Source organism: Empedobacter sp. UBA3475 (genome assembly GCF_002378465.1).
Classification (GTDB): Bacteria; Bacteroidota; Bacteroidia; order Flavobacteriales; family Weeksellaceae; genus Empedobacter; species Empedobacter falsenii_B.
Window position 1 is genome coordinate 1 of sequence record NZ_DFRA01000015.1, and the last position, 57,671, is coordinate 57,671.

The window sequence follows — 57,671 nt, forward strand, 5'->3', positions numbered from 1 at the left end:
ATCTTTTTGGTGATTCTAATCGTATATGAACTTCACTAAATAAATAAATTTGAATTGTTTGCAACTAATAATCTCTATCACCAAGTAGTACTCAATCTGATAGTTGAGATTTTATATCTTTCAAAAAATAAATATCATAAACAGATGCAGGACTAATATCAATACTCTAGAAAACACATCTTAAAGAACAATCAGCATAAAGTTTATAGCCTTAAGAAGACATTTACTGAGAAGCACAAAAACCTCTATTTGGTGCACTAAACTGATTTTATTTGCAAATTTTCGAGCGTTTAATTCTTGCTATTTTACAAAACTGAAACGGCATACTATCAATGATTAAAACAATTTTCAAATTCATTAAATTCTTTCGCTAATTTGAGGCGAATACTATTAATTTGATATGATAATCTACATTTTCTTCGATTGTAAATACTTCGCTCAATTTTACAACTTACGCTTTAGGAATATTCCGAAATGAATTATTTTCACTATCAATACCCATAAATTCAGTAGTTAAGAAAAGACTTATGAGTTTTAAATCAAATGTTTAGGTCTTCTACATTGATAAATTAAAAGTTTATCTTAGGATATTTTTCATAGAATTTCCAATATTCTTTTATAATTTGCAAGTAAGTTATTCATTGTGAATTTTTTGTTGTAAAAACAATTTACAAATTTTCAATCAAATGAACAACTTTATTATTTAATAATCAAAATGCAGAACAGGCTAAAAATATAAACTTTTAATAAAATCTCTAGAATAATTTTGAGGATGAGGAATTTTCAAATAATTGCAATTAACTAAAACTTTATTATAGAATAATATATCAATATCTATTAAACGATCAACGTAACTCTCATTTTCTTTGGGTTTAAAATAGATTCTTCCCATTTTTTGTTCAATATCTTTAATTTTTTTCAAAATCTCAAATGGAGAATAACTTGTATTAATTTCTATTTTTTGATTTAAGAATAAATTAGGTGTAGTAAATCCTTCAGCCTTATTTTCAAGAATATTAGATTCTTTTTTTATTTCGCCTACCTCTTTGTTTATAAGGTTTTTAGCTGATTCTAAATTATTTTTTTTGTCACCTAAGTTTGTACCAAGTAACAAAATGACTATATTTTGCGACATATAGAGCAAAAGTAATAATAAATTAAAAATGAAAAACTTTTTCGGGAGAGTATTCTCAACAATCATAGGAAATCTATTAACGATTAGTGTATTTGTCATACTACTTTTCGTGTTGATATTTGTTTCAGCATTATCTGCTCCAACAAAAAGTGTGAAAGATGGTTCTGTTTTAGAAATTTCGTTGGAAGATCCAATTATGGAAAGTGATATGGATCGTTCCGTTTCTATTTTTGATATGTCAGAAAGTCCAAATGTTTTTTTACAAGATATTATTCATTCAATTGAAGAAGCGAAGAATGATGATAAAATAAAAGGAATTAGTCTGAAATTGGATAAATTTTCTGGTGGAGCTACGCAAGCGACTGATATTCGTAATGCACTAGAAGATTTTAAGAAATCTGGAAAATTTGTGTATTCATATTCTAATTCAGGAAGTCAGCTGTCATATTATATAAGTAGTGTGTCTGATAAAATTTATCAAAATCCTTTGGGAGGAACTTTATTACAAGGTTTAAGTTCTAATATTATGTTCTTCAAGAATGCAGGAGATAAATATGGTGTAGATTTTCAGGTGATTCGTCACGGACAATTTAAGAGTGCAGTAGAGCCTTATATGAGAACAAATATGTCTGATGAGAATCGATTACAATTGTCAGAATTATTGAATGATGTGTGGGGTAATGTTTCAAACTCGATTACAAAATCGCGTAAAATTTCTCCTGAACAATTCACTACAGTAACAGATAGTTTGTATGCTTTCATCCCAGAAACAGGAAAAGAAAATAAGATTTATGATGTATTGGCACAAGAAAATGAATATCAAAAAATGTTATTCACAAAACTTGGTCTGAAAGAAGAAAAATCAAAAACTGATTTTGAAGTTCTTGAAAAACATACCATAAAAGTAGAAGATTATTTTGAAACCTTATCAGATAAATCTGAAAAAGATAAAATTGCAGTCTTATATGCATCTGGAACAATTTCTGAAGGGGATGGTTTTGATGGTATTCAATCGAAGACTTATGTGGATGCGATTCGCAAAATCAGTCAAAACGATAAAATCAAAGCTTTAGTTTTACGTGTAAATTCTCCTGGAGGTAGCGCAAATGCATCAGAAGAAATTTTATATGAATTGATGCAATTGAAAACAAAAATGCCAATCGTAGTTTCTTTTGGTGATGTTGCAGCATCTGGTGGATATTACATTGCACAAGCTTCTGACAAAATTTATGCACAACCAAATACAATTACTGGTTCGATTGGAGTTTTCGGAATGATCCCAAATGCGCAAAAATTATTCAATAATTTCGGATTAGATTTTGATGAAGTAAAAACGAATGCAAATGCAGATCAGTTAAAATCTTTGACAACACCATTATCACCAACAGCAAAAAATACGATGCAAAAATCAATCGTATTGATTTATGGAAAATTCGTAAACCACGTTGCTACAAATAGAAAGTTAACGTACGAGCAAGTTGACAAAATAGGAGAAGGACGTGTTTGGTCTGGAACTCGCGCAAAACAAATTGGTTTGGTAGATGATTTTGGAAGTTTAGATACAGCGATAAAAGAAGCAGCTAAATTGGCTAAAATAGAAAAATATTCGACAGAAAATTATCCAAAAAGAAAAGATTCTTTTGAAGAATTTATGGATAATCTTCAAGGAAAAAATACTGAGGCAGCAATTGCAAAAGAATTAGGTTCGGACGGAATCCGAATTTACAAAGAAATAAAGATGATGAATGAGCAAAAAGGTGATCAAGTTAGGCTACCTTACGATATTCAAATTCAATAAAAATCATAAAAAAGGGTTAAAATATTTTTAACCCTTTTTTATTGTTAAAATCTTACTATTTTAGTAAAAATATTTAGTTGATAATAAAATTAAATTCTCTTTTATAATCATCTAAATTTATTATACTTTTGTACATTCATTTTTAATAATACTGAGACATAATCAACGATGGGATTATTTGATTTTTTCACGCAAGAAATTGCGATTGACCTGGGGACTGCTAACACTTTAATTATTCATAATAATAAAGTTGTAGTAGATAGTCCATCTATCGTCGCTATACATAGAAGAACAAATAAAGTTATTGCTGTTGGAGAACAAGCAAAACACATGCAAGGTAAAACGCATGATGATATAAAAACAATTCGTCCTTTAAAAGACGGAGTAATTGCAGATTTTGAAGCTTCAGAATTCATGTTGACAGAGTTCATCAAGAAAATTCCTGGAATTCAAGGGAAGTTATTTTCACCTTCATTACGAATGGTGATTTGTATTCCTTCTGGAATTACAGAAGTTGAGAAACGTGCTGTAAAAGATTCTTGTGCACGCGTTAACGCAAAAGATGTTCGTCTTATTTACGAACCAATGGCTGCTGCGATAGGTGTTGGAATTGATATCACTCAACCTAAAGGTAACATGATTATTGATATAGGTGGTGGTACTACAGAAATTGCCGTTGTTGCATTAGGTGGTATTGTTTGTGACAAATCTGTGAAAATTGCAGGTGATGTTTTTACAAATGATATTGCATATTACTTAAGAACCCATCATAATTTATATATCGGAGAAAGAACTGCTGAACGTGTTAAAATTGAAGTTGGAGCTGCTGTAGAAGAACTAGAGCATGCACCAGAGGATATGCCAGTACAAGGACGTGATTTGATTACAGGAAAACCAAAAGAAATTACTGTAAATTACCGCGAAATTGCACGTGCATTAGACAAATCAATTTTACGCATTGAAGATGGTGTAATGGAAACGTTATCTCAAACTCCTCCAGAATTAGCTGCTGATATTTACAACACTGGTATCTATATGGCTGGTGGTGGAGCTATGTTGAGAGGTTTAGATCAACGTATTTCTAAAAAAACAGGTTTACCAGTTTTCTTGGCTGATGATCCTTTACGTGCTGTTGTTCGTGGAACTGGTATTGCACTTAAAAATATTGATAAATTCACTTTCTTAATGAAATAGAAGAGTAAAGAGCAATGCAATATATTCTGAATGCGATTAGAAGAAATGGAATGCTATTAATTTTTGTCTTTTTAGAGTTAATTGCGTTGTTTCTTGTCTTTAAGAAAAATATTTATCACGAAACTATTCTTGCCTCTGCAAGCACATCGTTTACAGGTTATGTGGATGATAAAATTGCAAAGGTGACAAACTTTATTCATTTACCGAGTACCAATAAAGATTTGATGGACGAAAATGCCTTTTTGCGTGAGCAATTGGTGCATTTAGGTATTAAAGATGCGAAAACTAAAAAGTTTTACAAATCGGATACCTTAGGTTATCATCAAACGTATTCTTTTGTACCTGCAGAGATTGTAAATAACTCGATTATCAAAACGCAAAACCTTTTGATGATTGATAAAGGAACAAATGATGGAATAGAAAAAGGTGACGGAATCATTACAAATAATGGTGTAATTGGTATTGTAACTTTTGCTGGGAAAAATTATTCTCGTGCAATTTCGTTGTTAAACAAGGATATCAATATCAATGCACGTATCAAAGGAAATCAATATTTTGGGACAGTGAAATGGGATGGAAAAGATCCTCGTTATGTTCAGTTATATGAAATTCCGAAATACATCGAAGTGAAAAAAGGAGATATTATCGAAACAGATGGTAAATCACCAGTTTTCCCAGAAGGAATTATTATAGGTAAAGTTGTAAGTAAAGGAATTGATGAAACGGGAGAAATGAAAGTTCAAGTAAGATTGAAACAAGATTTCGCCAATTTAGCTCAAGCTTATGTGGTCACAAACCTTAATAAAGTTGAAATTCAACAAGTAGAAAAATCAGATACAATAACAAGTCCACAGAATGTTCAATAAAGATTTTTTAATCAATATTATCAAGATTATCGTTTTAGCTTTGTTACAAGTTTTTGTGTTCAATCACATCAACTTTTTAGGAAGTTATCAACCATATATCTATATTGTATTTGTATTATTTTATCCGCCTTATCAAAATAAATATGCCTTACTAATCTTATCATTTATGTTAGGATTAATGATAGATATTTTCGAATACACAGGAGGAATTCATGCTTTTGCATTAACACTTATCGCATTTCTTAGAAATCCAATCATCAAACTTTTGGCAGGAAAACAAGATTACGAAATGGAATTTTTCTCTTTCAATTCGTTCAGTTTTGCGCAATGGTTGTTTTATTTGATTATTCTAATTCTTGCACATCATATTATTTTATTACTTCTTGAGAATTTTAAACCATCAGGAATTGGATCTTTGATGCTAAAAGCATTAATCAATTCGGGAATAACTTTTGTGTTTGTCTTTATTTATAAAATTTTATTTAAAAATAAAGTTGGAGTATGAAAAAGTTGATGGTTGTTTATGCACTCATCCTGTTTATAGTGTTTCTATTTATAGGACGTTTGGCGTATTTGCAATTATTTACAGATCGTTATACGTTAAATGCATTTAATACTTCGATCAAACAAGAAATTATTTATCCTAATCGTGGTGATATTCTTGATCGAAACGGAAAATTGTTGGTGAGTAACACATATTCGTACGAATTAGACGTTATTCCAGGGAAATTAATTGACAGTTATGGAGAATATATGAATGGTTTTGATAAACCTAAATTCTCTAAAATGATTGGAATTTCTACACAACAATTTGATTCTATTTTAGATAAAATTGTTACCGCAAAAGATTATAAAAAATTATCGCCTTATCCATTCTTAAAAAATATTTCGCGAGAGAATTTTGCTCGTATGCAAGAACAATTGTACTTGTATCCTGCATTTAGCATTATCAAACGTCCCGAGCGTAAATATATGGTAAATTCTGCCGGAAATATACTGGGCTATATAAACGAAGCCAATCAATCTTATATCAAAACAGATTCTACCTATTATCAACCTGGAGATTTGGTTGGTATTGCTGGTGTCGAGAAATCGTATGAAAAAGATTTGCGAGGAATAAAAGGTGTAAAAAACTGGATTGTAGACCGAACAATGAATGTTGTTGGTCCATATAAAAACGGAGATTATGATCGACCTGTAAAAAGTGGGAAAACAGTTCATTTGACAATTGATTATCGTTTGCAAGAATTGGCAGAACAAATGCTTCAAAATAAACGTGGGGCAATTGTCGCACTTGATCCTAATAATGGTGAAATTTTGGCTTTAGCATCCGCACCTACAATTAATCCAAACGATTATTTGAATACAAAGTTGAGAAGTGCATTAATCAACGATTCTATTGCTCGTCCAACTTATGATAGAGCTTTACAAGGAACTTATCCTCCTGGTTCTACATTCAAAATGGTAACGGCTTTGGCTGGTTTACAAATGGGAACGATGACAGAAAAAACAACATATGTTTGTAAACATGGTTTCCGTTATGGACGTATGCATATTGGTTGTCACTGTGGAATGTATTATACGCCGCAAGGTTTAGAACATGCAATTGGAAAATCATGTAATAATTATTTTTCTGAAGCTTATCGTGATATTGTTCGTAAAGATCCAAATGATTATAGTGTCGGAATTAACGAATGGGCTTCCATTTTGAATAGTTTCGGATTAGGAAAATTTATGGGAACAGATTTACCGGTTGGTAGCAAAGGTCTTATTCCGACAGCTGAGTTTTACGACAATCGCTTTGGAGAAGGTGTTTGGAATCCTTACCGTATTATTTTCAATGGTATGGGACAAGGAGATATTAATACAACTCCGCTGCAAATGGCAAATTATACAGCAATTATTGCCAACAAAGGATTTTTCTATACACCGCATATTGTACATAGTATTGATGGAAAACCATTGACGGATTCTACTTATATGGTGAAAAAAAATACATTGGTTGATCCAAAACATTTTGACATCATTCAACGCGGAATGCGTAATGTATTTACAATGGGTACAGCTCGTAGTTTTGATACAAGTTCTTTTGTACAATTTGGTAAAACTGGAACTTCTCAGAACTCTCATGGACAAGATCACTCATTATTTGTATTGTTTGCTCCAGCAGATAAACCAAAAATTGCGATTGCTGCAATTGTAGAAAATGGTTCTTGGGGTACAACTTATGCTGGACCAATGGCGAGTTTGATCGCAGAATTATACGTAACGGATACAATAAAACGACCTGCGTTAGTGCAACGTATGAAAAATGGTAATCTACAAGGCGAATATCGTCGTCAATGGATAGATTATCTAAAAAGAAAAGGATTATACGTAGAACCTGTAAAAAAGGATTCTATCGGAAATAAAATAGATAGTTTAAAATTTAAAAAAGATTCAACAAAACTAAAACATGAGCCAAAGCAGATTACTAAAAGGAATTGATTGGATTGTACTGATCCTAGGGTTTCTGATAGTAACTTTCGGGATTATGAATGTGTATAGTGTCAATCCAGATTTAGGTGTAAAACAGCTAATTTGGTTTGGACTTGGAATGGTGATGATATTGATTTTGATAATTGCGAGCGGAAACAACCGTAATTTTTTCGAAATTTATAGTCCTGTTTTTTATATCATTTCCCTCGTTTTGCTCGTCGGAGTTTTGATTGTTGGAAAGGAAATTAATGGAGCAAAAGCGTGGTATCGTTTTGGACCTCTGAGTTTGCAACCAGCCGAATTTGCGAAGATTGGTACAGCTTTGTTGATTGCTAATTTTATCAATCATTCAAACGCAAATCTAAAAGACTTAGGTTTTATAGGAAAAATATTGTTGATTATCGCAATACCAGTAGTTTTAATTCTTTTACAACCCGATTTAGGTTCAGTAATTATTTTCTGTTCATTAAGTATTGCCTTGTACAGAGAAGGACTTAATCCATGGATAATTTTAGCACCAATCATATTATTAATCATTTTCTTGATTTCGATTGTACAAATTCCTTTTTACGTTTTATTAGTTTTTGGATTTATAATTCTTACAATAGCTTTATTAATTTTAGCTTTCAATTATAATCAGAATGTAGTTGATGCGATGCATGGTGTTTTAATCGGCTTATCAATTTTCTTTTTATTATTGATTGGAATTTGTTATTTGGTTGAAGATTTATCTGAAGAAACACGCGAATCTTTCGGACATTTATTTCCAATGCGTTCCTTATTTTTCTCAGAACCAATATTTTTTAATACAACTTTCTTTGGATTGATAGGATTCTTTATATCAATTATTCCAGTTTTAATTTTAAAATTAACCGAACAAAAAGAAATTAATGATTCACCATTCAAAACACAATCTGGATTAGCTGCAAATGTTCTGAATTTTAGTATTATTGCGTCTATTGTGTTGTTATTATTTGCAAGCACGGTTAGTTTTATTTCTCCGATCATTTTTGAGAAATTACCCAAACACCAAAAAGAGCGTGTGATGGTTTTGTACGAAGGAGAAGCAAAGTATCGTGATACTTCGGGATATAATTTATTGTATGCAAAAACAGCGATTGGTTCGGGCGAATTATATGGAAAAGGTTACAATCAAGGAACTATTAAAAAAGGAAGGTTTGTACCAGAACAACAAACCGATTACATTTTTACAACAGTAGGAGAAGAGTGGGGATTCATTGGTAGTACAGCCTTGGTGATTGTTTATGCAGTTTTCGTAGGGCGATTATTTTTCTTAGCCGAAATCCAAAAAAATAGATTTGCACGATTTTATGGATATGCAGTCGCCTCTATTTTATTTTTCCACTTTTTTATCAATATCGCAATGGTGATTGGGCTTTTCCCAACGGTTGGTATTCCGTTACCATTTTTCAGCTACGGAGGAAGTTCGTTATGGGGATTCACTATTCTGATCGGAATTTTCCTAATCATTCATTACAAGAACAGTCAAGGATTTATTTAGAATAATAATTCAATAGAATAAAAAAGCTACATTGATTTTCAATGTAGCTTTTTCGTTATTATTTCGATACTTCTAACTCAGAAATATGATGAACTTTCTTAATTAATTTATTGTCTTTATCAACCAAAATTAGAGTAGGAGTAGATTCTATTCCATATTCTGCCGCGATTGGCGAATCCCATCTCAAAAGATCAGTATAATTGTACCAAGGTAATTCTTTCGTAGCATTGTTAAACGCTGTTTGATCATAGTCTAAAGAAATAGCAACAATTTCTCCACCTTTTGATTTGAAGTTCTTGTAAAACTCTTTAATGTGCGGGATTTCTTGTTGACAAGCAGGACACCAAGAAGCCCAGAAAACAATTAATTTTTGATCTTCTTTGATATCATATAATGATTTTTTCCCATTAACAGGTTGAGGAAAAGTGATATTAGGAACTTTACTTCCCACTTGCATAGAAGCGCTTTTTTCCACTTTCTTTTTCAATTGATCTGTTACATTAGAAGTCAAACTTTTTACTTTATCTACATATTTTTTATGAAAATTTGCATATTCTTTTTCAGGAACAAAGTTTAAGATAGTTGTCAATACATTTTGACCTCTTGTCGTTTTGATATCTGTTTTAGCCAAAATTTCGTCTGTAGCAGCAATTAAATTCCCTTCTACATCTTGATTGTTTGCAGCAGCTAATTTTCCATTAATATAAGCAAAAACTAAATCATTAAACATTCCAGATTGCTCCAATCGTATATCATCTTTTACAAAATGATTCACAATTTCATTTAGCGTTTCAGCATCTTTATTTGTTTGAGCTTTTTGTTTCAAATCATTCAACTCATTAATATAGGTAATTAATGGCGAAAAATTTTCGTTACGTTTCAACTCTTTTATACGCTTATCTTCTTTTACCATTGCTGTATAAAATTCATCAGTTGGTTTATACATTTGCATTAAATAAGGAAAAACCTGGTTCTGAATTTCATTTAATGGTTGAAGTGCTAAAACTTTATTGTATTCCTTTTGTGTATTTCCCTCAAAAATTTCAAGTTTAGTAGATATTTCTTGCCCACTAACCGTTTTGAATTTTAGATTTTTGTTATCAGTTAATAACGAAAGATTTTCACCTGTTGGCAAATCAATACGTACAAAACCATTGTATTCTTTTGGAACTTTTACAGAAAAATTTCCGTTGTTATCAGTAATCGCATTGTTGATTAATTTCATTTCGGCATTGTCGAAAATTTTAACCAAAACAGGTTTATTTGCATAATTTTCTATTTGCCCAGAAACATTAAACTGCCCAAAGACAGAACTTCCTAAAACAACAAGCGGCAGTATAAATTTATTTTTCATAGTTTGTTTGATATAAAAAAACCTCAATCTATTGATTGAGGTTTAAAAGTATGAATTTATTTTTTAATTATTAGTCTTTGTTCATATGAATCTATTCCTGCAATTGTTACAGCTGTAACAATTAAAAAAGGTGCATAATCATGAATAGATACTTTTCTAATACCATCCCTATTTCCTGTATTATCTCCGTTCATATTACAATTTTTCCAATCTGAATAAAGGATTTGTAGGTTGGGCGTTAACAGATACATTAATAATGAAAACAAATAAAAAAAACAAGTTAATTTTCAATAATTTTTTCATAGCTAGTTTTATTTGTTAATGGTTTTCTTCGTTAAAGTTTCACCACCTTAATATACAATCTTAACCAAATATAAGGTTGGAATATTATTAATATTTAAATTATAATCTGTATTTGTAGAAATATTGTTTTATAAAATATTTGACGTCCAATTAAATTAAAAATTGAAATATTAGCGGTTGTATTACTTTGCTCAAATTTAACAAAATGACCTCCATTATTTCAATATAAATAGTAGCTTATTTTAATCATTTATATCTAGTGTTTTTGGTGATTGATTCCAATAGAATTCTAAGCGATTATTAATTTTATCGTCAGCTATTTTTTATATATTTATATTGTGTAGAATCACTATAGACCTAAGCAAGTGTGACTAAAGCAAGTAGATTCTTTTTCATAAATTATGTTATTTTTGGTAGGTTTCTATTAAATTAAATAATAATTTTATTACAAATATAAAAATATTTATTAATAAGTTACTATTCAACAGATTATATTATAACTTTTTCTGGTAAATCTTTAATGTTATACATTAAATCAGTAAAGATTTCTTCCGTAACTGCTCGTAATCCTCGAGCTCCTAAACCCAGTTCATTGGCACGGTCTACAATTCTATTTAGGGTTTCGTCCGTCACTACAAGCTCTTTTCCGTCTAGGGCAAAAAGTTTTGTATATTGTTTCATTAGAGAGTTTTTTGGTTCTGTCAAAATAGCTCTCATCGCTTCTTTATCTAATGCTTTAAGATACGTAATAATTGGTAAACGTCCAATTAATTCTGGAATGATACCAAAGTTTTTCAAATCTTGTGCATTTACTTCATCCAAAAGATTTTCGATTTCTTTGTGATCCTCATTCTTGAAACCAATTACGTGTTTCTTCAAACGATCTGCAATGTGTTTTTCTATTCCAGAAAAAGCTCCACCAGCCACAAATAAAATATCTTTTGTATTAACTTCTATAAATTTTTGATCAGGATGCTTACGTCCTCCTTTTGGTGGCACGTTAACAATAGTTCCTTCCAAAATTTTAAGCAAAGCTTGTTGTACACCTTCTCCAGAAACGTCACGTGTAATAGATGGATTGTCACTTTTACGTGCAATTTTATCTACTTCATCAATAAATACGATTCCTTTTTCGGCAAGCTCTACATTGTAATCAGCAGATTGTAAAAGACGCGTCAAAATACTTTCTACATCTTCTCCTACATATCCAGCTTCTGTAAGTACAGTTGCATCAACTATTGCAAACGGAACATTTAATAACTTAGCAATTGTTTTAGCTAATAATGTTTTTCCACTTCCTGTTTCTCCAACTAAAATTACGTTCGATTTATCAATCTCTACATCATTTTCTTTGTCTAGTAATATTCTTTTGTAATGGTTGTATACGGCAACCGACAATATTTTTTTTGCCTGGTCTTGACCAATCACGTAATCATCTAAAAACTCTTTAATTTCTTTCGGAGATTTTAGCGTTAATGGTTTTATCAAATCGTTATTTTCGTTAAATTTCGATTCTTCTAAAACTATACCATGAGCTTGTTCTATGCAATTATCACAAATATTACCGTCGATTCCAGACACTAAAATATTTACTTCGTTTCTGCTTTTTCCGCAAAAAGAGCACTTATTTTCTTCCAATTTTCTATACTTAATTAAGATGCAAAGGTATTTATTTTCTTTTAGATAGAAAATATTTATTTGTTAATTTCTATCAGTATAAATTATGGTAAAATAAAGGATGAAGTTATCTTATTTTAGATTATTGTTTTTTATGTTTCTTTCTTATTGTTTTACAAATTTTTAAGTATTTGTAAACGAAAAAGGATACTCAATAAGTTGAGTATCCTTTTTTTGTATTTTTATTGAATTTAAAATTATTTACGAGGCAATAAAACTTCGTCAATCATTCCATATTCTTTTGCTTCTTGTGAAGTCATCCAGTAATCACGTTCACCATCTTTTTCGATTTGCTCGAAAGTTTGACCAGAATGAGTTGCAAGAATGTCGTATAATTCTTTTTTTAATTTCAAGATTTCCTTCAATGTAATTTCCATATCAGTTGCTTGTCCTTGAGCACCTCCTAAAGGTTGATGAATCATCACGCGAGAATGTTTAAGTGCTGAACGTTTTCCTGCTGCACCTGCACATAATAAAACTGCTCCCATAGAAGCTGCCATTCCTGTACAAATTGTTGCAACATCTGGTTTTACTAACTGCATTGTGTCGTAAATTCCTAATCCTGCATAAACACCACCACCTGGTGAGTTAACATAAATCTGAATATCTTTTGTTGCATCTACACTTTCTAAGAACAATAATTGTGCTTGAATAATATTTGCAATTTGATCATCGATTCCTGTTCCTAAAAAGATGATTCTATCCATCATCAAACGAGAGAAAACGTCCATTTGTGCAACGTTCAATTTTCTTTCTTCAACGATGTAAGGCGTTGTATTTTGGATGTAACTCTCCATATGTAAAGAGCTAATTCCTTTGTCTAACAGCGCATATTTTTTAAATTCTTCTCCTACGTTTTTCATTATTAAATTTAGATTTTAAATGAAAGGTATAAAGAATTTTTTAGAAGTGATTAAGCTTCTGCTAATTCTTTATTTTTTTCTGTAATAATGTCAACAAACTCGTCAAATGTTACTTCTTTCTCGTTCAATTTTACATTGTTTTTGAAGATGTCTAACATTTTGTCTGTAAACACTTGGTATGATAAACGGTTGTATTCTTCTTGATTCTGTAAAGCAGACATTGCAATTTGTTGTAATGTTTCTTCTGGAATAGAAGTTTGACCGTACATTTTTAATTGATCTTTGATTGCAGCAAAAGCAGCTTCTTTTACTTCCTCAGCATTTACTTCTACATTGTTAACTTCAGCAATTTTAGCTTCGATTAATTGGTAACGTAAACCTTTGTCCATTTTTACCAATTCTTCTTTCGCTTGCTCTTCAGAAGTTACATTTTCGTTAGAAGTGATTAACCATTTTGTTAAAAATTCTGTTGGTAAATCAAATTGAACTGTATCTAATAATTTAGCTACAACATCATTGATAATTTGTTTGTCAGATTCTTTGTTGTACATGTTTTCTGACTCTTCTTTGATTTTGTTACGGAAAGCTTCTTCTGAATCTACAGCTCCTTCTCCATAAACTTTATCAAATAATTCTTGATTAACTTCAGCTTTTTCAGCTTTGTTAATTTCTTTGATTGTATACGTAACGTTAGTTCCTTCTTCAGAAACTTCTGTGTTCAATTGTTGTGCAGCTTCTTCAGCAGTGTCAAAAATATCGTTAGAATTTACTTCTACAACATCACCAGCTTTTTTACCGATAAATGCAGAAGCATCTTTCAATTCTTCTAAACGGATAAATGTTGGTTTAGCTTCTTGTCCTTCTACAGCAGCTTCTACTTTCAATACAGCTTCAGCTTCAGCTTCAGTTAAAGATTTTAATGATCCAAAACGAGCAGCGAAATTATCTACATATTTTTGGATTTCGTCGTCAGCAACTTTTACTTTGTAGCTGTCAACTTCTACTTTAGATAAATCAACATCAAATTCTGGAGCTAATCCTAATTCGAAATCAAATGATAATTGATCAGCATCCCAATCAACATCTTTCATTACAGGAACTGGATTTCCTAAGATTGATAATTTTTCTGTGTTGATGTATTCAGATACACTTTTTTGTAAAATTTCGTTAACTGTATCAAAAATAACAGCTTGTTCGTATTGTTTTTTTACAAAGCTCATTGGAACTTGTCCTTTACGGAAACCTTTGATGTTAGCTGTTTTTCTGTATTGGTTTAATACGTCAACTACTTTTTCTTGATAATCTGCCTTATCAACAGTTACAGTTAATACTGCGTTTAATTTGTCTGTTGTATTTTTAGTAATATTCATCTACCTTAAATTTGGAGTGCAAATGTATAAATTATTAATGATTTTTAATAGTAAAAAGTAATATTACAATCAATTCATTCACTATAAATTAACAATTCGGATCGAATCTTATCAAATACTTTAGATTTTGATTTTAGATGGAAAGATTGAATTGATTATTTACTACTTTTCTGAGGTGATATTTTCAACAATTAAGCCATTTGATTTTTGCTGACACAATGACATAAAAAAATCCAGAACGTATGTTCTGGATTTTTAATATTTAGAAAATTTAATTTCTTATAATTCTCCGTAATTTGCGTAAGATTCATCAAAAACAAAATCTTCCATAAATTTAGTTGTGTAATTACCCGCAATAAAATCTGGGTGATCCATCAACTGTAAGTGGAAAGGAATCGTTGTTTTGATACCTTCGATATAAAATTCCCCTAACGCACGTTTCATTTTTGCTATTGCTTCTTCACGCGTTTGTGCAGTAACAATGATTTTTGCAATCATAGAATCGTAATTTGGTGGAATTGTATATCCAGCATAAACGTGTGTATCAACACGAACACCGTTACCACCAGGAATATTAATATTTGTAATTTTCCCTGGAGAAGGGCGGAAGTCGTTATAAGGATCTTCTGCATTGATACGACACTCGATAGAATGTCCGTTTGGATAATAGTTTTGACCAGAGATTGGCTCACCATCCGCTAACATAATTTGTTCACGAATTAAATCGAAACCTGTTACTTGCTCAGTAATTGGATGCTCTACTTGGATACGAGTATTCATTTCCATAAAGTAGAAATCTCCGTGTTTGTCAACTAAGAATTCAATTGTGCCAACACCTTCATAACCTATATATTCACAAGCTTTAACTGCTGCATCTCCCATACGTTGACGTAATTCGTCTGTCATGATTGGAGAAGGGGTTTCTTCTGCTAATTTTTGATTACGACGTTGAATAGAACAGTCACGTTCTGATAAGTGACAAGCTTTACCGTTTTGGTCACTTGCAACTTGAATCTCGATATGACGTGGTTCTTCGATTAATTTTTCCATATACATTCCGTCGTTACCAAAAGCTGCAGCAGCTTCTGTACGAGCAGATTCCCATGCGTGTAATAAATCTTCTTCTTTCCAAATTGCACGCATACCTTTACCACCACCACCGGCAGTAGCTTTCATCATAACTGGGTATTTAATTTCGCGCGCAACTTCTAAGGCTTGCTCATAGCTTTCTAATAAACCATCAGAACCTGGTACTACAGGAACACCAGCTTCTTTCATAGTAGCTTTCGCATTGGCTTTATCTCCCATACGCTCGATATTTTCTGCAGAAGCACCGATGAATTTGATTCCGTTAGAAGCACAGATTTTAGAAAAAGTTGAGTTTTCAGATAAAAACCCGTAACCTGGGTGAATAGCATCCGCGTCAGTAATTTCTGCAGCCGCGATGATGTTAGCCATTTTTAGGTACGAATCTTTACTTGGAGCAGGACCAATACACACAGCTTCGTCAGCGAAACGTACGTGTAATGAAGTCTCGTCTGCTTTAGAGTAAACGGCAACCGTTTTGATTCCCATTTCTTTTGCAGTACGTATAATACGCATTGCAATTTCACCTCTATTAGCGATTAATATCTTTTTAAACATAATTTTTTAGATGTAATTGATTAAGCTGGATCAACTAAGAATAATGGTTGATCGTACTCAACTGGACTAGCGTCGTCCACTAAGATTTTTACAATTTTTCCAGAAACTTCTGATTCGATTTCGTTGAATAGCTTCATTGCTTCAACAATACATAAAACTTTACCTGGAGCAATAGCATCACCTACATTAATAAAAGGTTCTTTACCTGGTCCTGCAGCACGGTAGAAAGTACCAATCATAGGAGATTTAACTGTAATTAAATTACTATTTTCTTCTTCTGTTGATGTTGTAGAGTTATTTGCTGGTGCAGCTGCTGACGCTTGAGGAGCGGCAATTGGAGCTACAGGAGCTTGTGGTACATAAATTTGTTGAGATGCAACTTGTGCAGGTACGCTTGCTAAAGTTTTGATTTTGATTTCGATGTCATCTTGTTTGATGCTTACTTCAGCAACTTCTGCTTTTGATACGAATCTAATTAAATTTTGAATGTCTTTAATGTCCATATAATGCGGTTTTTTATTTGACCTTTTATGTTTGTTTTTTATAAAACGATTTCAAAGGTATTGAAAAAAAAATAAAAAAAGCTGTTTCTTTTTAGAAACAGCTTCAAAATCTTTCGAAGATTATATTATTCAGTAACTTCTTGTACTTTCTCTAATACTACTTTACCTTTGTAGTATAATTTTCCGTCAGACCAGTGAGCTCTGTGATATAAATGTGCTTCACCTGTTGTTTTATCGATTGCTAATTGTGGAGCTTCGATTTTGTAGTGTGTTCTACGTTTATCTCTTCTTGTTGACGACTGTCTTCTCTTAGGATGTGCCATATCTAACTACTTTTTTTTCTTTATTTCTATAATTTATTTTAATAATAAAAACCAATTAAGGTTTCAAATCTTTCAATTTTGCCCAACGAGGATCAATGTCGTTATTATCGTCATCGTCATCATTGTTGTTGTCTTCATCGTAATGCTCGTATTCTTCATCTTCGTCTAATTCGTAAATGCTGTATTGGTCTAACAATTCAATCATTTCAGAATCGCTTTTGCCATTCAAGACATCGGGATGAATTCGTTTTGTTGGTACTGATAACATTGCCAATTCATAAAGAACTTGCGCAACGTTGATTTGGTATTCCTCTCTTGGAATTACCCACATTTCAAAATCAGTATCGTCAAACTCGTTTCCAAATTTAACAATTAATTCTGCATTATTTGAAATTTCTTGTTGAAACAATTCTCCAGTCAAATCACAAGGGACTGTAATGTCTCCTTTTAAGCTGATTTCTAACTCAAGCATTGTTGATTTTTTATCTAAAATAATTGTTGCAATTAAATTAGGATTGTCAAAATCTTGCTCAATTTCAAATAAATCAAAGAACGATTGTGATAATTCGAATGTAAAATCACTCTTACCAAAAGGCAAGCTTGTAAATACAATATTATAATTTTTTAACTTGTCCATACCACAAAAAGGTGTGCAAAGATAATCTAATTTATTTAAAATTAATAGCTCTTTGCAACTTATTTTAAATTTTTATTCTTTATTATCGCCTTTTTCTAATTTTAGAGGAATATGTTGCAATACATTTTTTGTTAGCTCTTGGTATTCGTTTCGATTTTTATATAATTCGATTGCCGAAAAAATAGCTTCCTTAAATGATTCTTCGTTTGCAATTCCTTTTCCTGCGATGTCGTAAGCCACACCATGATCTGGCGAAGTTCGTACAAATTTTAATCCAGCTGTATAATTAACTCCTTCATCAAAACTAATTGTTTTGAAAGCCACCAATCCTTGATCGTGATACATGGCCAAAACAGCATCAAAAGCGTCTAAATTACTTGGATTGAAAAAACTATCTGCCGAATAAGGTCCAAAAACTAATTGATTTTCGTTAATACAACGCTCGATAACAGGCGAAATAATTTCTTTTTCTTCTGATCCTAACAAACCATTGTCACCTGCATGAGGATTAAGCCCGAGAACAGCAATTTTTGGCTTGCTGATAGCGTAATCTTCAATCAAACTTTTATGAATTTGTTGAATTTTTGCATAAACAGATTTTGGATTAATTTGTTTGGCAACTTCGCTAATCGGAATATGTTGCGTCACTAAACCAACTCTCAATTTCTCTGAAACTAAGAACATCAAAGGTTTTCCTCCCCAAACTTCTCCTAAATATTCGGTATGACCTGGGAAATGAAATTCTTCGGACTGAATATTATCTTTATTAATTGGAGCCGTTACCAAAACATCTGTAAAACCATCTGAAACAGATTTTGCAGCCGCTTTTAATGATTGATAAGCGTGTTCACCAGCTTCTTTGGTTACTTTACCATAATGTACATCAATTTGATCTTTCCAAAGATTAACCACATTGATTTTTCCGTCTACAATTTGATTTGCATCTTGAATACCTTGAAAATTGATTCGGTCAAATTTTAAACGATCTTTTTGATACGATAATAATTTGGTTGAACCGAAAATAACAGGCGTAAAAAACTCTGTTATTTCTTTTTCTTGTAAGGTTTTTAAGATAACCTCAATTCCGATTCCGTTATAATCACCAATCGAGATGGCAACTCTAATTTTTCTATCTTTTTCAGACATAATGTTAGTTTAATATGATTGGCTGGATGGTTTGTATTTTTTTAAAAATCTTTTGTAAATTAAATCTACAATTAAACCTCCAATCCATGATGAAAAGAATAAAACTGGACAGATCGCAATTTCGTACCAAGTTGGGTGATAAGGCGTGATAAGAACGTCGCCTAATGCAACGATTAACACAATAAAACCTACAAACATCGTGTAAGCTTGTTTAGCTCTTCTTACGATAAGAGCTGTTATAACACCTCCAACTAAAGCTGCAATTCCACTAATTGCGAGCATTGATCCAAAAAATTGAACTTCGAATTTTTTCCCTTCTTGGTGCGAAAAATATTTGATGATGTGTCTCCATTCCGGAAAAACTTTGTCGTCCCATCCTAATCTATCCGCGTTGTATATAAGACCAAATTGTATGATAGCATAGATAACAGCTAATCCTACTATTACAGCAATTGTGTTTCTTAATACAGTTTTGTCTTTTAGCATAATATTTTATTAGTCTGCAATGGCGATTACAGAAATTTCAACATTTACGTCGCGTGGTAAACGAGCAACTTCTACACATTCGCGTGCAGGATAATTTTCATCATTAAAATAAGAAGCATAAACTTCGTTAACTGCATTGAAATCATTCAAATCCTTAACGAAAATAGTTGTTTTTACAACTTGGTCAATTGTTGTTCCGCCTGCTTCTAAAATTGCAATTACATTTTTCATCACTTGATGAACTTCATCTTGAATACCTGTTGTAACCAACTCATTTTTTTCTACATTAAAAGGAATTTGTCCTGATGTGTAAATAAATCCGTTGTATTTTACACCTTGTGAATAAGGTCCAATTGCGTGTGGTGCTTTTTCTGTATGAACGATTTGTTTTTTCATTTAATATTTTTTTAGTAATTAAGTCTTGATCTGTCGTTGTATTTTAAATCTTGTAAGATTGATGCTTTGATTCCGATAAAGAAATCATAACTTTTATATGTTCCCATTGGCGTCCAGTTGAATGATAAAGTAAAGCTTCGTAAATCTCTTTCAAAACCAAAACGCACATAAGTAATTTCACTTTTGATGAAATCGTAAGTTGCATTTGCCGAAATTGCCCAATATGGTGTTGGTGAAATTTTACCATTCATTGCAATAGAACCTGTGCTACTTCCTTTTCGTTCTGTTCCTTTGCTATAATTATAACTTAAATTAGCTGTTAAACTCCAAGGAATAGCAAATTGAGCATAATTATCGCTGTCGTAATAGAAATTTTCGTCACGAACTGTTCCTCGTTTTTTATAGTTCTTGGCATCGAAACGTTTTCCACCAAATGTACTATTGTCAAAAGTATAACCAGTTCCTAATGTCATATTCGAAATACGAAGATTTCCTAAGCCAAGTTCATCAATGTATTGAGCAACTTCATTTCCTTCAGCATTTATATAACGTTGAATTTTATATGGATTAACAGTTGATGAGAATTGTACATTAACTTTTCTATCAAACAAAGATGTCATTCCATTAATACTAATCGGAGAAAGTTTAAATTCATCCGCAGAGAAATTATAAGATGAACTCAAACGTAAATATTCAAAAATCTTTACTTTCTTGAAACCTTTTGGATCATTTGCATCTTTGATTTTCATCTCCAAGTTATTCGAAAGTCCAAAGTTTAATGAATTTGTCAAACCAGGAATTGATACACCATATAACATGTTTTGATATTGGTTGTACCAAACTTCTTCTTGATTTTGGTTTTGATAAGGTTTGTAATATCCCCAAGATTGACTTTGGAAATCTGGCGTATAACTATAACCAATAGATGGCGTAATTACGTGCTGAATTCCTAAAATCTTAGCATCTTTATTTGGATTAAGATATAATCCATAAATATTTGTTGAAACAGAAGCATTGAAATTAAATGTTCGATAAGAATTGAATCCTTTCAACGTTGTATCTTCTACTTTTCCGTTAACAGAATTGTAATTTTTAATCAAACGATTATCACCCCAAACTTCATTATAGTCAGAAGAAAGTGTTAATGGAAAATAATTAGCAAGTGTAATACCTGTTTGCAAACCAATTTTGTGATTCGCACCCATTCGCATTTGATCTTTCCACATTTTGTCTGTAAAAATATCTTTGTCGTTTGTGCTAACTTCATTTCCAGCTTGCATGCTATAGGTTAAACCAAGGTTTTCGATCAAACCTTCTTTCGGCATATTTTTCTTTGCAAAAGGGAAAATACGAGACATCGTTAAGTTGAAACGAGGAAACGCAATACTAATATCTCCTGTGTTATAGTTTTGAGAGTGCGACATACTCATTTGAGCTGTTAATGGTGCATTCTCAAAGTTTTTTGTTAAGTTGATAGAAGAGTTAACGTTGTTTGTAAAAACTTGTCCAGTATTGATGTATTGATTTCGTACAGATTCACGGTAATATTTCGAACTCGAAAAGTTAACATTAGCATTGAATAACCAATATGGATTTGCTTTTGGGTCTTGGCTATGCGACCACATTACACCAAACATATTTTGTTTAGAAAACGCATTTGTGCCTTCTGTAAGACCTTTGATACCAGTTAAGCGATTTTCTACATTGGCTGCAAGTCGTCCATTGTATTTATAACGTTTTTTATAGGTAGACTCGGCTCTAGCAGCCCAACTACCTTTTGTATAAACATCTCCCGAAAGTTTTAAATCAAAATTATCTCCAAATGGAACATAAAACCCTAAATCTTCGATAAAGAAACCAAGATTTGTACGCTCACCTGGGCGAGGCATCAAAATACCTGCGGCACGTTTTGCACCCATCGCTGGGATGTAACCAAATGGCAATGCTAAGGGCGTTGGTACGTCATAAATCCACATATTGATAGGTCCGGTAATTAATGTTTTCTTACCATTTTTATCAATCATTTTTCCTTCTTTGGCGCGAAGAAAATAATCTGGGCGAGTATCTTTTCCTTCCTTAAAATATGTATCTGTTGTAAAATCAGCACGTTTTAACAACATTACCGAATCATTGACACGCTTCGCTTTATCAGCAATGATGATTCCATCTTCTTGTGTCATGCGAATGTTATACGCAATTCCAACTTTTGTTTTGAAATTTACCTTGAAAGCATCTTGCAAAATTTCTTGTTGACCTTGTGTAAACTTTGTTTTTTCAATAATATTCCCAATAGAATCGCGTTTACCTTCGGCATATACATCACCTGTATCCCAATTTAGTTCGATATAATCTGCATCAATAGTCATATCGCCATAAACTACATGTGCCTTACGCAAAAGGTAAGTCATACGTTTTTTACGATTATGTATTTCGTCCTCGGAATTGTGTTCTACCACAAACTCTAATTTCTCTTTTACAGGGATAATAGTATCTAATTTTACTGAATCAGAAACTATCTTAGAGTGATCTTTATCGTTATTATTTTGCTTAACTTGTCCAAAAGAAACGGTGCAAACCATAACTGGACTAAAAAATAAAATCGATTTAATTGCCTTTGTAAACAAATTGAAAAACTTATTTTTTATAAATTGCGTCAAAATTAATCAAAAAAACAAACCTATAGTATGAGTTTAAAAATGATTAACATACAAAAGTATTTATTTTTTGCGATGATGATGGTATTTTCTACATTTTCATTTGCACAAAAAAAGCAAAATTTTGTAATTGTTATTGATGCTGGTCATGGTGGACATGATGCTGGAGCAAGGGGAGTCGCTGATTATGAAAAGAATATCACGTTAGATGTTTCGAAAAGATTGGCGGAATTAATTAAGAAAAATCACAAAGATGTTAAAGTTGTTTTAACACGTGACACAGATATTTTTTTAGAATTATGGGAACGTACACGAATTTCAAATGATAATCATGCGAATTTATTTGTCTCGATTCACTGTAATTCTGCTGATAACAAAAGCGCAACAGGAACAGAAACATTTGTAATGGGATTGAAAAGATCTAACGAAACAGATGAGGTTTCTAAACGTGAAAACTCGGTTGTGTTTTTAGAGAAAGATCAAGAACGTTACGAAAAATTTAATCCAAATGATCCAGAAGCGGTTATCGCTTTCGAGATTATGAATGCAGCTTACAAAGAACAATCTATTCGTTTTGCAGATTTGGTAGAAAAAGGTTTCGTGAATCGTGATTTCAGAAAAAGTAGAGGTGTTAAACAAGCAAATTTTCACGTATTGAGAGGAAATGCTTCGCCTTCAGTTTTGGTTGAGTTAGGTTTTATTTCGAATTATGATGAAGGAACTTTTTTAGCATCAGACGAAGGAAAAGATAAAACGACGACTACAATTTATGAAGCTTTTAAACAATTCAAAAAAGAATATGATCGTAGAAGCGGAGTAGAGGACGAGGACGAAAAACCTAAACCAGTTAAAAAAGTTGAAAAACCTGTAGAAGGAAAAAAATTGAAGGTAAGGGTAATGGAATCTAAAATGAAATTTTCTTCAACTTCACCTCAATTAAGAGGTTTAACAGATTTAGATGTGATTCAGGAAGGTGATAATTACGTCTATTATTACGGGGAAACAGATTTGCAATCTCGTGCAGATGATTTATTGCAAACGGTAAAACGTAAAGGATTTTCTGGTGCAAAAATTGTAGAATTTGAAACGAATAAAAAATTAGAAGGCGGTAAAAATTATCGTGTTCAGTTTATGACATCAAATAAAAAATATAAAGACAAAGACGAAAAATTTAATGGATTGACAAATGTGTTGCGAGTAAAAGAAGGTGGACTTCAGAAATATTATTATGGCTCTGATAAAACAATGGAATCTGCTCAAAAAACATTGAAACAAGTACAAGACAAAGGTTTTAGAAACGCCTTTATCGTTACATTTAATGGTGAAGAACCAATGTAAACGTAATATAAAATGTTTCTTTACAAATTAAATTTTATTTTTGCATAAAATCATAACAAGTGAAGTTATCTAAAGAATTAAAAATAGGAGTTGTTACCATCTTAACCTTAGTAGGTTTTTTCATGCTATTCAATTTCTTAAAAGGTCAAAATATTTTTTCATCAGGACGTTTGTTTACTGTAAAATACGAAAATGTAAGCGGATTAGCTCCTTCTAAACCTGTTTCTGTAAACGGTTTGAGAGTTGGTCAGGTGAAAGAAATTAAAATTATAGATACTGCAAAACCTATCTATTTTGAAGTCGTGATTTCTGTCGAAAAAGATATTCAATTTTCGAAAAAAACAATTGCAGAAATTTACGAACCAGGAATTATGTCTGGACCAGAAGTTAGACTTTTATTAGACTATGGACCAGATGTAGCAAAAGATGGTGATTATTTACAAGGTCGTATTGCAGGCGGAATGTTAGATGGTTTGACGAAACAATTAACGCCAACACAAGCAAAGTTAGATAGTGTTTTATTAAGTTTTAATCAAACATTAGGAAGTGTAAACAATGTTTTGGATCCGTCAACTCAACAAGATATTAAAGCAATGTTGAGAAACTTGAATCATACAATTGATTCGTTCGACAAAACAGCGCAATCGTTGACTGCAACATCAAATAGTGCAAATAATTTGATCAAAACAAACGAAAAGACATTGAACACAACGCTTAACAATGCAAGTGCTACAATGGCTTCTGCAAAAGCTACGGTTGACAAATTTGGAAAAACTGCGGATAAATTAAACGCGTTAGAATTAGATCAAGTGATTAAGAATTTTGAAAATGCGTCTAAAAACTTAAATACATTGTTAGAAGATATGAATAATGGAAAAGGTTCTTTAGGAAAATTAGCAAAAGATGAAACGCTTGCTAACGAACTTGAAGCAACAATCAAAAATATGAATGAATTGGTAACAGACTTAAAGAAAAACCCAAGTCGTTATGTGAACATCTCTGTTTTTGGTAAAAAGCAACCAGTTCAGCCATAAAATCAAAACTAAAATTTAAATACTCAAAACTCACAAAAAGACTAATAAAAAATGATGAAGTACATTCCAAATGTAATCTTTCTTCTAATTATGATAGGAAGTATTTGGTTCTTTGCGCAAAACGTAAAGAAACTTATACGTAACATCAAATTAGGGAAAGAAATAGATCGTTTCGATCATCCTGCGGAAAGGTGGAAAACGATGGCTCGTGTGGCTTTAGGACAAGGTAAAATGACTGTTCGTCCTCTTGCTGGTATTCTACATGTTTTTGTTTATGTAGGATTTGTTTTAATCAATATCGAAGTATTAGAAATTATCATCGATGGTGTATTCGGAACACACCGTATTCTAAGTTTCTTAGGAGGTTTCTATAACGGAATGATAGGGTTTTTCGAGATTTTAGCCTTTTTGGTGATGATTTCGTGTATCATTTTCTTCTGTAGAAGAAACTTTGTAAAAGTTGGACGTTTTTGGAAACCAGAAATGAAAGGCTGGGCAAAAGACGATGCTAATTATATCCTAATTATGGAGGTTGCATTTATGTTGGCTTTATTTACAATGAATGGTGCAGATCAAGTGTTACAAAAAATGGGTGCACCTCATTATATCGAAACAGGATCTTTTCCAATTTCTTCTTGGTTAACAGCACCAATTATTAGTCAATTCAACGACATCACATTTATTACAATTATAGAAAGAGCAGCTTGGTGGTTTCATATCATCGGAATTTTCTTTTTCTTAAATTATTTGTATTATTCAAAACATTTACACATCATTTTGGCTTTTCCAAATACATGGTTTTCTAAGTTAGAACCAAAAGGAGAATTCAATAATTTACAATCTGTAACAGATGAGGTAAAAATGATGATGGATCCAAATGCAGATCCTTACGCAGCACCTGCCGAACCACAGGGAGAGCCAGAAACATTTGGAGCAAAAGATATTTTTGATTTAAACAGAGTACAATTATTGAATGCCTACACATGTACGGAGTGTGGGCGTTGTACATCTGAATGTCCAGCAAATTTGACAGGGAAAAAATTATCTCCTCGAAAAATTATGATGGATACTCGTGATCGTTTAGAAGAAGTAAGTAAAAACATCGATGCAAACGGAAGTTTTGTGGATGATGGTAAAATGCTTGTCAACGATTACATTTCACCAGAAGAATTATGGGCATGTACATCTTGTAATGCATGTACACAGGCTTGTCCAGTAAATATCGATCCGTTATCAATTATTGTTGATTTACGTCGTTATTTGGTAATGGAACAATCTGCTGCACCAAACGAGTTGAACATGATGATGACAAATGTCGAAAACAATGGAGCTCCTTGGCAATTTAACAATGCGGATAGATTGAATTGGGCAAACGATTAAAATTGTAAAATACAATTACTCATTCTCAAAGAACTATTAATTTTTGTACATAACACACAAACACAGCACACATGGAAAATTTCTTAGAGGAAAAAATTGAAAACGGAGAAAGAGTAAGTCCTATTTTACCAGAAAATGTTAAAAATTATTTAATTGACATTGATGGAACAATTTGCGATGATATTCCAAACGAAGAACCAGAACGTATGCTAACAGCAGAATTATATCCAGATGCTTTAGAAACATTAAACAAATGGTACGACGAAGGACATATTATCACATTTTTTACATCACGTACAGAAGAACATCGTGAGTACACAGAAATTTGGTTGAAAAAACATGGTTTCAAATACCATGGACTTTTAATGGGAAAACCTCGTGGAGGAAATTATCATTGGGTTGACAACCATTTAGTAAAAGCGACACGATACAATGGTAAATTTACAGATTTGGTTGAAAAAAATGTTTCGATTCAAGTTTTTGATGATGGAAAACATTAAACCAAATCCATTCAAATAACACAAAGACTACAAAAAATATGTCAAATATTACAGTTAAAACAATGGCTCAATATATGGCCGAAGGCAAACAACCAGAAGTTTTGTTTTGGGTTGGATGTGCTGGAAGTTTTGATGATAGAGCCAAAAAAATAACACGTGCATTCGTTAAGATTTTAAATAATATTGGCGTAGAATTCGCCGTTTTAGGAACAGAAGAATCGTGTACAGGTGATCCTGCGAAACGTGCCGGAAACGAATTTGTTTTCCAAATGCAAGCCATGATGAACATCGAAGTTCTGAATGCTTACGAAGTGAAAAAAATCGTTACGACTTGTCCACATTGTTTCAATACCTTAAAAAATGAATACCCAAGTTTAGGTGGAGAGTATGAAGTTTTACATCATTCTCAATATTTACAACAGTTAATCAACGAAGGTAAATTGAAATTAGAAGGTTCTGAAACGTTCAAAGGAAGACGAATCACTTTCCACGATCCTTGTTATTTAGGTCGCGGTAACGATGTGTATGAAGCGCCTCGTGAATTAATCGAAAAATTAGATGCCGAATTAGTCGAAATGAAACGTTGCAAAACACGTGGATTATGTTGTGGTGCTGGTGGAGCGCAGATGTTCAAAGAACCAGAAAAAGGAAACAAAGACATCAATGTAGAACGTACAGAAGAGGCTTTAGAGAAAGAGCCGCACATTATCGCAACAGGTTGTCCATTTTGTAATACAATGATGACAGACGGTGTAAAACACTTCGAAAAAGAATCAACGGTTATGGTAAAAGACTTAGCTGAATTGATTATGGAAGCGAAAGATTTATAATCGAATTTATAAAAATAATATAAAAAAGCCATCTCTTTGAGATGGCTTTTTTTTTGTACAAAAATTTTAACTTTCTAACATCTAACATCTAACATCTAACATCTAACATCTAACATCTAACATCTAACATCTAACATCTAACATCTAACATCTAAAATTTCCGTATCTTTGAAACACAAATTTTAAATAAAGAGAAAATGAATTTAGCAGACGATTCAAGAATTTGGATTTTTCAAGCCAATCGTAAATTCTCAACAGAAGAAAAGCAAGCTATTACAGCTAAACTAAATACTTTTATAGCGGATTGGAATGCGCATGGCGCTGAACTTTTAGCTGATTTTGATTTACCTTACGATCAATTTATTGTAGTTGGTGTAGACGAAAATCAAGCGACAGCAAGTGGTTGTTCTATCGATAAATTAACGAAAATCGTACGTGAAATTGATGCAGATTATTCGTTTGATTTATTAAACAGAATGTTAGTTTCGTATGAAAATGAGGAGGAAGTTTTTATTGAAAAATTACCAACATTCAAACAAAAAGTAAAAGAAGGAGAAATCAAAAATGTAAAAGTTTTCAATAATGGAATTTCTTCTTTGAATGATTTTAATAAAAATTGGTTGTTACCGATTGAAGAAAGTTGGGCAAAAACATTATTAAATTAAACGTTTAGAATCCAAAAATAGTAAAGCCGAGTTTAGAAATAAGCTCGGTTTTATTTTTAATAAAATATTGTTGAAAAAACACTATTTTTACGTAATAATAAATTAAAAATACTATGAAAAACAAAGGATGTCTTATTGGTGGAGTGATTCTTTTAGTTCTTGCAGGAATCGTTTTCTGGGGAATTGGAGTTTCGAATACGATCAAAACAACAGATCAAGGTGTGCAAAAACAATGGTCGAATGTAGAAAATACATATCAAAAACGTTCAGATTTAGTTCCAAATTTAGTGAACACGGTAAAAGGTGCTGCGAATATGGAAAAAGAAACGTTAACAGCTGTAATTGATGCACGTGCAAAAGCGACTTCTAATCAAATTAAAATTGATGATCCAAGTCAATTAACAGATGCAAATATTGCGAAATTTCAACAAGCGCAAGATCAATTAGGATCTACATTAAGCCGTTTATTGGTTTCTGTTGAAAAATATCCAGATATTAAATTCAATCAAAATTTTACTTCTTTACAAGCAGAATTATCTTCTATCGAACAAGAAGTTTTATTTGAAAGAAAAAAATACAACGATGCTGCGGAGAAATTTAACAACATGATTGTAACTTTCCCAAACAGTTTAATCGCTGGTTTTACAGGTGCTACGAAAAAAGGTTATTTCAAAGCTGCTGCAGGATCTGAGAATGCTCCTAAAGTAGAATTCTAATCATTATGGGAAAAAAGAAACACAAATTTCTTTCTTCAAAAGATGAAAAAAAAATAATCGAAGCTATTCAAAAAGCAGAGAAAAATACAAGTGGGGAAATTCGAATTCATATTGAATTCGAATCTTCTCCCAATCATTTTGACAAAGCTTTAGAAGTTTTCGAGCAATTGGAAATGCATAAAACCAAAGATCGAAATGGTGTGTTGTTTCATGTTTCGCCAACCGATCATAATTTTACGATTATCGGAGATGAAGGAATTGACAATGCAACGCCAGACGACTTTTGGGACGATATAAAAGTAGATGTTGTCAAGCATTTCAAAAAAGAACATTATGTAAAAGGACTTTGCAAAGGAATTAAGAAAACCGGCAAAGCACTTAAGAAATATTTTCCTCATCAAGAGGATGATACAAACGAATTACCAGATGAAATTAGCTACAGTTAAATACTTTTTTCTAACTTTTTTTCTTTCCATTTTAACCGTTTTTGGGCAGACACCGGATGAATTGGTGAAGATGGAACATCCGCCTAAAAAGCTTGTGCAAGATTATGCACATGTTTTTGATGCAATGCAATTGGATGAATTAGAACGAAAATTAGTAGCCTATGATGATTCAACATCTACTCAAATTTTGGTATTAACAGTGAAGTCTCTAGATGGTTATCCATTAGAAATGTTTGCAAATGATATTGGTGAAAAATGGAAAGTTGGTACACAAGGAAAAGATAATGGAGTTGTAATTGTTTTAAGTGAACAAGATCGTAAGATTACGATTAGAACAGGTTATGGAGCTCAAATTTATCTACCACCAAGTGTCAACAAATCGATTATTGACAATGTTATTATTCCGTATTTCAAACAAGGTGATTATGCTGGTGGAATAAATGCTGGAGTCAATTCTATTTTTCAAGCTTTTGCAGGAAAATATAAGCAAGACAAAGCAAAATCGCAAGAACCAGAAATGGATTGGGTTGCTCTTATATTTGCAATCGGTTTTTTCATCTTTATTTTTATTATTATATCGAAAGGTAAAGGTGGTAATAATGACGGAAATGGTGGCAGACGAAGAAGTTTGTTAGATGATATTATCATCATGAATACAGGAAGTTCTGTTTTCGGTGGTGGAGGTTTTGGCTCAGGAGGAAGTTCTTGGGGTGGATCATCTGGCGGTGGCTTTGGCGGCTTCGGAGGCGGAAGCTTCGGAGGCGGAGGAGCATCTGGTAGTTGGTAGAAATACTATTTTGATTAATGAATTTTAAAATTGTCACAAATATTGAAACTGATATTTTTTATTTAATTATTAATGAATTAGTAAAAGATAAATGGAAAATTATTTGTGAATATGATGATGAAATTTTTGATAAATCAATTGATTTCGACTTTTACAAATTAGCTAAAAATGAAAAAATAATTTTGTTTGCTTGGGACAACTGGTTTGAAGGAGAGATAAAAGCTGAAATTGAAATTCTAAAAGAGTTAGCTGTTCAATATAAGTTTGATTTAAACTTTAATGAAGCAAATTTTCTTCAAGATGAATATATTACAGAAAGAATGAAAAATCTTTTAAAATTTCACGAATAAAACCAAAAATCCGAACGAAACCGTTCGGATTTTTTTATGACTGAACATTATTCGTTAAATTCGTTTTCTAAATCAGTTTATGGAACTTCTAAATCATATTTACACCAATCAACGCAGTAATACAAACGATACATCGGATGCGAGATCAGAATATCAGCGTGATTATGATCGTATTATTTTTTCGTCTGCCTTTCGTCGTTTGCAGAACAAAACGCAAGTTTTTCCTTTGCCAGGAAGTGTATTTGTCCACAATCGATTGACGCATTCGTTAGAGGTTTCGTCTGTTGGACGCTCGATGGGAAATTTGGTAGGAAAGTTTATTTCCGAAAATTATAAATTAACAAAAGAATCACAAGAATTTTATAAATATAGTATTCACGATGTTATTTCAGCGGCATGTTTGTGTCACGATATCGGAAATCCAGCTTTTGGACATTCGGGCGAAGATGCAATTGCTTCTTATTTTGATCGCCATGAAACAGATTTGAAACAATATTTTACTGAAGCCGAATGGGCTGATTTAATCAATTTTGAAGGAAACGCAAATGCAATTCGAATTTTAACACAACAACAAAACGGAAAATCGGAAGGTGGTTTACGTTTGACGTATTCAACATTGGCTGCGATTGCAAAATATCCATGTGAATCGGTTGCAAAAGATAAAAATCAATTGCATCGTAAGAAATTTGGATTTTTTCAGGCGCAAAAGGAAGCTTTCCGAACAATTGCTGAAAAAACGAATATGATTTTGGAACAAGATTCACCAATTATTTACAAGCGACATCCGTTTGTGTGGTTGGTAGAGGCGGCTGACGATATTTGTTATTCGATTATCGATGTCGAAGATTCGCAACGTTTAGGAATTATTGATCATGATAAATGCCGAAAATTATTTTTGAATTTAGTTGAATCTTTAGATCCATCTCAAATTGATAAAACAAAAAATACATTAAAATCAATTTCAGATAAAAATGATCGAATAGCGTATTTACGTGCCAAATCAATTAATTTATTGACTCAAAAATCGGTTGAAGTTTACCAAAATAATTTTGATCAAATTGTAAAAGGAGAATTTAAAACGGCGTTATTAGATGTGATTAAAAATGAAACGGAACAAGTAACGAAACGAGTTTTAGACGAAATTCAACGTTTCTCGATTGAAAATATTTATAATCATCGTTCTGTTCTCGAAATTGAAAATGCAGGTTATAATGTAATGTCAGAATTGCTTTCGCAATTTATTCCTCCAATTTTAAAAGATGAAAAAGAACGCAAAACGTTTGAGAAAAAAGCCTTGCGTTTAGTTCCTGCTCAGTTTTTATATGAGAAAGGAACAAAGTATCAAAAGGTAATGGGAATTTTGGATTATGTTTCGGGAATGACTGATAATTACGCAACAGAATTATATCGTCGTATCAAAGGAATCGAAATTGGAATGACGATTTAAGTACGAAGTTAGAAATACGAAGCTCGAATTTAGAGAAATTGTCATGCTGAACTCGTTTCAGTATCTCATCAAAAATTAGCGAATTTGTTATTCCGACGAATGGAGGAATCTATAGATTCTTCATTTCGCTGAAGCTATATTCAGAATGACAAAAAATAATGAATTCTACGTTTCGTAAACTAGATAACTAATTTCTAGTCTCGAATAACGAATAACTAAATAACATCACACAATAATGAAAAATGTAACAATACGAGAAGCAAGAAAAGAAGATTGTCCTCGAATTTTAGAGTTAATTCACGAATTAGCTTTATACGAAAAAGCACCAGACGAAGTAACGGTAACCTTAGAAGAAATGGAAGAATGCGGGTTTGGAGATAAACCAGTTTGGGGTTCTTTGGTTGCAGAAGTGGACGGAAATGTGGAAGGAATTGCGTTGCATTACGATCGTTATTCGACTTGGAAAGGACGCAGATTATATTTGGAGGATTTGATTGTAACCGAAAAAATGCGCGGTTCTGGAATTGGTAAATTATTATTGGATGAATTAATTGTTTATGGAAAAGCGAATAATTACCACGGAATGGTTTGGCAAGTTCTGGATTGGAATGAACCTGCAATTAATTTCTATAAAAAATATAACGCAGATTTTGATCCAGAATGGATTAATGTTTCGGTGAATTTTTAATAACAAAAAACTCCAACTTGATGAAAAGTTGGAGTTTATATTTTTGCTTAACGCTATTTCATAAAACTTTCATACCATTTCCATAAAATAATTCCTGTACAAACCGAAACATTAAGCGAATGTTTTGTTCCTGATTGTGGAATTTCGATACACGTATCACATTGATCAATGATTGATTGTTGCACACCATCAACCTCATTTCCCATCACAATTGCATATTTCTGAGATTGGTCAACTTCAAATTCATTTAACAAAACAGAACCTTCCGTTTGTTCAATCGTTACAATTTGATAACCATCTTCTTTTAATTTAGCAACCAATTCATTCGAATCTTTCACATATTCCCAATCAACAGAATTTTCTGCACCAATGGCCGTTTTATGAATTTCTTTATGAGGTGGAGTTGCTGTAATTCCACACAAATAAATTTTATCAATTAAAAATGCATCCGAAGTTCTAAAAACTGCACCAACATTGTGCATACTTCTCACATTATCCAACACCACAACAATCGGGTGTTTTTCAATAGCTTTATATTCTTCCGCAGAAACGCGACCTAATTCGTCTAATTTTAGTTTTCTCATCACTTCGTTTTTAACTAACTTAGCTGTTCAAAATTTATAATAATTTGACAAAAGTAGTAAAGAATAAGGAAACTCCTCTAATGAAACAATATAACACCATCAAGGCGAAATATCCTGATGCAATGTTGTTGTTCCGTGTGGGAGATTTTTACGAAACATTTGGAGAAGATGCTGTGCGAGCTTCTCGCATTTTAGATATAGTTTTAACAAAACGCGCCAATGGTTCTGATAATAGTGCTTTGGCAGGGTTTCCTCATCATAGTTTGAATACTTATTTACCGAAATTGGTGAAAGCCGGTTTACGCGTTGCAATTTGTGATCAGCTCGAAGATCCAAAGATGGTAAAAGGTATCGTAAAACGTGGTGTTACAGAATTGGTAACGCCTGGTGTTGCGTTGCAAGATGAGGTTTTATCGTCAAAATCGAATAACTTTTTGATGGCTGTTCATCAAGGTGATAAAGCTTTTGGAATTGCGTTGTTAGATGTTTCGACAGGAGAATTTTTGGTTTCGGAAGGACAAGAAGATCAAGTAGCGAAAATTATTCAATCGTTTCGACCAAGTGAAGTGATTTACCAAAAACGTGTTAAATATAATTTTTCTGATGTCAAAAGTAAATTTTTGTTGGATGATTGGGCTTTTCAATATGATTTTGCAGTTGATAAATTAACCAATCTTTTTAAAACTAAGAATCTAAAAGGTTTTGGAATTGAGGATTTAAAAGATGGAATCATTTCTGCGGGTGCAATTTTAGCTTATTTGGATGACACACATCACTTCGAAATTCAGCATCTAACATCTATTCAGCGTCTTAATCAAGATAGTTTTGTGTGGATGGATCCATTTACGATTCGCAATCTCGAATTGGTTTATTCTCCACATCCAAAAGGTGTTACGTTATTAAATGTTTTAGACGATACCAAAACTCCGATGGGAGCACGTTTGTTGAATCGTTGGATGGTAATGGTGTTGAAAGATTTGAAATCAATTCAACGTCGTCAAAATATTGTCGAATACTTCTACAAATTTGGAGATTTACGTTACGATTTGCGAGAAAAATTAGGTCAATTAACCGATTTAGAACGTTTGGCTGGAAAAGTTTCGACAGGTAAAATTACACCTCGTCAATTGCAACAATTAGCACAAAGTTTGAAAATTTCGGAAGAAATAAAAGAAGTTGCTGAACAATCGAATATCAAAGAAGTTGCAGATTTATTTTCTCGAATCGAACCAATTGATCATTTAACACAAAAGATTTTTGATACACTTTCTAACGAGCCTCCGCATCAAATTGTAAAAGGAAATGTAATTAGAGAAGGTGTTTCAGAAGAATTGGATCGATTACGAAAAATTCAGTTTTCTGGAAAAGATTATTTGGATCAAATGTGTCAACGCGAAACAGAACGAACTGGAATTTCGTCCTTGAAAATTGCATTCAATAATGTGTTTGGTTATTATATTGAAGTTCGAAATACGCACAAAGATAAAGTGCCAGAAGAATGGATTCGTAAGCAAACTTTGGTGAATGCAGAGCGTTATATTACCGAAGAATTAAAAGAGTACGAAACACAAATTCTTGGTGCAGAAGAAAAAATTCTTGCTATAGAAAATCAATTATTTATTGAATTGTTACAAGAAATTATCACTAAACTTTTACCGATTCAACAAACGGCAAAAGCAATTGCATTTTTGGATGTTTTGTCAACTTTTGCAGAAATAGCAGAGAAAAATAATTACACAAAACCTTCTCTTAATGATGGTTTTGAACTAAATATAAAAGAAGGTCGTCATGCTGTGATTGAGCAACAATTACCAATTGGTGAACAATATGTGTCGAATAATGTTGAGTTAAATTCGGATCATCAGCAAATTATTATGATTACTGGACCAAATATGTCTGGTAAATCGGCGCTTTTACGTCAAACTGCTTTGATTGTTTTGATGGCGCAAATGGGAAGTTTTGTTCCAGCTCAAGCTGCAGATTTAGGAATCATTGATAAAGTTTTTACTCGAGTTGGTGCTTCAGATAATATTTCATCAGGTGAATCGACATTTATGGTCGAAATGAATGAGACAGCAAGTATCTTAAATAACATTTCGGAACGAAGTTTGATTTTATTGGATGAAATTGGTCGAGGAACTTCGACTTACGATGGAATTTCGATTGCATGGGCAATTGCAGAATTTTTACATCAAAGTGCCTTGAAACCAAAAACATTGTTTGCAACGCATTATCATGAATTGAATGAAATGTCAAAATCGATGGAACGTATCAAAAACTTTAATGTTAGTATCAAAGAAACAAAAGATACAATATTATTTTTGAGAAAATTAGTTCCAGGAGGAAGTGAGCACAGTTTTGGTATACATGTTGCTAAAATGGCTGGGATGCCAAAACGAGTGGTGGACAGAGCAAATGATGTGTTGAAAATTTTGGAAGCAACGAAAACAGATGAAGGAATCTCGAATAAAACGGAGAAAATAACGCAAGATAATATGCAATTAAGTTTCTTTCAGTTAGATGATCCAATTTTAGATTCTATAAGAGAAGAAATTCTGAACACAGATATCAATACGTTAACACCTGTTGAAGCATTGATGAAATTGAACGAAATCAAAAAGAAACTTGGTAAATAAACTTAAAAATATGAAGAAAATAATTTTAACTGTAGCAGGAGCTTTAGTATTAGCTTCTTGTGCTACAAACCCTGTTACCGGACGTAAATCGTTGTCATTAGTTTCTAATGCAGATTTATTTCCGACAGCTTACAATCAATATTCTCAGGTTCTTAAACAAGGGAAAGTAATTACAGGTACTGCCGATGCTAAAATGGTGCAAACAGTAGGGGAACGTTTAAAATATGCCGCTGAAAAATATTATCAAGAAAAGGGAATATCTTCTCAATTACAAGGTTATCAATGGCAATTTACGTTGTTAAATGCAAACGAAGTAAATGCATGGTGTATGCCTGGAGGTAAAGTTGCGGTTTATTCAGGTATTTTACCTGTTACCAAAGATGCAACGGGATTGGCTGTTGTTTTAGGTCACGAAATTGGTCACGCTTTGGCTGGTCATAGTGCGGAGCAAGCTTCTCAGCAAATGGCCGCACAAGGTTTAGGACAAATAGTTGGTGGATCCATTGGAAATGCAGAATATGCAAAAGTTTTTGAACAATTATATCCTGTAGGTGCACAAGTTGGTTTACTAAACTATTCTCGTAAAATGGAATTAGATGCTGATGTTACAGGATTGTATTTAATGGCGATGGCGGGTTATGATCCTTCTCAAGCAATTCCTTTTTGGGAACGTATGGCGGCGAAAAGTGGAAATGCAGGAGTTTCAGAATTCTTGAGTACTCACCCTTCGGATGCGACGCGTATGGCTAAAATAAAGGAAGCCTTACCAACTGCTTTAGCATATTACAATGCAAGTCCGTATAAAGGAAAATAGAATAGTTTTTATTCATTTGTAAAATATAAGCGAGTTAATTTGATAAATTGATTCGCTTTTTTTATATTTAGTATTCAAAACCACAATTAAAATTAAAATGATTAACAATTTTAGAATCAATTCGTTTTCTGAATATAAGAAAGCGTATAAAAAAAGTGTCGAGGAGCCTGAAAAATTTTGGGATAAAATTGCTGGAAACTTCGTTTGGCAAAAGAAATGGGACAAAACACTTGAATATAATTTTGAACAAGCAGATTTTAAATGGTTTCAAGGTGGACAACTAAATATTACCGAAAATGTTTTGGATCGTCATTTGGAAAAAAATGGAAACAAAACAGCTTTAATTTGGGAACCAAATAATCCTTTAGAGGAATCTAGAATTATTACATATCGTCAATTGCATTCAAAAGTTTGCCAATTTGCGAATGTCTTAAAAAATAATGGCGTACAAAAAGGAGATCGTGTGTGTATTTATATGCCAATGATTCCAGAATTAGCCATCGCGATGTTAGCTTGTGCTCGTATTGGCGCGGTACATTCTATTGTTTTTGCAGGATTTTCTTCTGCTGCAATTGCCTCTCGTATCAACGATGCGCAATGTAAGGTTTTGGTGACAGCAAACGAAGTTTTTCGTGGAACGAAATCAATTAACTTAAAAGCAATTTGTGATGAAGCCTTAAAAGATTGTGCTTCTATTCAGTCGTGTATTGTTTATCGACGTGCTATCGAGCCTACTTCTATGGTTGGTGGACGTGATAAATTTTGGATTGATGAAATGCATAAGGTAGACGATAATTGTCCTGCGGAAATTATGGATGCCGAAGATCCTTTGTTTATTTTGTATACTTCTGGTTCTACAGGAAAACCAAAAGGAATGGTGCATACATGTGGTGGATATATGGTGGAAACGGCTTATTCGTTCGATAATATTTTTCAAATGGAGCACAACGATATTTATTGGTGTACAGCAGATATCGGTTGGATTACAGGACATAGTTACATTATTTATGGACCTTTGGCTTGTGGAGCAACTTCAGTAATGTTCGAAGGAATTCCAAGTTTTCCTGATTTTGGACGTTTTTGGGAAATTGTCGAAAAATTAAAAGTGACACATTTCTATACAGCTCCAACAGCAATTCGTTCGTTAGCTCGTGAATCCTTAGATTATGTCGAGAAATATGATTTATCAAGTCTTAAAGTTTTAGGATCAGTTGGTGAACCAATTAACGAGGAAGCTTGGCACTGGTTTAATGATTATATTGGAAAAGGAAATTGTCCAATTGTAGATACATGGTGGCAAACAGAAACGGGATCTATTTTGATTTCGCCATTAGCAGGAATTACGCCGCTTCGTCCAACGTTTGCAACATTACCGCTTCCAGGAATTCAGCCAGTTTTAATGGATGAACATGGAAAAGAAGTAGAAGCAGTAAATGAAAAAGCAGAAGGACGTTTAGCAATTAAATTTCCTTGGCCATCTATGGCTCGTACTATTTATGGTAATCATAAACGCTATGTAGAAACCTATTTTTCAACATTTCCGGGATATTATTTTACAGGAGATGGAGCGTATCGTGATGTAATGGAAAATTATCGAATTACAGGACGTGTAGATGATGTAGTGATTGTTTCTGGACACAATTTAGGAACTGCACCAATAGAAAATGCGATAAATGAACACGAAGCTGTAGCAGAAAGCGCGGTTGTTGGTTATCCTCATGATATCAAAGGAAATGCATTGTATGCTTATGTGATTTTGCAAGATGGAGTACAAGGTTCACCAGAACTTGAAGCAGAAATAAAAAATGGAGTTTCTAAATTAATTGGAGCAATTGCAAAGCCAGATAAAATACAGTTTGTTTCAGGTTTACCAAAAACGCGAAGCGGAAAAATTATGCGTCGTATTTTAAGAAAAATAGCAAGCAACGAAACTGATTTTGGCGATACATCAACATTATTAGATCCAGATGTTGTAACTGTTATTCAGAAAGGAAAAGTTTAAAGTAAGGCTGAGGTTAAGATTTAGTCTAAGCTTATCAAAATAATTTTCAAAACAAAAAGCATTACCCAAAAAGTAATGCTTTTTTGGTTTGATTATTTTGGATAAATTTTCTCTTCTAAATTTCCTTTATATAGCCGATATTCAATGCATTTTTTGTAATTTTGTTGACTTTTTAAAGGTATGATAAAAATTTCACCAGTTTTAGAATCGTATTTAGATCATCATGTGGATCAAGAACCTGAAATCTTGAGCCGTTTACGTGTTGAAACTTATCAATGTACAACGCAGCCACACATGATTTCGGGAGAATATCAAGGTCGTTTGTTAAGTATTTTGTCAAAGATTTTAGCCCCAAAAACTATTTTAGAGTTAGGAACTTTTACAGGTTACGCAACATTGTGTTTGGCAGAAGGTTTGATTGCTGATGGAAAAATCATTACGATGGATAAAAATGATGAATTGGAATATTTGTGCAGAAAATATTTTGATGAATCTGAATTTGCTTCAAAAATTGATTTTAGAATCAATGATGCACGCGAAGAATTAGAAACAATCGAGAAAAATTCTGTAGATTTAGCTTTTATTGATGCTGATAAAGAGAGTTATCCTTATTATTTTGAAAAAGTTTTAGAACTTTTACGTCCAGGAGGAACCATGTTAGTTGACAATGTTTTGTGGTACGGAAAAGTAATGATGGAAGAGGAAGATAAAAAAGATCCTTCGACAAAAATTTTGAAAGAATTTAATGAAATGGTAACGAAAGACAAACGAGTAGAGTCGATAATTTTACCAATTCGTGACGGAATTACGTTAATTCGAAAAAAATAATGAAGTACGCCATTTGTCAAGTAAGTGTTGCGCCATTGCGCTACGAAGCAAGAGATTCATCAGAAATGGTGAGTCAGGTTTTGTTTGGAGAAAAGTTGATTATTTTAGAAGAATTAGAAAAATGGACTAAAGTTCAGTTAGCTTTTGATGGTTACGAAGGTTGGCTAGATCCAAAACAAATTGTAGAAATTTCGGAAGAAGAATATAATAAAGATTCGATCGAGAAATTTGCAATTAATCCGTATAATCATGCGATGGAAAATGGCTTGCCAATGACGTTGACAATTGGAGCTGAGGTTCGTACTTTGAATGAAAGTAAAATCAAAATTGGTCCAAAATGTTTTGAATATTTTGGGGTATATACGTCTGGTAAAAAATCAAAAGATCAATTGGTAGAAATTGCAAAAGCCTATCTAAATGTACCTTATTTGTGGGGAGGAAAATCTTCGTTCGGTATTGATTGTTCTGGTTTAACGCAACAAGTGTACAAAATAGGTGGCTATAAAATTCCAAGAGATGCTTATCAACAAGCGGAAATGGGTGAAGTTTTGAGTTTTGTAGAAGAAGCAGAACCAGGTGATTTAGCTTTTTTTGATAATGCAGAAGGTCTAATTATTCATGTCGGAATTATGTGTGGCAATGGAAAAATTTTGCACGCACACGGAAAAGTTAGAATTGATCCAATCGATACAAATGGAATTTTCAATACCGATTCTCAAAAATATTCGCATAAACTGCGATGCATTCGAAAATTAATTCCTTAATAATAGAGCAAAAATCATTTCGAAAGAAATGATTTTTTTGTTTTAATTGAAATCAAATCTAAATAGGATATAATCAAGTATTAAACTATTTTTTAATTGGATTTAGCTGTAACTTTAGTAAACACTAATCGATTGAAATAATGTCTATAAAAATTCCTGAAAATTTAAAAGGGTTATCTGATTCTGAAGTCAAAAAAGCTCAACAACAATACGGAGATAATGCTATAAAGGGTGAACAGAATTCTGCTTGGTATAGTTTATTATTTGATATTCTAAAAGAACCAATGACGCTAATTTTGATTGCTGTATCAATTATTTATGTGTTGGTTGGTGATTTGGGCGAAGCTGCATTTATGTTTGTGGCTATTGTTGCTGTGACAGGAATTTCATTTTACCAAGGTTCTCGTAATCAAAAAGCTCTGCAAGAGTTAGAAAAGTTGAACGAACCTTTGAGTTCAGTTATTCGTAATGGACGATTAGTTGAGATACCAACACACGAAATTACAATTGGTGATTTGTGTATTACGGAAGAAGGAAAAATGATTAATGCGGATGGAAATATTGTTCATAGTAATGATTTTTCGGTGAATGAATCGGCTTTAACAGGCGAAAGTATGTCAGTTTTTAAAGATATAGATCATCCAGAAATTTACAGTGGAACTTTGACAGTTTCTGGTTTGGCTATTTTTGAAGTGACAGCCATTGGAGCAGAAACGAAGTTGGGAAAAATAGGAACGTCAATTTTATCTATAAAAGAAGAAAAATCGCCTTTGCAATTGCAGATAGAAAAATTTGTGAAAGGAATGGCAATCATTGGAATTATTGTTTTTGCAATGGTTTGCGGATTCAATTATTTTCAAACAAAAGACATTGTAAGTAGTTTATTAAACGGTTTGACTTTGGCAATGTCTATTTTACCCGAAGAAATACCAGTTGCATTTACTACATTTATGGCATTGGGTTCATGGAAATTATTACGCGAAGGAATTATTGTAAAAAAGAGTAGCGTTGTCGAAACTTTAGGAAGCACAACTGTTATTTGTAGTGATAAAACAGGCACAATTACCGAAAATTCGATGAAATTGAAAGCGATTTATGATGCAAAAATGTCTACGGTTTTTGATGAAATTCAATTCAATGATGTCGAAATTTCTAAGATTATACAATATGCGATGTGGAGTAGTGAACCTGTTCCATTCGATCCAATGGAAAAAACGTTGCACCGAGTTTACGAACAAACACAGGTTGATGAGCGCAATCAATATCAAATGTTTTTCGAATATCCTTTATCTGGAAAACCTCCGATGATGACGCATTGTTTTAAAAATAAAGATAATCAACGAATAATTGCGGCAAAAGGTGCTCCAGAAGCTATTTTACAAGTTTCGAATCTTTCTGATCAACAAAAAGATCATTTACGAAACGTTATTCGCGATTTTGGAACAAAAGGTTTCCGACTTTTGGGTGTTGCAAAATCTACTTTTAATTCAAACGATTTTCCAAAACAACAACAAGATTTACCTTTTGAATTGTTAGGTTTTGTTGTCTTTTATGATCCGCCTAAAAAGGGAATAAATGAGGTTTTCGAGAAAATATATAATGCCGGAATAAAAGTAAAAGTAATTACAGGCGATAATGCCGAAACTACGATGAGTATTGCGAATCAGGCAGGAATTATTCATGCTGAAGATAGTATTACAGGAAGTGAAATTACACAACTTTCTGAAAAAGAATTATTAAAAGCAGCCGACGAAAAAGTCTTATTTGCACGAATGTTTCCCGAAGCAAAATTAGCCGTCGTGAAAGCTTTGAAAGAGGATGGAGAAGTAGTTGCAATGTTGGGCGACGGAGTAAACGATGGACCAGCATTGAAAGCCGCACACATTGGTGTTGCAATGGGCGAAAAAGGAACTGAAATAGCCAAACAAGCTGCGCAATTAATTTTAACAAATGATGATTTAGGAAAATTAGTTATCGGAATAGCTGCTGGAAGACGCATTTATACGAATCTTAAAAAAGCTGTTCAATACATTATCTCGATTCATATTCCAATTATATTAATTGTTTCATTGCCGTTGTTTTTAGGTTGGGCTTTTCCGCAAATTTTCACACCGGTTCATGTTATTTTCTTAGAATTGGTAATGGGACCAACCTGTTCTATTGTGTATGAAAACGAGCCTTTAGAGAAAAATTCTATGAACGAAAAACCTCGTCCTATGACGGAAACTTTTCTGAATTGGAAAGAACTTTCAACAAGTATTATTCAAGGAATTATCATCACATTAGGATTGCTTTTTGTTTATCAATACACTTATCAGTTAGGCGGAAATGAAGAGAAAACCCGAGCAATGGTTTTTACAACGTTGATTTTCTCAAATGTTTGGTTAAGTTTAACGAATAGATCGTTTTATTATAGCTTGTGGTCAAGTTTTAAAAATAAAAATAATTTAATGGTTGGCGTTACAATTCTTACATTGCTTATACTTTTTGCAATACTGTATATAAAGCCAATTTCTTTATTTTTTAAAGTTTCTTCGTTGAATCTAAAAGAATTAGGAATGGCGATGCTTGTAGCAATGTTATCTGTATTGTGGTTTGAAGTTTATAAATGGATTAAACGTAGGAGAAAAAATTGAGTAAAATGGTAATATTTAGGTTTATTGATTCGTTATAACGAATCAATAAACTCAACTGTTTTTGCCAAAGTCGGCGTCCTATTCTCTTTGTAAGGTGTATGTTTTGCATCAGGAACAAGATAACTTTCTTTTCTTCCTTTTACATTGTTGATAATTCCATTTACTTGCTCAATCGAACCATATTCATCATCAATTCCTTGAATAACCAAAGTTGGACATTCGATGTTTTGCAATTCTTTTCGAATATCAAAATCAATAAAATCTGGGCGTAACCAAGTTTCTGTCCACATCTCAAAAACTTTCTGCGTTTTATCGCCATGATATTTTGTCAAACGTTCTTTCAAATTAGTTTCTGCATATGCAATTTTTGCATCTCTGATTCCTTGTAAAGAAATTTCTTCTACAATAATGTGCGAACCAACTACAACAATTCCTTTTAAATTTTGATGATATTTCGAAGCATAAAGTAACGCAATCGATCCGCCATCGCTATGTCCAAATAAAATAATGTCTTTGAAGTTGAAATATTGAACCAAATCATTTAGAAAATCTGCTTCATCATGCATGTAAGTCAATTCGCGACGATCAATGGTAAAAGGCGACGATTTTCCATAACCTTTTCTATCGTAGATGAATAAATTACAATTTGTTTTTTCGGCAACTTCTTTTGGGAAATCTCTCCAAAGTTGGGTGCAACCTAAGGAATCGTGTAAAAAAATAAGTGTTGGATTTTCTGGATTTATTTCGTGGTGAACATAATGAATATTGGCGTTGTTGATTTCTAAACTATTTTCTATTTCCATTTTATGTAGTGATTTTTTCGAAAGCTAAAGATAACAAAAATGCCTCGATTTTATTTATTCGAGGCATTTATATCATGATGATTAAAAATTATTATTTAATAAAATCTGTAATAATTTCTAAGGTTTTTGCTTTTGCAGTTTCTAAATCGTCGTTCAATAAAATGATATCAAACTCTTTAGCTTTTTCCATTTCAATTCCTGCTTTATCAATACGTTGTTTCAATTTATCTTCGCTTTCTGTGTTGCGAGAAATTAAACGTTCTTTCAATATTTCCAAAGATGGAGGATTTACAAATACTGTTAAACATTGATCTCCGTACAATTTTTTGATATTCAATGCACCAATAACATCAATATCAAAAATTACAGAATTTCCTTCAGATGTAATGCGATCAACTTCCGATTTTAAAGTTCCGTAAAAATTATCGCGGTAAACTTCTTCGTGCTCTACGAATTCGTCGTTTGCAATTTTTGCCTTAAATTCTTCTGGTGTTAAGAAATAATAGTCTTCTCCGTGAGTTTCACCTTCGCGTTTATCTCTAGTTGTACAAGAAATAGAAAATTTGATATTCTCCAATTGTTCTAAAGCGTAACGAACCAAAGTTGTTTTTCCTGCGCCTGATGGAGCCGAAAAGACGATTAATTTTCCTTTTTTCATTATAAAATGTTTAACGATTGTTCTTTAATTTTTTCTAATTCATCTTTCATCTGAACAACAATTTTTTGCATTTCAGAATGATTTGATTTAGAACCTAATGTATTGATTTCACGACCAATTTCTTGCGAAATAAATCCTAGTTTTTTTCCATTTGATTCAGTTCCAGCTAATTCTTTTAAGAAATATTCGCAATGGTTTTTTAGACGAACTTTTTCTTCTGTGATATCAAATTTCTCCAAATAGAAAATTAATTCTTGTTCGAAACGATTTTGATCAACATCAACTTTTAATTCTTCTAAACGTTTATTGAAACGTTCTTTTATAGTTTCAATTCGTTCTTTTTCAAAAGGGACAACTTGTGTTAAAAGCTCAAGAATGTTATTCAAGTTTAAAGTCAAATATTTCTCTAAAACTTTTCCTTCATCTAATCTAAATTGATTTAATGCGTCGATCGCATCAATAATTGTTGCGCGAATTTGATTCCATTCGTCTTCACTCAAATCGTCTTGCGTGTACGAAATAACGTCTGGAAGGCGCATTACTACAGGCAATAATTCACCATCAGTCACATTTGGTGTGATTGATTTAAATTCTGCCATATAACTTTTGATTAATTCAGCATTTATATTTTGATTTCTTGCAGCAGGATTTAACTCTACTAACATCGAAAAATCAACTTTTCCACGTTGAACTTTTTCTGAAATAAGGTTTCTGATTTCTAATTCTTTTTCACGATAAAAAGAAGGAATTCTCGTGTTTAAATCTAGTGTTTTACTGTTTAAAGAACGGATTTCTATCGTTACTTTTTTCTCAGGTAATTCCAATACGGATTTACCGTAACCTGTCATAGATGCTATCATAATTGTAAAATTATGCGAACAAAATTACAATAAATTAACGTAATGCGAACTGAATTATCATCTTTAATCATTTTAAAGTTTAACATTTTGCTAAAATTTTGATGAACTTAAAACATTTATCTTTAACAAAAAACAAACTAAAAATAACTATGACAAATCAAGAATTGTACAAAGGAATTGCAGAGGATGGATTGAGTTTACCTTCTACAATGGGAATTTTTCCTTCGTCGAAAGATTTTGTATTTTCAAGAGAATCAATTGAAAAAAGTCTAAAATCAACCGATTATTTTCAATTAATCAATTTTGATCTTATCGAGATTGATAAAGACGAAAATGGAGCTGTAAAGCAAGAATATCAACTTGTAGTGTCTTATTTGGAGGAAGAATTTGATGTGAATTTGTATGTTGTGGATGCGAGAAGTAACGATTATTCTGAATTTGGTTTTGGAAATATGATTTCGGACGAAGAAATGGAAATTGCAACGCAACAAGATTTTTATTTGGAATCTGTGATGTATTTTGGAAATGATGCATTGGATAGTTTTCATTTGCAATTAAAAATTATGCAAGCAATTGTTGAAAACCCGTCTATTGTTGTCGATTTTATGCCTTATCGTTTGCTTTCTGGTAAATGGGCTAAAGTGACAGCAGAGTCAGAAATTCCGCCTGCGCCTTCGTATTTATATGTGATTCATGGCGTTTATGATGAGGATGAAAATGGCGATCGCGTGTATTGGATGCATACGCATGGTTTGCATCGTTGCGGTTCTGTGGAGTTGGAGATGTTGAACATCAAAGATGGAGTAGAGCAGATGAATTCGGCTTTGGATATGATTGTAAATGCGTTTATCAAACCAGATTTTCGTTCGCCAGAAAATGAAGAATTTAATATTGGTTATGATGGTTTGGATATTACATTTTGTTGGAAACGTTGGGAAGATGTGGTGAAAGATTATCCTGCTAAAATTCCTGGAGGTTACAATGAACGTCAGCCAGAAAACGAAAATTATGAACCTTGTGGCGTTTTGTTAGCGGTGCAAGAAGGACATACATTGACACCAGAAGTTTATGCGGCGACAATTGCAGATAATCCGATTTTCTTTATCAGCGATCAGGAAACGGAACGAATGTCAGCCTTGGCTTATCAACGTTTTGAATTGTATAAAAAAGCATTTAACACATATTTTAATCCAGAAGCAGATGAAGAAAATTATTATCGATTTTTAATTAAATTAGGATTTGATGTCGATCATGAAATGAATAAGGAACACATTTGGTTTGATGTGTACGGAATCAATGAGAACAACGAAATTTTTGGCGTTTGTTTGAATCGTCCTTATGCTGTAGAAGGTTTGAATGAAGGAGATGAAGGTCTTTATCCGCAAGAAATGATTACCGATTGGTTAATTTACACGCCGACAAACACCATCACTCCTGATAATATTTACACTATTGATTAATCAAAGCACCATTTTTCCATACATTTGTTGGTTGTAATTGTCCTTGATAATAGATAATATTACGATAATCGAAGGTAGAGAAGCTGATAAAATCGGCTTTTTTACCTTTTTCTATTGTTCCACGATCAGCTAAATTTAAAGCCTTTGCAGCACGAAAAGTAATTGCAGCTAAAACTTCTGCCATTGATAATTTCTCAAAAGTAGCCAAAACAGAAGCTTGTGTAAGAAGATTTCCCATTGGAGCTGAGCCAGGATTCCAATCCGAAGCAATCGAAACGCAACAACCAGCATCTAACAATTTTCGAGCAGGTGCATATTGCATTCCCAAACCGATAGAAGCGCCAGGTAAAACAGTTGCAACAACATCAGAATTGGCAAGTTTTTTCACTTCTTCTTCTCCTGAAAATTCTAAATGATCTGCACTCAAAGCATCGAATTTTGTAGCTAAATAACTTCCTCCAGCTGTAAATTGATCAGCGTGAATCGTAATATCAAAACCTTGATTTTTTGCTTCGTTTAAGAAATAATCGCCTTCCTCAACAGAGAAAGCAGATTGTTCCACAAAAATATCGATACGATTTGCTAAATCATCAGATTTTAATTTAGGAAAAACTTCTTTCACCAAAAGTTCTAAATATTCTTTGTTCGAACCTTCAAAATCTTTTGGTTTCATATGCGCACCTAAAAAAGTAGGAATCAAATCAATCTCACTTTCTTGATTCGCCATATTTATCGCTTCTAACATTTTAATTTCACCCTCAACAGAGAGAGCATAACCAGATTTTACTTCAGCAGTTGTGATTCCTTGTTTAGCTAATTGGGCAATATGTTTTAGCGTAATATCTTTCAGTTCGTCAACTGTTTTCTTACGTGTTTCTGTCACAGTAGACCAAATTCCACCACCACTTTGGGCAATTTCTAAATATGTTTTTCCGTCCAAACGCATTGCAAAATCTTTGGCGCGATTTCCTCCAAAACAAACGTGTGTATGCGAATCTACAAATCCAGGAAGAAGAATTTGTTCTGTTTCTATTCGGTCAATTTCGATGGTTGGATGTTGTTGAGAAAGCGTTTCGAAATTTCCAATTTCTACAATTGTTTCATCATCAATAATAATTCCCCCATCTTCGAGAATTTCGACTTGGTTTTCGTGAATTACTCCTTTTAAAGGTAAATTGGCAAGTGTTATAATTTGTCTGAAAGGACCGATTAATTTCATTTTTGTTGTTTTATAACACAAGTTTACGAAATTTAAGGGAGAATTTGTAGATAAGCTGAACTTGTTATCAAATAAGATATGATTCTAAAATGAGTTTGCAATGACTTAATTTTTATCGTAAGTCAGTCGATAAAATAGCGTAGACATAATTATCTGCCCAACCAGATTTTAGAGGAAGAAGCTTTCTGGTATGTGCTTCTCGAATCATTCCAACTTTTTCAAGAACTTTGTAAGAACCAATATTTTCAATTGCGCATCCAGCTTCGATTCTATGAAGATTTAACGTATTGAATCCAAAAGAAATAATTTCTCTTAAAGCTTCCGTTGCAATTCCTTTGTTCCAAAAATCTGGATGAAGTTTAAACCAAACTTCTGCATTCTTGTATTTAGCCCTACCTAAATTTAAAGAAATTAATCCATCAAATTGATTGTCATTTTCGATAACAAAAGTATAAGCTTGTGGTTGTTCTCCTTGATTAGATTTTACTAAATCTTTTACATGAAGAATTGTAACCTCTATATTTTCTGGAATTCCTACGTGTTGTATTAATCAACTTCTTCGATAGAATATAATTGATGAATTGTTTCAGTATCATCAAGTGTGACTGGTCTCAAAGTTAAACGTTCAGTTTTAAGAATTACATTTATATAAATTACTTTTTCTTCAAATAAGTTGGGTCGTTGGGATATTTAATTACCTTGAGTAATGTAATAATTGTAAAAATAACGAAGATTAATATCACGATTGCGCTAAGAATGATGCGGTTATTTTGTTCGTTGTTGAACCCAAGGTAAAGCTCGAAAGCTGCCCAAACAATTATTAAAATTTGTGGTAAAAGTGCGCCGAAAATATTTTTTGTCATTTTATTCTTCTATTGAGTTATAAAAATAAGAAAAATAAAAAACCTGCTTATTAAAAGCAGGTTAAAAATATTATTGAGTGACTAATTTTGTTTCATTAAGAATTGGTTCTCTTTTTAGAATATTTGTTGCTACTTCTACAGTTTCTTCTTTTTCTTCGAAAATTGGTGCTTCTTGCATAAATGCAATTGCTGGAGCTTCTTCTATTTTTGGTGGCGTGTTATCAAATTTGTAATTAAATCCAATTCCAAGTGTTTGTTTAATCTGTGTTTTTTTGATTTGATCTTCATCATACAATAGGTTGACACTTACTTGTGCCGAAACAAACTTGTTCACTTTCATATCCAAAATTCCTTGATAAGCAACGTCCATATTTCCGAAATTTTTCAGGTAATCTGCATAGATTCCGACACGGTTATCATAAGAAATTCCTTCCATAATTTGTAGTTTATATCGCGCACCTAAATATGCACCGAATTCAAATAAAGTATTGTCTCCATCATTTTTAAGTCCAAAATTTCCTTTTTTCTGTAAATCTTTGTCTAAGACAAAGGTCATTCTTGGTGTAAATGGGTGAATATTAATTTGAAAATTTTCGCTTGGTTTGTAATCAATACCCAATCCTAAACTTAAATAACCTGGAGCCATCAAGGCTGAAATCTTCGTTTTTGGATCTCTTGAATAATCAAAACCATCTGTAAATTGTGTGCGAAAATTCATAGAGGAAGCTAAATACCAATGATTTCCGATGCTGTAACCATAAGAAGAAGTTAAGTCGATAACATCATTTGTTTTGCGAGAACTTTCGCCTTTGTTAGTCTGGATTCCGTATCCTAAAACAACACGATTATCCCAAATATGTTTCTCTTTTGTCAAGTTAAATTCGTAATCTAAACTTCCGTTCAGCGCAAACGAATTTACACCTCCCGCAACCCAATTACTGAATGCACTTTGAGAAAATAAAAGTGAATTATTTCCCGAAACGAACCATCCTGGTTGACGGCCATCAAATTTTTGATCTTTTAAATAACGCTTGCTATCAGTAGCTACTTTACCATCTTTTACTGTTTGCGCAAAAGTTGTAGCACTTCCTAAAATTGCTAATACAAATAAAAATTTTTTCATGTAGATTTGATTGATTTATATTAACTTACTCCAAAAATATGGATTCTGATTTAATATATGTTGATTTTTCGTCAATTGTATTTTTATCAAAAACTTGATCATAGTTTTGTTTATCCAGTTTTATTCTAGGTAATTTGACTGGGGAAATGCCAGATGTATCGAAATATGGGAGAATTTCCTTCTTTCTACGTTTCTTCTTATCTTTTTTCTTAGTACTGTCTATTTTATATGTTAAGCCAATTCCGAGGGCTTGTTTAAATTGTGTTTGAGTAACTTGATCTTCATCATAAATCAAATTGATGGTTAATTGTGTGGACATAAAATTATTAATTTTCATGTCTAATAATCCAGCATATACAATATCGAGGTTATAAAATTTGTTCGAATAATTAGAGAAAATTCCAATATTATTATCGTAAGTTACGTTATCAAAAAGTTTCATTTTGTATCGACCACCTAAATATGCTCCAACTTCAAAAAGAAACGTATCTCCATCGTTTCGTAAACCATAAGTTCCTTTCTTTTGCAAATCTTTGTCTGCTACAATTGTTGTTCTTGATGTTAAAGGTTGAAAACTGACAGAAAAATTAGAATTTGGCGTATAATTCGCACCGACCCCAATTGTTACATATGCAGGCGCAAATAAGTTTGATAGTTTTGTTTTTGGAGTTGTTCCGTAATTGTAACCTGTAGAAAACTGTGAACGAATATTAAGTGATGAGGTTAGGTACCACTTTTCTTTTATCAAATATCCATAAGAAGTTGTGATATTTAGATTGTCAGCAGTTTTACGCGTTCCATTGGTTTTATTGTCTAAAAAACCATATTCAAAAATAAAACGATTGTCCCAAAAGTGTTTCTTTTTTCGGAAATTAAATTCGTAATCAGCTTTAGCATTTAGTGAAACCGAATTTTCACCACCTGCCATCCAATTGGAAAAGGTATTTTGATTAACGGTTAAAGTATTTGCACCATAAATTTCCCAACCCGATTTTCGTCCTGTAGTATCCACTTTGGATTTCAGATATTTTCGACCATCAATAATTAGATTTCCACTAGTATCTAAAAATTGAGCCGAACTAAAAAGTGATAGGACTAAAAATATAATTGAGAAAATTAGTCTCATTTTAAAAAAAATATCTTTGTTTAAAATTGAAAAATTCCAAACAAAGATATCTAATTTATTTTGTAAGGCTAAAAACCTTTCTTAATTATTTTGCCAACCTTTCAACCATTTCACTAATGTATCCACCCAATCTTGACGATCATTCAAACAAGGGATGTATGTAAATTGCTTACCACCAGCTTTTAAGAATTCTTCTTGTCCTTCCATCGAAATTTCTTCCAAAGTCTCCAAACAATCCGAAACAAAGGCAGGGGTGCAAACCGCTAAATTCTTAACGCCTTGTGCAGGAAATTCTTCTAACATGTGGTCTGTATAAGGTTTAATCCAAGGGTCACGACCTAAACGAGACTGAAAAGAAGTGGTATATTTATCTTCTGGTAATTGCAAGTATTCGGTTACCAAACGTGTTGTTTCAAAACATTGATTACGATAAGTTTCAATAGGTAATTTGCTCGCTTTTGCAGCACGAAGTGCTTTATTATCGTGACGTTCGGGAATTCCGTGATAAGAAAACAATAATTTATCAAAATTCTCAGGTAATTTTTCTTTGATAGAATCTCCTAAAACCTTGATATAATCTGGATGATTGTAAAAAGCTTTCAAGAAATTAATCTTAGTGTCTTTGTAACTTTTTTTCTGAATTTCAAGCACTTTATCCGCAACAGTTTCTGTAGAAGACATTGTGTATTGAGGGTATAAAGGAACAACCAAAATGTCGCGAACACCTTTGTCATAAAGCTCTTGTAAACCAGCTTCTATCGAAGGGTTTTTGTAACGCATTGCCAAAACAACTGGAATATCCATTTGTTTTTGTATCATATCTCTCAAAATTTTAGAGTAAACAATTAAAGGAGAACCTTCTTTTGTCCAAATTTTTCGGTAAGCTTCAGCAGATTTTTCGGGTCTTTTTGGTAAAATAAATAATTCAACAATAGTTTTACGAATAATCCAAGGAGAATCCAAAACTTTCTTATCCATTAAAAATTCGCGTAAATAAGTTCTTACGTCTTCAACATTGGTAGAATCGGGCGAACCTAAATTCACTAATAATATTCCTTTGCTCATAATTCTTTTTATCTAAAAAAATATTGCGTTCTTTGTAGTTGTAAAAGTACGGAGGATAATTTAATTTGTCCTTCGTAATATCATCATTATAATTTATATCATCATTTTATGTCAGATTTATTAAATCCTGATAAAGAATTTTATCCAGATGACGATCTAAATCACGAAAATACTGTTCGTCCGCAAAGTTTTGATGATTTTGCTGGACAAGCGCATATTCTAGAGAATTTAGAAGTTTTCGTAAAAGCGTCTAAACTTCGTGGCGAAGCATTAGATCACGTTTTGTTGCACGGACCTCCAGGTTTGGGAAAAACGACATTAGCAAATATTATTGCGAATGAATTAGGTGTAGGAATCAAAATTACATCTGGACCAGTTCTCGATAAACCGAGTGATTTAGCTGGTTTATTGACGAATTTGGAAGAAAATGATGTGCTTTTTATTGATGAAATCCATCGTATGTCTCCCGTTATCGAAGAATATTTGTATTCGGCAATGGAAGATTTTAAGATTGATATTATGATCGAATCTGGACCAAATGCACGTTCGGTTCAAATTGGTTTGAATCCTTTTACATTAATTGGTGCAACAACGCGTTCTGGTTTATTAACTGCGCCGCTTCGTGCTCGTTTTGGAATTAATTTCCGTTTCGAATATTATAATGTTGAATTATTAAGTACGATTGTTGAGCGATCTTCTCGTATTTTAGACACACCAATTGACGAAAGAGCGGCGATAGAAATTGCAGGTCGTAGTCGTGGAACTCCTCGTATAGCAAATGCTTTATTGAGAAGGACTCGAGATTTTGCACAAATTAAAGGAAATGGAAAAATTGATTTATCAATTGCTGAATTTTCTTTAAAAGCTCTAAAAGTTGATGATAATGGTTTAGATGAAATGGATAACAGAATTTTATCAACAATTATTGAAAAATTTAAAGGTGGACCAGTCGGAATTACAACTTTAGCAACAGCAGTTGGAGAAAATGGTGGAACATTAGAAGAAGTTTATGAACCGTATCTCATTCAAGAAGGTTATTTGATGCGTACTGCTCGTGGACGTGTGGCAACAGAAAAAGCTTTCAAACATATTGGTGTAAAATATCGTGGAGAAAATTCACCTCAAACCGATTTGTTTGATTTGTAATTTTGTTCTAAGTCATTCTGAGCTTGTCGAAGAATCTTAACGATTTTCTTACTCTAATAAATCGAAAATGGCTCACACGACATATTATTCTTGCGTTAGGAGGAATCTAAGATTCTTCATTTCACTCACGTTTCATTCAGAATGATAAAATTTAATCTCGTCGATATAATAATTATAAATTCATAATTACGAATTAACTAATGCTCCTTCAAACAGAAGAACATATCAAAATAAAATGGTCCCATCGAATCAAAGAAAAAGCTGAAGCATTGGGATTTATTTCGTGTGGTATTGCCAAAGCAGATTTTTTGGAAGAGGAAGCTCCACGTTTAGAGTCTTGGTTAAAGAATAATTATCATGGAGAAATGCAGTATATGGAAAATCATTTCGATATGCGACTGGATCCTCGAATTTTGGTCGAAGGAGCAAAATCTGTGATTTCGTTGGCGTATAATTATTACCAAGATTTAGATCGAAATCCTAATTCTTACAAAGTTGCGATGTATGCGCAAGGCGAAGATTATCATTTTGTCGTGAAGGAAAAAGTGCGCGAGTTGTTAGATTTTATTCAAGAAGAAATAGGGGAGGTGAGCGGAAGAGCTTTTACCGATTCAGCACCAATTCTGGAACATGCATGGGCGAAAAAAGCTGGAATTGGTTGGGTTGGAAAAAATTCGTTGACGTTATCTAAACAAAAAGGTTCGTTTTTCTTTTTATCCGAATTAATTATTGATTTGGATCTAGCTTATGATTCTCCAATTGAAACTGATCATTGTGGAAAGTGTACGCGTTGCATTGATGCTTGCCCAACTGAGGCGATTTTACCCAATAAAACAGTGAATGGAAGTCAATGTATTTCGTATTTTACAATTGAATTGAAAGATCAAATTCCGACCGAAATGAAAGGGAAATTTGACGATTGGATTTTTGGTTGTGATGTTTGCCAAGAAGTTTGTCCGTGGAATCGTTTTTCGTTGCCCATGAAAGAAACTCGTTTTGTTGGTCATGACAAAATTAATCAATTCTCGAAGAAAGATTGGGAAGAAATAACGGAAGTTGTTTTTCGAGAAATTTTTAAGAAATCGCCCGTAAAACGTACAAAATTTGATGGTTTAAAAAGAAATATCGATTTTGTAAAATCACTATAATTCGTGAAAATTTTTGGTTTAGATTTTGTTAGCTTTACTTCAAGAAAATCGAATCATAAAAATGAAAAAAAGTTTATTCATTCTTACTACTTTTTTAAGCTATTTTGCGCAAGCTCAATTTGGGATTGTCCAAGATAAAGATGGTTTTGCAAATGTGAGAGATGAAAAAAGTACTTCGTCTAAAATAGTTGCTAAAGTCAATTCAAATTCTATCTATCCAATTGATTCTGATGAAGAAAATTCGAAATGGTATTTGGTCGAATATCAACTTGAAAAAGCTGGTTATGTTTACCATGATCGAATCAAAAAATTAGAAGATTTTGAAATGATTTCTCCAACTTCGGCAAATGATTCTAAAATAGAATTTTCAGTTGCTGATTATATTATTCAGCTCGAAACGCAAGCATTTAATTCAAAAAAGCATAAAATTTTCAAGGAAGGTGATTTTGTTTATGCGATTGATGAAAAAGATTTTCTTGGTTCGGACGGAATGATTCCTCAAACAGAATTCAAATCGTTTAAAATATCATTCAAAGGAAAAGATATTATCATTCCAAAAGAATATTTTACCAATTTGTATAACGCGAATTTATCCGCTACAAAACTTACTTACAATAAAGAGTTAAATCAATATTATTTGTTTGGGACATATAGCGATGGAGCTGGAGTTTATGATGCGCTTTGGGTGTTGGATAATGGGAAAATTGTAAAACATATTGCTCAAATTAATGCTTATGCTTAGTCGTTTTTTTTCAATTTTAGGATGCTTTTTGCTATTTACTTCGATAATGTTTGCTCAAAAAGTAACGACTTCCAAATTTGGAGATATTTCGTACGAAATGACACAAAAACAAGTTGCAGCTTTAACGCCAAATAAATTAGCTCTTTATGATGTAAATAATCCTGAAATGCCTGAACAGGACATTGAGTTGAATGGAATTAAATATCATATTTCGTATTATAGAAATTTGAAAACGAAACAATTCGAAGTCTATATGGTTTCGTCTGTTAGCGCTCAACTTTCGACTTTATCAGGAATAAAAATTGGAAGTTCGTTGGATGATTTATGGAAAGCGTACAAAAAATATGATATTTCGGTGCAAGATATTTTTGAAGATGACGAAACAAAATCGGTCAGAGCTTTTGCAATAAATGATCTTGATAATGGATGTACATTAGATTTTTATTTAAAAAATAATAAAGTCGTAAAAATGGTTTTGTCAAATGAATCGGGTTTTTTAAATAACAATATTTATGAAAACTAAAATAGCTTTAGTAGGATTTTTCTTACTTTCAATAGTTGGATTTGGTCAGATTTCTACAACACGAATGAATGAGTTGAAAATTGGAATGCGTCCGTCCGAAGTATTAAAATTGTTAGGTAAAAAACCTGCTGCAATTGTTGATGAAGGAGAAACGAAAATAACTTTAAAAGGAATTGATTACACAATCGAAATAAGAAGTGGTTATTTGAGCAAAACAGAAAATGACACCTATTTAAGTTCTATTTCGACAACAAGTAAAAACATTAAAACCTTATCTGGAATTGGTATTGGCAGTACGTTGGAGGATTTATGGAAAGCTTATTCGTCGAAATACAATGTGTTGTTGGATAAATCGAATAATAATTACAGAGAATTTAGAATTGACGATAGAGAAAATGGTGTAATATTGACTTTTTCTTTGAAAAATGAAATTGTAACAACAATAGGATTGAGTTCTTATAATCCAGAAGAATGTACACTTTAAAATAATGAATAAAACCTAAATACATAAAAATGAAAAAAATGTTTTTTATAGCTGCATTTATAGCTGGAATAGCTTTGCAAGCGCAAGTTTCTACAACTCGTATTAATGACGTAAAACTTGGAATGAAATTGTCTGAATTAGAAAAATTAACTGGACAAAAATTCAAAATAAAATTGAATGAATATGGTTATCCTGATGGTGATGTAACAATTGTCTCTAAAGGAGTAACATATAAAGTTGGATTGACAACAAATGGTGAGGAGACAGCAGGTTCTTCTACTTTAACTGTATATAGTGTAAAGTCTTCGGATTCTAGTCTTAAAACATTATCTGGAATTAAAATTGGCTCATCTTTGGATGAGTTAATTAATAAATATAAAAATCTGAATATTTCTATTTTCGATGGTTATGATGATAAAACGGATAAAAGAACAAAAGCTTTTCGTTATTTTAATGTTGAAGATTATGATAATGGATCGATTCTACAATTTTATTTAGTGAATGATAAAGTAGTTTCTTTCGATGTAATGTATAATGAAGGTTGTTAAAATGAATAAACAAAAAATTCCAACTCTTAGAGTTGGAATTTTTTGTTTAAAATTATTTCTTAATCACTTTTTTCGTGATGATGTTTCCATCTTTTAGGTGAATAGATAAAATATACATTCCAGCTGGATAATTTTTCAAATTAACTTCCGAACCTAATTCAATTCCAAGTAAACGACCGTTAAAATCATATAAATTCACATAATCAAAATTCTTAGCATTAATCTTTACTTTGTCTGTTGTTGGATTAGGAAAAACTTCTACAAGCGTTTGTTGATAATTGTAATCGTTCGCAGATAATTCAGTCCAAGTATTTTCGGCTTTATCTCCTCCCCAAATCAACGTTGCTAAATACGGATTATCAATAAATGGATTTCGACTTCCTTGCGTTTCGGCAATAATTTCGTTTCGGACTTTCTCAAATTCAGATACTTTATCCTCCACATTCCATTTCAAAAACATATCAGGCATTCTATCTTCTTTGTTTGTCGTGGTATTGTTGTACGCAACCAATTGTGGATCGGTTTCCATACCATAATGTACATACATATACATAATAATTCGTGCTACATCTCCCGTCCATTCATCACCAGGATAAAAACCTCCATTGATTAATTTGGCTTGTCCTGTCACATCTTGTGCCCATTTTTCACGATAAGCATTGTTACTTCTAGTCGAATTAATTTGTCTGTCAACTGCGCGTAAATTATGCGCATCTGTTCCAGTTCCAGGACGATCAGTATCAAGTTTAGGAACTGCTAAAGATTTTGGGAAAACATGTTCGCGTTCCCATTTTCCGATTGTAGTTCCACTTGAAGAGTTGTTTTTGTTGTTTATATCACGCGTGCGCTGTTCTGCATAAACAGTAGAATTATCTGTGAAACCATAAATCAATAAAACGCGATCTTTTGAATCTAAATCCAAGTCAGATTTATCTAAAATATTCCAAACTCCAGGCGTATAGCTAACTGCATGATGCGTAGCATTGATTAAATCGTGTAATTCTTCCTTTATCGTTTTTCCATTTTGTTTAAAATCAATCCCTTCATAATAATCGGGTTGTTGCGCAAAAGCGGCAAAAGGAAATAAAATAAGTAAAAATTTTTGCATA

General features: G+C 32.4%; 54 protein-coding genes and 2 pseudogenes. 31 read left to right on the forward strand and 25 right to left on the reverse strand.

Annotated elements, in window-relative coordinates; all coding sequences use genetic code 11:
* Both B3I31_RS14670 and folK read right to left on the reverse strand, forming a co-directional pair.
* A pseudogene (locus tag B3I31_RS14670) lies at positions 1–591 on the reverse strand (IS982 family transposase); the annotation flags it as partial.
* Positions 592–727: 136 nt separating this feature from the next.
* Positions 728–1,114 carry a 2-amino-4-hydroxy-6-hydroxymethyldihydropteridine diphosphokinase gene (folK, locus tag B3I31_RS03970; protein ID WP_291059225.1) on the reverse strand — a complete coding sequence of 129 codons (387 nt, stop codon included), beginning with the start codon at positions 1,112–1,114 and terminating at the stop codon, positions 728–730.
* Positions 1,115–1,163: 49 nt separating this feature from the next.
* On the opposite strand from folK, the gene sppA reads away from it, so the two are divergent.
* The 6 genes from sppA to rodA all read left to right on the forward strand — a co-directional run bounded on the left by sppA (position 1,164) and on the right by rodA (position 8,993).
* Complete coding sequence (gene sppA, locus B3I31_RS03975; RefSeq protein ID WP_291059227.1) at positions 1,164–2,933, forward strand: signal peptide peptidase SppA; 1,770 nt, start codon at positions 1,164–1,166, stop codon at positions 2,931–2,933.
* A gap of 168 nt (positions 2,934–3,101) precedes the next feature.
* Positions 3,102–4,127, forward strand: a complete 1,026-nt coding sequence (locus tag B3I31_RS03980) for a rod shape-determining protein (RefSeq protein ID WP_019975837.1) — start codon at positions 3,102–3,104, stop codon at positions 4,125–4,127.
* A gap of 14 nt (positions 4,128–4,141) precedes the next feature.
* Complete coding sequence (mreC, locus tag B3I31_RS03985) at positions 4,142–4,993, forward strand: rod shape-determining protein MreC (RefSeq protein WP_291048797.1); 852 nt, start codon at positions 4,142–4,144, stop codon at positions 4,991–4,993.
* On the forward strand, positions 4,983–5,498 hold the full coding sequence (gene mreD / locus B3I31_RS03990) for a rod shape-determining protein MreD (RefSeq protein ID WP_291048795.1): 516 nt from the start codon (positions 4,983–4,985) through the stop codon (positions 5,496–5,498). The genes mreC and mreD overlap by 11 nt, the downstream gene beginning before the upstream one ends.
* Entirely contained in the window at positions 5,495–7,480 is a 1,986-nt protein-coding gene (locus B3I31_RS03995; protein ID WP_291048792.1) for a peptidoglycan D,D-transpeptidase FtsI family protein, read from the forward strand. Before mreD ends, B3I31_RS03995 begins: the two co-directional genes overlap by 4 nt.
* Positions 7,449–8,993 (forward strand): rod shape-determining protein RodA, encoded by a 1,545-nt coding sequence (gene rodA / locus B3I31_RS04000; protein WP_291048789.1) that lies wholly within the window; start codon positions 7,449–7,451, stop codon positions 8,991–8,993. Before B3I31_RS03995 ends, rodA begins: the two co-directional genes overlap by 32 nt.
* Before the next feature lie 58 nt (positions 8,994–9,051).
* On the opposite strand, the gene B3I31_RS04005 is transcribed toward rodA, so the two are convergent.
* From B3I31_RS04005 to B3I31_RS04065, 13 genes are all read right to left on the reverse strand, one after another.
* Positions 9,052–10,347, reverse strand: a complete 1,296-nt coding sequence (locus tag B3I31_RS04005) for a TlpA family protein disulfide reductase (protein ID WP_291059229.1) — start codon at positions 10,345–10,347, stop codon at positions 9,052–9,054.
* A 56-nt stretch (positions 10,348–10,403) separates the two neighbouring features.
* Positions 10,404–10,541, reverse strand: coding sequence for a hypothetical protein (locus B3I31_RS04010; RefSeq protein ID WP_286494681.1), 138 nt, complete (start codon positions 10,539–10,541; stop codon positions 10,404–10,406).
* Between the two features lie 598 nt (positions 10,542–11,139).
* A complete protein-coding gene (gene clpX / locus B3I31_RS04015; protein WP_280062867.1) occupies positions 11,140–12,288 on the reverse strand; it encodes an ATP-dependent Clp protease ATP-binding subunit ClpX in 1,149 nt (382 codons plus the stop codon).
* 236 nt (positions 12,289–12,524) lie between these two features.
* Complete coding sequence (clpP, locus tag B3I31_RS04020) at positions 12,525–13,190, reverse strand: ATP-dependent Clp endopeptidase proteolytic subunit ClpP (protein ID WP_038331995.1); 666 nt, start codon at positions 13,188–13,190, stop codon at positions 12,525–12,527.
* Positions 13,191–13,240: 50 nt separating this feature from the next.
* Positions 13,241–14,560 (reverse strand): trigger factor, encoded by a 1,320-nt coding sequence (locus tag B3I31_RS04025; RefSeq protein WP_291059231.1) that lies wholly within the window; start codon positions 14,558–14,560, stop codon positions 13,241–13,243.
* 279 nt (positions 14,561–14,839) lie between these two features.
* Positions 14,840–16,204: an acetyl-CoA carboxylase biotin carboxylase subunit gene (gene accC, locus B3I31_RS04030; RefSeq protein ID WP_291059233.1), complete on the reverse strand. Its 1,365-nt coding sequence runs from the start codon at positions 16,202–16,204 to the stop codon at positions 14,840–14,842.
* Positions 16,205–16,224: 20 nt separating this feature from the next.
* Positions 16,225–16,707 (reverse strand): acetyl-CoA carboxylase biotin carboxyl carrier protein, encoded by a 483-nt coding sequence (gene accB / locus B3I31_RS04035; RefSeq protein ID WP_125348723.1) that lies wholly within the window; start codon positions 16,705–16,707, stop codon positions 16,225–16,227.
* Between the two features lie 125 nt (positions 16,708–16,832).
* Positions 16,833–17,030 carry a 50S ribosomal protein L32 gene (gene rpmF, locus B3I31_RS04040; protein WP_019975824.1) on the reverse strand — a complete coding sequence of 66 codons (198 nt, stop codon included), beginning with the start codon at positions 17,028–17,030 and terminating at the stop codon, positions 16,833–16,835.
* 55 nt (positions 17,031–17,085) lie between these two features.
* Positions 17,086–17,667 (reverse strand): YceD family protein, encoded by a 582-nt coding sequence (locus tag B3I31_RS04045; RefSeq protein WP_125348725.1) that lies wholly within the window; start codon positions 17,665–17,667, stop codon positions 17,086–17,088.
* A gap of 72 nt (positions 17,668–17,739) precedes the next feature.
* Positions 17,740–18,813, reverse strand: a complete 1,074-nt coding sequence (gene pdxA, locus B3I31_RS04050; RefSeq protein WP_286484795.1) for a 4-hydroxythreonine-4-phosphate dehydrogenase PdxA — start codon at positions 18,811–18,813, stop codon at positions 17,740–17,742.
* A gap of 9 nt (positions 18,814–18,822) precedes the next feature.
* The gene (locus tag B3I31_RS04055) at positions 18,823–19,299 is read right to left on the reverse strand and encodes a hypothetical protein (RefSeq protein WP_291059237.1); all 477 of its coding nucleotides are present in this window, start codon (positions 19,297–19,299) and stop codon (positions 18,823–18,825) included.
* A gap of 9 nt (positions 19,300–19,308) precedes the next feature.
* A complete protein-coding gene (locus B3I31_RS04060; RefSeq protein WP_221854336.1) occupies positions 19,309–19,695 on the reverse strand; it encodes a RidA family protein in 387 nt (128 codons plus the stop codon).
* 11 nt (positions 19,696–19,706) lie between these two features.
* A complete protein-coding gene (locus B3I31_RS04065) occupies positions 19,707–22,319 on the reverse strand; it encodes a putative LPS assembly protein LptD (protein ID WP_291087640.1) in 2,613 nt (870 codons plus the stop codon).
* 72 nt (positions 22,320–22,391) lie between these two features.
* Between B3I31_RS04065 and B3I31_RS04070 the strand changes: the two genes are divergently transcribed.
* From B3I31_RS04070 to B3I31_RS04125, 12 genes are all read left to right on the forward strand, one after another.
* On the forward strand, positions 22,392–23,687 hold the full coding sequence (locus B3I31_RS04070) for an N-acetylmuramoyl-L-alanine amidase family protein (RefSeq protein ID WP_257467976.1): 1,296 nt from the start codon (positions 22,392–22,394) through the stop codon (positions 23,685–23,687).
* Between the two features lie 59 nt (positions 23,688–23,746).
* Positions 23,747–24,721, forward strand: a complete 975-nt coding sequence (locus tag B3I31_RS04075) for an MlaD family protein (RefSeq protein WP_038332017.1) — start codon at positions 23,747–23,749, stop codon at positions 24,719–24,721.
* Between the two features lie 54 nt (positions 24,722–24,775).
* On the forward strand, positions 24,776–26,101 hold the full coding sequence (locus tag B3I31_RS04080; protein WP_291058956.1) for a (Fe-S)-binding protein: 1,326 nt from the start codon (positions 24,776–24,778) through the stop codon (positions 26,099–26,101).
* Between the two features lie 71 nt (positions 26,102–26,172).
* Positions 26,173–26,601, forward strand: a complete 429-nt coding sequence (locus tag B3I31_RS04085; protein ID WP_125348737.1) for an LNS2 domain-containing protein — start codon at positions 26,173–26,175, stop codon at positions 26,599–26,601.
* Positions 26,602–26,639: 38 nt separating this feature from the next.
* Positions 26,640–27,431: a (Fe-S)-binding protein gene (locus tag B3I31_RS04090; RefSeq protein WP_038332021.1), complete on the forward strand. Its 792-nt coding sequence runs from the start codon at positions 26,640–26,642 to the stop codon at positions 27,429–27,431.
* A gap of 197 nt (positions 27,432–27,628) precedes the next feature.
* Complete coding sequence (locus B3I31_RS04095; protein WP_291058915.1) at positions 27,629–28,096, forward strand: ABC transporter ATPase; 468 nt, start codon at positions 27,629–27,631, stop codon at positions 28,094–28,096.
* A gap of 113 nt (positions 28,097–28,209) precedes the next feature.
* Positions 28,210–28,812, forward strand: coding sequence for a LemA family protein (locus B3I31_RS04100; RefSeq protein ID WP_038332025.1), 603 nt, complete (start codon positions 28,210–28,212; stop codon positions 28,810–28,812).
* Positions 28,813–28,817: 5 nt separating this feature from the next.
* Positions 28,818–29,258, forward strand: a complete 441-nt coding sequence (locus tag B3I31_RS04105) for a TPM domain-containing protein (protein ID WP_291087643.1) — start codon at positions 28,818–28,820, stop codon at positions 29,256–29,258.
* Entirely contained in the window at positions 29,239–30,045 is an 807-nt protein-coding gene (locus tag B3I31_RS04110) for a TPM domain-containing protein (RefSeq protein WP_291058917.1), read from the forward strand. Before B3I31_RS04105 ends, B3I31_RS04110 begins: the two co-directional genes overlap by 20 nt.
* A 17-nt stretch (positions 30,046–30,062) precedes the next feature.
* On the forward strand, positions 30,063–30,395 hold the full coding sequence (locus B3I31_RS04115) for a hypothetical protein (protein WP_221854340.1): 333 nt from the start codon (positions 30,063–30,065) through the stop codon (positions 30,393–30,395).
* Positions 30,396–30,474: 79 nt separating this feature from the next.
* The gene (locus B3I31_RS04120; RefSeq protein ID WP_286494676.1) at positions 30,475–31,842 is read left to right on the forward strand and encodes a deoxyguanosinetriphosphate triphosphohydrolase; all 1,368 of its coding nucleotides are present in this window, start codon (positions 30,475–30,477) and stop codon (positions 31,840–31,842) included.
* Positions 31,843–32,077: 235 nt separating this feature from the next.
* Complete coding sequence (locus tag B3I31_RS04125; RefSeq protein ID WP_115001464.1) at positions 32,078–32,530, forward strand: GNAT family N-acetyltransferase; 453 nt, start codon at positions 32,078–32,080, stop codon at positions 32,528–32,530.
* A 53-nt stretch (positions 32,531–32,583) separates the two neighbouring features.
* Here B3I31_RS04125 and B3I31_RS04130 read toward each other — a convergent pair whose 3' ends face one another.
* A complete protein-coding gene (locus tag B3I31_RS04130; protein ID WP_125348748.1) occupies positions 32,584–33,114 on the reverse strand; it encodes an RNA methyltransferase in 531 nt (176 codons plus the stop codon).
* 80 nt (positions 33,115–33,194) lie between these two features.
* Here B3I31_RS04130 and mutS point away from each other — a divergent pair, with 80 nt between their 5' ends.
* From mutS to B3I31_RS04160, 6 genes are all read left to right on the forward strand, one after another.
* On the forward strand, positions 33,195–35,750 hold the full coding sequence (gene mutS, locus B3I31_RS04135; protein ID WP_286494675.1) for a DNA mismatch repair protein MutS: 2,556 nt from the start codon (positions 33,195–33,197) through the stop codon (positions 35,748–35,750).
* A 10-nt stretch (positions 35,751–35,760) separates the two neighbouring features.
* On the forward strand, positions 35,761–36,564 hold the full coding sequence (locus tag B3I31_RS04140) for a M48 family metallopeptidase (RefSeq protein WP_221854344.1): 804 nt from the start codon (positions 35,761–35,763) through the stop codon (positions 36,562–36,564).
* Positions 36,565–36,661: 97 nt separating this feature from the next.
* Entirely contained in the window at positions 36,662–38,566 is a 1,905-nt protein-coding gene (gene acs / locus B3I31_RS04145) for an acetate--CoA ligase (RefSeq protein ID WP_286494673.1), read from the forward strand.
* A gap of 180 nt (positions 38,567–38,746) precedes the next feature.
* A complete protein-coding gene (locus tag B3I31_RS04150; RefSeq protein ID WP_286494672.1) occupies positions 38,747–39,394 on the forward strand; it encodes an O-methyltransferase in 648 nt (215 codons plus the stop codon).
* Positions 39,394–40,158: a C40 family peptidase gene (locus B3I31_RS04155; RefSeq protein ID WP_219033619.1), complete on the forward strand. Its 765-nt coding sequence runs from the start codon at positions 39,394–39,396 to the stop codon at positions 40,156–40,158. Before B3I31_RS04150 ends, B3I31_RS04155 begins: the two co-directional genes overlap by 1 nt.
* A 140-nt stretch (positions 40,159–40,298) precedes the next feature.
* Positions 40,299–42,794 carry a cation-translocating P-type ATPase gene (locus B3I31_RS04160; RefSeq protein WP_286494670.1) on the forward strand — a complete coding sequence of 832 codons (2,496 nt, stop codon included), beginning with the start codon at positions 40,299–40,301 and terminating at the stop codon, positions 42,792–42,794.
* A gap of 32 nt (positions 42,795–42,826) precedes the next feature.
* Here the strand turns inward: B3I31_RS04160 and B3I31_RS04165 are convergent, their stop codons facing one another.
* The 3 genes from B3I31_RS04165 to B3I31_RS04175 all read right to left on the reverse strand — a co-directional run bounded on the left by B3I31_RS04165 (position 42,827) and on the right by B3I31_RS04175 (position 45,115).
* Positions 42,827–43,597, reverse strand: a complete 771-nt coding sequence (locus B3I31_RS04165) for an alpha/beta fold hydrolase (RefSeq protein WP_221854348.1) — start codon at positions 43,595–43,597, stop codon at positions 42,827–42,829.
* Between the two features lie 91 nt (positions 43,598–43,688).
* On the reverse strand, positions 43,689–44,255 hold the full coding sequence (gene gmk, locus B3I31_RS04170) for a guanylate kinase (RefSeq protein WP_221854349.1): 567 nt from the start codon (positions 44,253–44,255) through the stop codon (positions 43,689–43,691).
* Positions 44,255–45,115: a YicC/YloC family endoribonuclease gene (locus B3I31_RS04175; protein WP_236688172.1), complete on the reverse strand. Its 861-nt coding sequence runs from the start codon at positions 45,113–45,115 to the stop codon at positions 44,255–44,257. Before B3I31_RS04175 ends, gmk begins: the two co-directional genes overlap by 1 nt.
* A gap of 149 nt (positions 45,116–45,264) precedes the next feature.
* Here B3I31_RS04175 and B3I31_RS04180 point away from each other — a divergent pair, with 149 nt between their 5' ends.
* Entirely contained in the window at positions 45,265–46,575 is a 1,311-nt protein-coding gene (locus B3I31_RS04180; protein WP_219033615.1) for a DUF4026 domain-containing protein, read from the forward strand.
* On the opposite strand, the gene hutI is transcribed toward B3I31_RS04180, so the two are convergent.
* The 5 genes and pseudogenes from hutI to hemH all read right to left on the reverse strand — a co-directional run bounded on the left by hutI (position 46,565) and on the right by hemH (position 51,971).
* A complete protein-coding gene (gene hutI / locus B3I31_RS04185; protein WP_291087646.1) occupies positions 46,565–47,794 on the reverse strand; it encodes an imidazolonepropionase in 1,230 nt (409 codons plus the stop codon). The two genes, B3I31_RS04180 and hutI, sit on opposite strands and share 11 nt — an antisense overlap.
* Positions 47,795–48,005: 211 nt before the next feature.
* Positions 48,006–48,341: pseudogene (locus tag B3I31_RS14545) on the reverse strand (GNAT family N-acetyltransferase); the annotation flags it as partial.
* 386 nt (positions 48,342–48,727) lie between these two features.
* Entirely contained in the window at positions 48,728–49,780 is a 1,053-nt protein-coding gene (locus B3I31_RS04195) for a DUF3078 domain-containing protein (RefSeq protein WP_286494669.1), read from the reverse strand.
* Positions 49,781–49,805: 25 nt separating this feature from the next.
* A complete protein-coding gene (locus B3I31_RS04200) occupies positions 49,806–50,906 on the reverse strand; it encodes a DUF3078 domain-containing protein (protein WP_286494668.1) in 1,101 nt (366 codons plus the stop codon).
* Between the two features lie 81 nt (positions 50,907–50,987).
* Entirely contained in the window at positions 50,988–51,971 is a 984-nt protein-coding gene (hemH, locus tag B3I31_RS04205) for a ferrochelatase (RefSeq protein ID WP_286494667.1), read from the reverse strand.
* A gap of 108 nt (positions 51,972–52,079) precedes the next feature.
* Here hemH and ruvB point away from each other — a divergent pair, with 108 nt between their 5' ends.
* The 6 genes from ruvB to B3I31_RS04235 all read left to right on the forward strand — a co-directional run bounded on the left by ruvB (position 52,080) and on the right by B3I31_RS04235 (position 56,562).
* Positions 52,080–53,117, forward strand: coding sequence for a Holliday junction branch migration DNA helicase RuvB (ruvB, locus tag B3I31_RS04210; RefSeq protein WP_038332085.1), 1,038 nt, complete (start codon positions 52,080–52,082; stop codon positions 53,115–53,117).
* A gap of 200 nt (positions 53,118–53,317) precedes the next feature.
* Complete coding sequence (gene queG / locus B3I31_RS04215) at positions 53,318–54,265, forward strand: tRNA epoxyqueuosine(34) reductase QueG (RefSeq protein WP_291087648.1); 948 nt, start codon at positions 53,318–53,320, stop codon at positions 54,263–54,265.
* A 61-nt stretch (positions 54,266–54,326) separates the two neighbouring features.
* Complete coding sequence (locus tag B3I31_RS04220; protein ID WP_280063065.1) at positions 54,327–55,007, forward strand: SH3 domain-containing protein; 681 nt, start codon at positions 54,327–54,329, stop codon at positions 55,005–55,007.
* A 46-nt stretch (positions 55,008–55,053) separates the two neighbouring features.
* Positions 55,054–55,530, forward strand: coding sequence for a hypothetical protein (locus tag B3I31_RS04225; protein ID WP_115001438.1), 477 nt, complete (start codon positions 55,054–55,056; stop codon positions 55,528–55,530).
* Positions 55,520–56,014 carry a hypothetical protein gene (locus B3I31_RS04230; protein ID WP_115001436.1) on the forward strand — a complete coding sequence of 165 codons (495 nt, stop codon included), beginning with the start codon at positions 55,520–55,522 and terminating at the stop codon, positions 56,012–56,014. The genes B3I31_RS04225 and B3I31_RS04230 overlap by 11 nt, the downstream gene beginning before the upstream one ends.
* Positions 56,015–56,043: 29 nt before the next feature.
* Positions 56,044–56,562, forward strand: coding sequence for a hypothetical protein (locus B3I31_RS04235; protein ID WP_291087651.1), 519 nt, complete (start codon positions 56,044–56,046; stop codon positions 56,560–56,562).
* Positions 56,563–56,614: 52 nt separating this feature from the next.
* Here the strand turns inward: B3I31_RS04235 and B3I31_RS04240 are convergent, their stop codons facing one another.
* Positions 56,615–57,670: an endonuclease gene (locus B3I31_RS04240; protein WP_125348766.1), complete on the reverse strand. Its 1,056-nt coding sequence runs from the start codon at positions 57,668–57,670 to the stop codon at positions 56,615–56,617.
* Position 57,671: the final 1 nt, after the last annotated feature.

Excerpts from the sequence above, each read along its gene's own strand:
- sppA (WP_291059227.1), top strand. The coding sequence starts at position 1,164 with ATGAAAAACTTTTTCGGGAGAGTATTCTCAACAATCATAGGAAATCTA.
- B3I31_RS03980 (WP_019975837.1), top strand. The coding sequence starts at position 3,102 with ATGGGATTATTTGATTTTTTCACGCAAGAAATTGCGATTGACCTGGGG.
- mreC (WP_291048797.1), top strand. The coding sequence starts at position 4,142 with ATGCAATATATTCTGAATGCGATTAGAAGAAATGGAATGCTATTAATT.
- mreD (WP_291048795.1), top strand. The coding sequence starts at position 4,983 with ATGTTCAATAAAGATTTTTTAATCAATATTATCAAGATTATCGTTTTA.
- B3I31_RS03995 (WP_291048792.1), top strand. The coding sequence starts at position 5,495 with ATGAAAAAGTTGATGGTTGTTTATGCACTCATCCTGTTTATAGTGTTT.
- rodA (WP_291048789.1), top strand. The coding sequence starts at position 7,449 with ATGAGCCAAAGCAGATTACTAAAAGGAATTGATTGGATTGTACTGATC.
- B3I31_RS04005 (WP_291059229.1), bottom strand. The coding sequence starts at position 10,347 with ATGAAAAATAAATTTATACTGCCGCTTGTTGTTTTAGGAAGTTCTGTC.
- B3I31_RS04010 (WP_286494681.1), bottom strand. The coding sequence starts at position 10,541 with ATGAACGGAGATAATACAGGAAATAGGGATGGTATTAGAAAAGTATCT.
- clpP (WP_038331995.1), bottom strand. The coding sequence starts at position 13,190 with ATGAAAAACGTAGGAGAAGAATTTAAAAAATATGCGCTGTTAGACAAA.
- B3I31_RS04025 (WP_291059231.1), bottom strand. The coding sequence starts at position 14,560 with ATGAATATTACTAAAAATACAACAGACAAATTAAACGCAGTATTAACT.
- accC (WP_291059233.1), bottom strand. The coding sequence starts at position 16,204 with ATGTTTAAAAAGATATTAATCGCTAATAGAGGTGAAATTGCAATGCGT.
- accB (WP_125348723.1), bottom strand. The coding sequence starts at position 16,707 with ATGGACATTAAAGACATTCAAAATTTAATTAGATTCGTATCAAAAGCA.
- rpmF (WP_019975824.1), bottom strand. The coding sequence starts at position 17,030 with ATGGCACATCCTAAGAGAAGACAGTCGTCAACAAGAAGAGATAAACGT.
- B3I31_RS04045 (WP_125348725.1), bottom strand. The coding sequence starts at position 17,667 with ATGGACAAGTTAAAAAATTATAATATTGTATTTACAAGCTTGCCTTTT.
- pdxA (WP_286484795.1), bottom strand. The coding sequence starts at position 18,813 with ATGTCTGAAAAAGATAGAAAAATTAGAGTTGCCATCTCGATTGGTGAT.
- B3I31_RS04055 (WP_291059237.1), bottom strand. The coding sequence starts at position 19,299 with ATGCTAAAAGACAAAACTGTATTAAGAAACACAATTGCTGTAATAGTA.
- B3I31_RS04060 (WP_221854336.1), bottom strand. The coding sequence starts at position 19,695 with ATGAAAAAACAAATCGTTCATACAGAAAAAGCACCACACGCAATTGGA.
- B3I31_RS04070 (WP_257467976.1), top strand. The coding sequence starts at position 22,392 with ATGATTAACATACAAAAGTATTTATTTTTTGCGATGATGATGGTATTT.
- B3I31_RS04080 (WP_291058956.1), top strand. The coding sequence starts at position 24,776 with ATGAAGTACATTCCAAATGTAATCTTTCTTCTAATTATGATAGGAAGT.
- B3I31_RS04085 (WP_125348737.1), top strand. The coding sequence starts at position 26,173 with ATGGAAAATTTCTTAGAGGAAAAAATTGAAAACGGAGAAAGAGTAAGT.
- B3I31_RS04090 (WP_038332021.1), top strand. The coding sequence starts at position 26,640 with ATGTCAAATATTACAGTTAAAACAATGGCTCAATATATGGCCGAAGGC.
- B3I31_RS04095 (WP_291058915.1), top strand. The coding sequence starts at position 27,629 with ATGAATTTAGCAGACGATTCAAGAATTTGGATTTTTCAAGCCAATCGT.
- B3I31_RS04100 (WP_038332025.1), top strand. The coding sequence starts at position 28,210 with ATGAAAAACAAAGGATGTCTTATTGGTGGAGTGATTCTTTTAGTTCTT.
- B3I31_RS04105 (WP_291087643.1), top strand. The coding sequence starts at position 28,818 with ATGGGAAAAAAGAAACACAAATTTCTTTCTTCAAAAGATGAAAAAAAA.
- B3I31_RS04110 (WP_291058917.1), top strand. The coding sequence starts at position 29,239 with ATGAAATTAGCTACAGTTAAATACTTTTTTCTAACTTTTTTTCTTTCC.
- B3I31_RS04115 (WP_221854340.1), top strand. The coding sequence starts at position 30,063 with ATGAATTTTAAAATTGTCACAAATATTGAAACTGATATTTTTTATTTA.
- B3I31_RS04120 (WP_286494676.1), top strand. The coding sequence starts at position 30,475 with ATGGAACTTCTAAATCATATTTACACCAATCAACGCAGTAATACAAAC.
- B3I31_RS04125 (WP_115001464.1), top strand. The coding sequence starts at position 32,078 with ATGAAAAATGTAACAATACGAGAAGCAAGAAAAGAAGATTGTCCTCGA.
- B3I31_RS04130 (WP_125348748.1), bottom strand. The coding sequence starts at position 33,114 with ATGAGAAAACTAAAATTAGACGAATTAGGTCGCGTTTCTGCGGAAGAA.
- mutS (WP_286494675.1), top strand. The coding sequence starts at position 33,195 with ATGAAACAATATAACACCATCAAGGCGAAATATCCTGATGCAATGTTG.
- B3I31_RS04140 (WP_221854344.1), top strand. The coding sequence starts at position 35,761 with ATGAAGAAAATAATTTTAACTGTAGCAGGAGCTTTAGTATTAGCTTCT.
- acs (WP_286494673.1), top strand. The coding sequence starts at position 36,662 with ATGATTAACAATTTTAGAATCAATTCGTTTTCTGAATATAAGAAAGCG.
- B3I31_RS04150 (WP_286494672.1), top strand. The coding sequence starts at position 38,747 with ATGATAAAAATTTCACCAGTTTTAGAATCGTATTTAGATCATCATGTG.
- B3I31_RS04155 (WP_219033619.1), top strand. The coding sequence starts at position 39,394 with ATGAAGTACGCCATTTGTCAAGTAAGTGTTGCGCCATTGCGCTACGAA.
- B3I31_RS04160 (WP_286494670.1), top strand. The coding sequence starts at position 40,299 with ATGTCTATAAAAATTCCTGAAAATTTAAAAGGGTTATCTGATTCTGAA.
- B3I31_RS04165 (WP_221854348.1), bottom strand. The coding sequence starts at position 43,597 with ATGGAAATAGAAAATAGTTTAGAAATCAACAACGCCAATATTCATTAT.
- gmk (WP_221854349.1), bottom strand. The coding sequence starts at position 44,255 with ATGAAAAAAGGAAAATTAATCGTCTTTTCGGCTCCATCAGGCGCAGGA.
- B3I31_RS04175 (WP_236688172.1), bottom strand. The coding sequence starts at position 45,115 with ATGATAGCATCTATGACAGGTTACGGTAAATCCGTATTGGAATTACCT.
- B3I31_RS04180 (WP_219033615.1), top strand. The coding sequence starts at position 45,265 with ATGACAAATCAAGAATTGTACAAAGGAATTGCAGAGGATGGATTGAGT.
- hutI (WP_291087646.1), bottom strand. The coding sequence starts at position 47,794 with ATGAAATTAATCGGTCCTTTCAGACAAATTATAACACTTGCCAATTTA.
- B3I31_RS04195 (WP_286494669.1), bottom strand. The coding sequence starts at position 49,780 with ATGAAAAAATTTTTATTTGTATTAGCAATTTTAGGAAGTGCTACAACT.
- B3I31_RS04200 (WP_286494668.1), bottom strand. The coding sequence starts at position 50,906 with ATGAGACTAATTTTCTCAATTATATTTTTAGTCCTATCACTTTTTAGT.
- hemH (WP_286494667.1), bottom strand. The coding sequence starts at position 51,971 with ATGAGCAAAGGAATATTATTAGTGAATTTAGGTTCGCCCGATTCTACC.
- ruvB (WP_038332085.1), top strand. The coding sequence starts at position 52,080 with ATGTCAGATTTATTAAATCCTGATAAAGAATTTTATCCAGATGACGAT.
- queG (WP_291087648.1), top strand. The coding sequence starts at position 53,318 with ATGCTCCTTCAAACAGAAGAACATATCAAAATAAAATGGTCCCATCGA.
- B3I31_RS04220 (WP_280063065.1), top strand. The coding sequence starts at position 54,327 with ATGAAAAAAAGTTTATTCATTCTTACTACTTTTTTAAGCTATTTTGCG.
- B3I31_RS04225 (WP_115001438.1), top strand. The coding sequence starts at position 55,054 with ATGTTTGCTCAAAAAGTAACGACTTCCAAATTTGGAGATATTTCGTAC.
- B3I31_RS04230 (WP_115001436.1), top strand. The coding sequence starts at position 55,520 with ATGAAAACTAAAATAGCTTTAGTAGGATTTTTCTTACTTTCAATAGTT.
- B3I31_RS04235 (WP_291087651.1), top strand. The coding sequence starts at position 56,044 with ATGAAAAAAATGTTTTTTATAGCTGCATTTATAGCTGGAATAGCTTTG.
- B3I31_RS04240 (WP_125348766.1), bottom strand. The coding sequence starts at position 57,670 with ATGCAAAAATTTTTACTTATTTTATTTCCTTTTGCCGCTTTTGCGCAA.